Source organism: Stenotrophomonas sp. (genome assembly GCF_050737575.1).
Lineage (GTDB): Bacteria > Pseudomonadota > Gammaproteobacteria > Xanthomonadales > Xanthomonadaceae > Stenotrophomonas.
In genome coordinates this window covers 230687-285947 of sequence record NZ_JBOHXW010000005.1, presented here as the reverse complement: position 1 = coordinate 285947, position 55261 = coordinate 230687, and the positions used below count along the sequence as shown (strand labels likewise).

Below are 55261 nucleotides of genomic sequence, written 5' to 3'. Positions count from 1 at the left end.
TTACCGAGTAACGATCCATGGCACTGCCAAGTGAGACCGAAACCCTGATGTTCCGCGAGGCCGCCGAAAGCGCCTCCGTCATCGCCGCCCAGTTCGTCCGCAATCGCGAGGTGGTGCAGGCGCTGGCCGCCGATCTGCGACAGAACCCACCACCGTTCGTGGTGACCTGCGCACGCGGCAGTTCCGATCATGCGGCAACCTATGGCAAGTACCTGTTCGAGACGCAGCTGGGGCTGGTGACCGCCTCGGCATCGCCGTCGGTGGGGTCGGTTTACGAAGCACCGCTGCAGGTGCGCGGCGCGCTGTATATCGTGATTTCGCAGTCGGGCAAGAGTCCCGACCTGCTGCGCAACGCCGAAGCCGCCAAGGCCGGCGGCGCGCGCGTGGTGGCGCTGGTCAATGTTGAAGACTCGCCGCTGGCGCAGCTGGCCGACACCGTGATTCCGCTGGGTGCAGGCGTTGAGCGCAGCGTCGCAGCGACCAAGAGCTATCTCGCTTCGCTGGCGGCGCTGCTGCAGCTGGGTGCGTATTGGAAGAACGAGCCGCAGCTGATCGCCGCACTCGATGCGCTGCCGGCTGCGATGTCCAAGGCATGGGAAAGCGACTGGACCGCATTGACCGATGGACTGGTCGATGCGCACAACCTGTTCGTGCTGGGCCGTGGCCCGGGCCTGGCTGCCGCACAGGAAGCCGCGCTCAAGTTCAAGGAAACCTGTGGTCTGCACGCCGAAGGCTATAGCTCGGCCGAAGTGAAGCACGGCCCGATGGCGCTGGTCGGCAAGGATTTCCCGGTGCTGGCATTCGCCCAGCCCGATGAAACCGGCGCCGGCACCCGCGCCGTGGCCGAAGAGTTCGCCGCACGTGGCGCGCAGGTGTGGCTGGTGGGCGAGGGCGGCAGCTTGCCGACCGTGGCTGCACCGCACGCACTGTGTGCTCCGCTGCTGACCATCCAGAGCTATTACCGCGCGATCAATGCGCTGGCGCTGCGCCGTGGTTACAACCCGGATCTGCCGCCGCATCTGAACAAGGTCACGGAAACCGTCTGATGAAAACGGTATTGCGCAACGGCCGCATTCTTGCCGGCGATGATTTCCGTGACGATGTTGCGGTGCTGATCGAAGACGGTCGCGTGCTTGCGGTCGTTGCAGCCGACGATGCGGCGGTTGCCAATGCCGACACGCAGGTGGACCTGGGCGGCGGCTGGCTGCTGCCGGGTTTCATCGACGCCCAGGTCAACGGCGGTGGCGGTGCGTTGTTCAACAACCAGACCGACGTGGACGCGCTGCGCACCATGATGGCCGGCCATCGCCGCTTCGGCACCACCGGCATGTTGCCGACGCTGATCAGCGACGATGCCGAGGTGATGGCGCGTGCGGTGCAGGCCACGCGTGAAGCCATCGCGGCCGAGGTGCCGGGCGTGCTCGGCATCCATCTGGAAGGCCCGTACATCGCGCCGGCGCGCAAGGGCACGCACGATGCCGGCAAGTTCCGCGTGCCCGATGCCGACGAAGTGCGCATGGCCACCGCGCTCGACAACGGCGTCACTCTGATCACGCTTGCACCGGAGCGTGTGCCGGTGGAAACCATCGCGCAGATGGTCGCCAACGGTGCCATCGTCGCGGCCGGTCACACGGCAGGTACTTACGACGAAATTCGTGCTGGGTTGAATGCCGGTGTCACCGGTTTCACCCATTTGTACAACGCGATGTCGCCGCTGCAGGGGCGTGATCCCGGCGCCGTCGGTGCGGCGTTGGAAGATCCCAACAACTGGTGCGGCGTCATCGTTGATGGCGTGCATGTGCATCCGGCCAGCCTGCGTGTGGCGCTGGCGGCCAAGCCGCGCGGCAAGGTGTTCCTGGTCACTGATGCGATGCCGATGGTCGGTTCCGACAATCCCGCGTTCGAGCTGTATGGCGAAGTGATCACGGCAGTCGATGGCGTTGTCCGCAACGCCGCCGGTTCGCTGGCCGGCTCGGCACTGGACATGGCCACGGCTGTGCGTAACACCGTCAATCTGTTGGGCCTGCCGTTGGCCGAAGCCTCGCGCATGGCCTCGACCTATCCGGCGCAGTTCCTGCGGCTGGAAGACCGTTACGGGCATATCGCTCCGGGTTATCAGGCCGATTTTGTACTGCTCGATCAGAACCTGCAGGTGCAGGCCACCTGGATTGCCGGCGAGCGCGACTGAGCGTCCTACGCATGAACAAGCCTGTCCGTTTTGCTTCGGTCGATGCCCTGCGTGGCATCACCGTCGCGGCGATGCTGCTGGTCAACAACCCCGGCAGCTGGAGCCACGTCTACGCGCCGTTGCTGCATTCGGAATGGCACGGCTGCACGCCGACGGACCTGGTGTTTCCGTTTTTTCTGGTGATCGTCGGCGTGTCCATTGCGCTGGGCGTGGTGCCGCGCGTGGAGCAGGGCGGTGATCGCGGCGCATTGACCCGCACCGTCGTGACGCGCGCGCTGCGTATTCTCGGATTGGGCTTGTTGCTGCATTTTCTGGCGTGGTGGTGGTTGGACTTGGCGCATTACCGGCCGTGGGGCGTGCTGCAGCGTATCGGCCTCTGTTTTGCGGTCGTCGGTGTGATCGCCATCTGGTTGCGCTCGCGTTGGCAATGGGTGTGCGCGCTGCTGTTGTTGGGAGGCTACGCCGCATTGCTGGCAGCAGGTGGCAGCGTGGCGCAATGGATCAACTTGCCCAGTCGTGTGGACACGGCGCTGTTCGGCGCGTTGCTGTACCAACACGACGCGGCCACCGGGTTGGGCCATGATCCTGAAGGCTTGGTATCCACGCTGGGTGCACTGGCTTCCACGATGATCGGGCTGCATGCCGGTGCCTTGCTGCGCAGCGGACGCAGTTCCCGTTTGTTGTTGGACGCGGCCGTGTTGCTGGTGCTCGGTGCGTTGTGGTCGCACTGGCTGCCGTTCAACAAAAATCTATGGACGCCGTCTTACGTGCTGTGGACCGCGGGTTTGGCATTCGCCGCACTGTGGCTTGCGCACACGTTGATTGATCGCCGCCAATGGCCCGCGTTGGGCCGACGCTTTGGCGTCAATGCCATCACGGCCTACGCCGGTTCGTCGGCGATGGTGCTGGCGATGATGGCCACCGGCAGCTGGGGCTGGCTGTACACGAACGTGTTCGACCGGCTGTTCACGCCGCTGGCCGGCGCGCAGTTCGCCTCGCTGGCGATGGCGCTGAGCTTCGTCGCGCTGTGGTGGCTGCCGATGGCCTGGATGGACCGGCGCAGGATCTACCTGAAGATCTAGCACCCAGGTTGTGGAGCGGAGCCATGCTCCGCTGGGGCTTTCCCGGTGATGCCCCTGCCGAGCGTGGCTCGGCACTACATGGGATTGTTCCTGGTCAACGTGCCGCTCTGATCGCAGCAATCCGCGCCTTCTTCAATGCTTCACCGATGGCTGGGCCTTTGAGGCCGTCGGTGCTGATGTCGCGCGCGTTGATTGCCAGCGCGGCGGCGTGCAGGCGTTGCAGGGTGGCGCGCTGCGGGTAGTCGCTGTCCTCGAAGCCGAGGCGGCCGCGTTTGTCGCATTCGCAGACCAACGCCATTTGTGCGATGCGTTCCGGGCGGCGGAAGCCGTCGCAGTGTTGGATCAGTTCCAGAACAGTTGCGTCGCGGAGTTCATCGATGCGATGCACATTGAGATGTTCGCGGCATACCGCTTCGGCCAGCTGGCGGTGATCGAGTGGCACCTTCAGCCGCTCGCATAGCTTGGCCAGCGGCTTGAGCCCGCGTTGCTCGTGCATGATGTGGCGCGGCAGTTCATCGACTGGCGTCAGCGCCTTGCCCAGGTCGTGGGTGAGTGCGGCAAAGCCAATCAGGTCGTTACCCGGTGCGAGTTCCGCGGCCATGTCGCTGACCATTTCCTGATGCACGCCGGTGTCCACTTCCGGGTGGAACTCAGCGCGCTGCGGCACGCCGTACAGCGCATCCACTTCCGGCAGGATCGCTTTCAGTGCGTCGGTGTCGTGCAGGCAACGGAGGAACGCCGAGGGCTTGGGCAGTGTCAGCGCACGGCGCAGCTCCTGCCAGATGCGCTCAGGCACCAGCGCATCCAACTCACCGCTGGCGGCGATCTCCCGCATCAGCGCGGCGGTTTCCGGCGCCAGGGTGAAACCCAGCGGCGCAAAGCGTGCCATGAAGCGTGCCGCACGCAACACCCGCAACGGGTCTTCAATGAAGGCCGGGCCGACGTGGCGCAGCACGCGCTGTTCGATGTCGCGCACGCCGCCCCACGGATCAACCAACTCGCCGGTGGCTTCGTCGCGGGCGATGGCGTTGATGGTGAAATCGCGGCGCTGCAGGTCTTCTTCCAGCGACACTGACGGATCGGCATCGACCACAAAACCGCGATAGCCGCGGCCGGATTTGCGCTCGGTGCGGGCCAGCGCGTATTCCTCGCCGCTGTCCGGATGCAGGAACACGGGAAAGTCCTTGCCCACGGCCTTGAAGCCGAGCGTTTCCATTTCTGCTTGCGTGGCGCCCACCACCACCCAATCGCGGTCGCCGGGCTGCTGGCCGAGCAACGCATCGCGAACGGCGCCGCCTACGAGATAGATTTTCATGCGCGCATTAAAGCAGGAGTGGGTGGAAATGGTGTGCCGAGCCATGCTCGGCAGGCGCGTGTTGGCAAAGTCCCGGCGCAGCATGGCTGCGCTCTACGGAGTTACGGCGTGGCGCAGGTGAAGTTCTTCCTTGCCCCATCAATCTTGCCGACCATGCGGTCGCTCAGGGTCAGGGCGTTGCCGTTGAGGCGCCAGTCGTAGATCACGCTGAAGGCCAGCACGCGGGCGACGTACTCGCGGGTTTCCTTGTAGCTGATGGTCTCGATCCAGAAATCCGGATCGTAGTTCGGGCGCTGTGACTGCCAGCGTGCGGTCGGCGTCGGGCCGGCGTTGTAGGCGGCGATGGTGACGTAGGGCTGGCCGTTGTACTTGTCCATCAGCTGGCGCAGGTAGGCGGTGCCGATGGCGATGTTGGTGTCCGAGTCGTACAGGCTGGCCGCGCCGCCGTAGCCGCTCAGGCCGATGCGCTTGGCCACGGCGGCGCCGGTGGCGGGCAGCACCTGCATCAGGCCCATCGCGTTGGCGGGCGAGCGCGCTTTCGGGTTGAAGATGCTTTCGGCGCGGATTTCAGCGGCGATCCATGCCGGGTCCAATGCGTTGCGGCTGGCTTCGCGGCGGATGCTGTCGTCGTGGTGCAGCGGGAAACGCAGCGTGTACAGGCGTTGTTCCTGCGGCCCCTTGAGCGCGAACACCGCGCGGTCGAACCAGCCATCGTTGCTGGCCACTTCCACTGCGAGGCGGCGCTGGGTGTCGTCGAAGCGGGTCAGTGCGTCGGCCCATTCGCGGGCGGCCCAGGTCGGGCGCTCGATCTTGTTCAATTCCAGTGCGCGGACCAGCGCCGGGTCGCGGGCGACGGCGGCCTTGGCCTGGGCGCTGTCGTTCGGATTCCACGGGCACAGTGCGTAGGGCTGCTTGAGTTTGTCGGCCGCCAGGAAGCCGTGAAACGTGGGGTCGGCTGCTGCCGCGCGGTACAGCGCGGTAGCGTCGGCTGGTTTGCCGGTCTTCTCCAGCAGGCGACCTTCAAACCAGCGCCAGCGCGAATCATTGCGTTGGCTGGCGGGCATTTTGCGGATGGCGGCCAGCGCTGCCGGCCAGTCGCCGCGCGCCATCGCTTCGCGCGTGCGCCATTCGTGCAGGCGCTCGTCGTACGCCGACTCGGGCACGGCCGCCAGCCGACGCGCGGAGTCGGGTAGATACGACGCCACCGTCCATAGCGCGATTTCGTAGCGCACCTGGCCTTGTTGGTCGGCGGTCAGCGCCAAGGTTTGTGCGTACTGCGGCAACTGCTGTTCGGCGGCATCCGGGTTGGCTTTGGCCAGCTTCTGCAGTCCATCGGTGGCGATGCGGCGGCTGCGTTCGTTCTTCGGCCAGTTCAAGGCGCGCGTGTCTGGCGTGTCGACGAAGGCGGCGTAGTCGTTGGCCTGTGCCAACTCCGCGGCGGGCAGGCCGCGCGCAGCCGAGCGCATCACCGCTGGCTGTTGTGCATCGGCGGCGGCATCGATGCGCTCCCAGCGCAGCGCAGGCGTCAGCCCGCCGCGGCTGCTCAGCACCGCGAAGACTGCATCGCAGGCATCGGGCAGCGACTTGCCGCTGCTGCGCCACAGCGCCTGCGCATCGTTGGTCCACTGCGCGTCGGCCTTGCCGGTGGCCTGGCGCGCGTTGAGTTCGGCGCAACGCATACCGGCGTCGTTGCTGGGCTTCCAGTTGGCCAGCAGCGTCGGCCAATCCTGGCGACGGGCCAAGGCAGGCAGCCAGGCGGCGCGGAAGGTTTCGGCCACCGCTTGGCCCTGATAGCGCTTGAGGAAATCCTGCGCCTGGGCAGTGCTCAAGGTATCGAGGTTGCGACGCAGCGTGCTGTATTCCAACCAGCCGTACAGCGGATGGTTGCGCAGTGCGCTGGCGGCGTTCGCGTCGAACTGGCCGCGTTCGGCGTTGTCGATGGCCGTACGCATGGCCGCGCGCTGCGCTTCCAGGTTCTGGGCGGAAGCGGCGCTGCAGGCCAGCATGGCGAGCGCGGCCAAAGGCATCAGAGAAAGTCGTTTCATGGCCGAAGCATAACGGCCGTTGCGTCAACGGCCGAGCAAGAGTCCGACTACGGGATGAACGGGGCGGCGGGGGCTTCAGATTGGGATAGTGCAGAGGCGCCAGTGCGTGCATTTGGGAGTGACGGCGGAACTCGTCAGCTGCCTATGCGATGGACGGTGAGCGCTGGCCTTCTATGGGCTGAACGAAAGGCGTCAAGGCAGATGGCAGCGGCAAGGCGAGGGCGTAGCGTCGGCGATGAGGCAGCCGGCCTCGCTCTGGGGGAACTGGACATGGCATTCAGTGCAGCAGGCAATTCCGGACGTCCGTTGGCCGACATCAACGTCACCCCGTTGGTGGACGTGATGTTGGTGCTCTTGATCATCTTCATTGTCACCACACCGATGGTGGCCATGCCCATTGCGGTGGATCTGCCACAACACACCAACAAGATCATCGACCGCCCCGAGCCGCCACCGCCGATCGAAGTGCGCGTGGATGCAGGCAACCAGCTGTACTGGAACGGCCAGCCATTGGCCCGAGCGGATGTGCAGTCGCGTTTGGCGGAGCAAGCCCAGATACACGCCGGCAACGTGCCGGAACTGCGGAGCGCCGCCTCGCCAGATGCACAGTACGAAGTGATGGCGCAGGTGCTGGCCGCTGCCAACAACGCACATATGGAACGCATCGCGTTCGTGCAGTAGCGGTTGAACAGTGCACCCGGGAATCCACTCGCGGTTCCCGGGCGCAGTGGCTTACAGCGGCACCGCGAAGCTGCGTTTGAGGGTGTTCATGGCCACTGAGGTGCGGAAGCGTTCGATGTTGTTGTCGTTGCCGAACAGACGCTCGCTGATGGCTTCGTATTCCTCCATCGAAGCCAACGAAAGCACCAGCAGAAAGTCGCCGTCACCGGTGATGGCATAGCACTGCTGCACCGATGGCTCTTCCTGCATGCGGCGTTTGAGCGGTGCCACCTTGCTCTTCTGTTCGCTGACTACCCGCACTTCGACGATCAGCGTCAGCGGGCGGCCCAGCAATTTCGCGTCCAGCACCGCTGTGTTCGCGGCGATCACCCCGATGTCCTGCAGCCGACGGATGCGCCGTTGCACCGCCGGTGCGGACAGATGCACGGCCTCGGCGATTTCGCGTTGCGGGGTGCTGCTGTCCTGCTGCAGCAACGCCAGGATGGCGCGGTCGAAATCGTCGAGAACGGGGAGCTTGGCCATGGCGAGCGGAAATTGCGTGGAGGGGGTGTCAATTGAGCCAAGCGCTCGCGACGAGCGCAATACAATACGCGCCATGCAGACTTCTCGATTCGCGCCGCTTGTACCGGTGCTGGCGGTGCTTGGTGCGGTGACTTCGCTGGCCATTGGCACGTCCTACGCAAAACAGTTGTTTCCCTTGATCGGCGCGCAAGGCACCAGCGCCTTGCGCGTGGGTTTCTCGGCGCTGTTTCTGTTGCTGTTGTGGCGGCCCTGGCGCTGGCACACCAGTCGCATGGATGCCGCCGCGATTCTGCGCTACGGGCTGACGCTGGGCGTGATGAACCTGCTGTTCTACATGGCCATCCGCACCATTCCATTTGGCATCGCAGTGGCGATTGAATTCACCGGCCCGTTGGCGGTGGCGATGTGGTCGTCGCGGCGGGTGATCGATTTTGTCTGGGTGGGCTGCACCGTGATCGGGCTGGCGCTGCTGTTGCCGCTGGGCGGGGCGCAGTCGCTGGATCCGACCGGTGTGGTGTACGCATTGGGCGCCGCCGCGTGCTGGGGCCTGTATATCGTGTTCGGCAAACGTGCCAGCCATCTGCACGCCGGTCACACCGTGTCGCTGGGCCTGGCGGCGGCTGCGTTGGTGGTGGTGCCGATTGGCGTTGCACATGCGGGCAGCCTGTTGCTGGACCCCAAAATCCTGCTGGCCGGCGCGTTGGTGGCGGTGGTGTCCAGCGCGATTCCGATGTCACTGGAAATGATGGCGCTCAAGCGTCTGCCGAAGGAGACGTTCGGCATTCTCATCAGCATGGAGCCGGCGGTGGCGGCGCTGTGGGCGATGCTGCTGTTGCACGAGCAACTCACCGGCCTGCAGTGGCTGGCAATCGGTTGCACGGTGCTGGCGTCGGTGGGCAGTACGGTGACGGCGCGTCGGCCGCGCGCTGTGGATATTCCAACAAGTTCGTAAGCGGTCAGTTCCGCAGGCTGTTGCCCGGAACTTCGACTTCCATTTCCACCGCCAGATGGTCCGAATGCGCAGCTGGCACGGCGCGGGTATCGACGACCTTGAGCGTATCGCTGGTCAGGATATGGTCGATGGCGCGGTCCGGGCCCCAGCTGGGGAAGGTGTGCACCAGGCAGCCGGGCGGCTGCAGCCGGGTCTTGCGGTAAAGCACCTGCATTTCCGGGCGTTCGGCAGTGCAGTTGAAATCGCCCATCAGCACCGCGTTGGGGTGGTCGCTGAGCAGGTCGGAGATGAAATCCAGCTGCGACAGGCGCGAGCTGACGCCGAGCGACAAGTGCGCCACGGCCACCGTCAGGCCTTCGTTGCCATCGCCGAACCGGGCCAGCAGCACGCCGCGTCCGCCGAGGCGGCCGGGCAGGGCATGGTCCTGCACTTCCACCGGCTCCAGCCGGCTGAGCAGGCCATTGGCGCTGGAGGCCACGCCGCCCATGCGGCGGTTGGGCTGGTGGCTCCAATAGTTGAAGCCGGCCCGTTGCGCCAGATAGTGGGTTTGATTTGTGAAGCCCGAGCGCAGGCTGCCGGGGTCGGCCTCCTGCAGGCCCACGATGTCGCGACCGCTGGCCAGCTGGGCAATGGCGTCCAGGCTGGAGCGTTTTTGGCCCGCAGGCAGGGCATGCGACCAGCTGCGGGTCACATAATCACTGTAGCGGCGGGTGCTGGAACCGGCCTGGATGTTGGCCGTCAGCAACCGCAATGTCTGAGTGGGGGATTTCACGGCTTGCAAATCAGGGGCCTCGAAACCGAGGCCCCAGGAATACCTTACTTGGCGTTGGCAGCGCGTTCGCGCGCGATCAGGTGGTCGGCGATGCGGAGCATGTCGTCAAAGCTCTTGCCCTTCACCAGGTACTTGCCGTTGACGATGATCGACGGGGTGCCGGCAATCTTGCTGCGCTGGGCGAACTGCTTGGCGCGGTTGACCTTGGCCGCGACCGAGAAGCCGCTCATGGTGTCCAGGAAGGTCTTGGCGTCCACGCCGTGCTGGCCGTAGAACTTGGCGATGTCTTCCGGCGAATCCACACCCATTTCACCCTTCAGGGTCTTCTCGACGTGGATGGCGGCGTACAGCGGGTCGTGGGTCTTTTCCTGCACGCCCAGGGCTTCGGCGGCGTAGAAGGCGCGCGCGTAGTTGTCCCAGATACCGCCAAAACCGGCTGGCACATAGACAAAGTTCACGTCAGCGGGCAGGCCGGCCTTCCACGAGCCGACCAGCGGCTGGAAGCGGGCGCAGGCCGGGCAGACATAGCCGAAGATCTCGGTGACTTCGATCTTGCCGGTCGCCGGCTGGAACGGCTGACCGCCTTCGATGACAACGTAGTCGGTACCTGCGACCGGCTCCGGGCCCACCGGACGGGCCGGGGCCGGCACCGGGGTGTTGGCAGCGGCTTCGGCGGTGGCGCCTTCGGCAGCAGCGGGGGCTGCAGCGTCGGTGGCAGCCGGTGCGGCCGGTGCGGCCGGCGCAGCAGCCGGAGCGGCTTCAGTGGCGGCAGGCGTGGTGGCCGGGGCAGCGGTTTCGGCAGTGCCGTCCTGGGCCTTGCAGGCCACCATCAGCGGAAGCAGGGCCGTCAGGGCCAGGGCGAAGCGGATATTCATCAGGTTGGATCTCCAGCGAGGTTTCGTTGATGCATCAGGCCGCTGCACCGCGGCGGGCGCCGGCATGATGCCATTATTGATGGCGGCGGCTGAACCGGCGGCGCGCTGTTCGCGCCGCCTTGCCAGCTTCAGCGGCCCTTGCCAGCCGCGCGTTCGCGGGCAATCAACGCATCGGCGACACGCAGCGTGTCTTCAAAGCTACGGGCGCGGACCAGGTACTTGCCGTTGACGATCATCGCCGGGGTGCCGGGCACTTGGGTACGCAGGGCGAAGTCGCGCGCTTTCTTGATCTTTTCGTCCACCTGCGCGCTGCCCAGGGCTTCGACGTAGCGCTGCGGTTCCACGCCGTAATTGGCATAGAACGTGGCCAGTTCCTGCGGCGAGACGCTCTGCATCGGCAGGCTGCGCTGCTCATGCAGGGCCTTGAACACGTCGGCATGGCTGCGCTTGAGCACGCCCACCTGTTCGGCGGCGTAGAAGGCACGGGCATAGGCATCCCAATAACCGCCAAATGCGGCCGGCACCGGGGTGAAGCGGACATCAGCGGGCAGCTTGGCTGTCCAGGCTTCCAGCTGCGGCTCGAAGTGCGCGCAATGCGGGCAGGTGTAACCGAACACTTCCACCACTTCGATCTTGCCAGCCAGCGGCTCAAACGGGCCGGGCGCGGCGATCAATTCATAGTCTTCACCCTGCACCGGGGCGGTGGGCGAGGCGCAGGCGGTCAGCGGCAGCGCCGTGGCAAACAGCAGGAACAGGCGGGGCAACAACTTCATCGGGGGGAATCTCCAGTGAAAAAAGCAGACGCCGACCTTGCGGCCGGCGTATCTGCGAACAGCAGCGTTTTGCCGGCCGCCGGGGCGGCTGGCGGGGTCAGGGTTGGGCGGCGGAGGCAATCACCTTGGCGTCGTGAGCGCGGTCATGCAGGCCTTGGACATAGCTGGCCAGCGCCTGGATTTCCTGCTCGGTCAAGGTCTTGCTGATCTGCTCCATGATCTTGAATTGCGCGGTATCGGTTTCCTGGGTCTGCCCGGCCTGGTAACGCTGCAGGCGTTGGCTGACATAGCCAGCGTACTGCCCGCCGATATGCGGATAAGCCGGCCCCGGATTACCGGCACCGGCCGGCCCGTGGCAGGCCATGCAGGCTGGAATGTTGCGGCTGGCATCGCCGCCCCGGTAGAGCTTCTGGCCGATTTCATAGAACTTCAGGCCGGCATACGGGCCATCGGCCACCACCGCGTCATCGGCAACACCGGCACCGGCCTTCTGCGTGGCGAAATAGGCGCCGAGGTCCCGCATGTCCTGCGGAGTGAGGTCCTGCACGAACGGCATCATCGCCACCACGGCGCCTTCATTGCGCTGGCCGTTGGCGATAAGCGCCAGCTCCTTGGCAATGTAACGCTCGCTCTGTCCGGCAATGCGCGGGTAGATATCCACCGGCGAATTGCCATCGGCACCGTGGCAGGCCGTGCAGGTGGCCGACTTGGCCTCACCAGCCTTGGCGTCACCGGGTTTGGTTTTGCTGAAATCCACTTCCAACGGCGCGGTATGCACCGGTGCGTTGTCCGGAACCGGGATGACCGAACTCTGGGCGAACGCAACGGCGGCAATGACGGGTACAACAAGTGCGGTAACGGCAAGAACACGAGCATGGCGCATGCGGAAGCTCCGTGTGGACCGGGCCAGGCGGGGCTTCCGCCGGCATCGCCCGGATTATCAACGCCGTTTCGCGGCAGGGTCAACGAAGCAGTGCAGCAAAAACCGGAGCCGACGGCACACAACCGGCGCTGCTGGCGGTTGCCGGAGATGCCGGGGCTGTGCCCGGCAAGGGCCAATACAGCCAACGCGCGGCGCCGCAACATGCGATCCTATGCGCATGTCACAGCTTCTTGAAAATGCCCGTTACCTGCTTTCCGCCCACACCAGCCGGCAGTTGCCGCCTGATGAAGGGGCCGAAGTTGCATTCGCCGGCCGCTCCAACGCAGGCAAGTCCAGCGCACTCAATGCGCTGACCCGCCGCAATGCGCTGGCCCGCGTCTCCAAGACCCCGGGCCGCACCCAGCAATTGGTGTTCTTCCAGGTCACGCCCGAGGCGAGCCTGGTGGACCTGCCGGGCTACGGTTATGCCAAGGTCCCGCAGGACCTGCAGGCGCACTGGCAGGCCTTCATTGACCAGTATTTCCGCACCCGTCAGGCGCTCAAAGGCCTGGTGGTGGTGATGGACATCCGCCACCCGCTGAAGGAATACGACCGGCAGATGCTCGGTTACGCGGTCCAGCGTGGCCTGCCGGCGCACGCCTTGCTCACCAAGGCCGACAAGCTCGGCCGTGGCCAGCAGATGCAGGCGCTGAAGCAGGTGCGCAAGGAACTGTCCTCCGCGTTCGGCGACACCGTCGGCGTGCAGCTGTTTTCCGGCGAATCGAAGCAGGGTGTGGATGAAGCCCGTCTGGTCATCGGTGGCTGGCTGGGCTTGAACCCGCCGGTCGTGGCTGAGGTTCCGCAGGGCTGATAGCGCGGGGGCCGGCTATCGAGCCCCCGAGCCATCCGAAGTATCCCTTCTCCCGTAACGGGGTGAAGGCATGCGGCTTACGAGCCACTGGCTCGTGCATGACTGAACGCCACGCACGCTGTGCGTGGCCGGGGCGCGGAGCGAGGTGCCCCGAAGGGGCGGATGAGGGGAGCTTTGGGTGCATTGATTGGCATCTAGCCTTGGCTCGGATGGACGTCTGCGTCTGGTCGCGAGTCGGCTCCGGCTTTGCCCTCACCCCAACCCCTCTCCCGTGAACGGGAGAGGGGCTTCAAATTCTCCGCTTATCTATTACTTCACCGGCAACGGCGCGAACTCGCCCGGTACCCAGGCGAAGGCGTCGCCTTCGCTCCGGACGTGGCCCAGGCCGGGGAAGGGCAGGTGCGCGCCTGCCACCCACCAACCCTTCGCTGCCGCCTCGCTCATCATCGTGCGGCGGCTGGCTATCGCTGCGTTGCGGTTGCTGTCGGCTTCGTAGGAGGCATCCGGGCGGGCGAACTGCACCGCGTGGAAATGCACGATGTCGCCCCAGACCAGCAATTGCTGGCTTGCACCTGCGTCCAGCCGGTACGACACATGCCCCGGCGTGTGGCCGTGGCTGTCCAGTGCGGTGACGCCGGCCGGCAACGTGTCGCTTGATGTGAAGCGACGCAGGCTGCCGGCGGCGGCATACGGCGCCACGGCGTTGCGGGCCAGGGCGAAGGCAAAGCGCAGCGGCTGTGGTGCGGTGGCTTCGCTGGCCGGGTCCAGCCAATAGTCGGCATCGGCCTTGGACAGCCACACCGTGGCCTTGGGGAAGGCGGGCTTGCCTTGCGCGTCGAGCAGGCCGCACAGGTGGTCCGGATGGGCGTGGGTCAGCAGCACATCGTCGACCTCTGAAGGCGCATAGCCGGCAGCTTGCAGGTTGCTCAGCACCTGACCAAGACCGGGGCCGAAGCATTGCGCGGTGCCGGTGTCGACCAAGGCCAGGTGAGTGCCACGCTGCACCAGATACGCGTTGACCGCGGTCTGCAGGCCTTTGCCGTCTTCCGGTACATAACGGTGATCGAGCAGGCGGGTGACGGCGCCGGCGTCGATGCCGATCAGCTCCTGTCGGCCCAGCGCGACCGTGCCGTCGAACAGCGCGGTGACCTGCAGCTGCCCGATCTGTTGGTGATACACACCGGGCACTTGCTGCTGCGGTACGTGGGTGGTGGAGGCAAACGTGGTGCTGGCACAGGCGCTCAGCAACAACGCAGCGGCAAGGCGATGGACGACGGGAAAACGCATGGCAGGTTCCGTGGAGGGCGGCGTTGCCGCGAGGCCCTCATGCTGCCGGTGATGACGCGTGCGATTCGCTCACAATGTTGTGCGAATCGCTCGCACATGGCTCAACTGTTGCCGATGGCCGCCGGCTCCAGGCCGTAACGCGTGGCGAAACGTTTGTTGAAACTGCTCAGTGAGCGATAACCCACCCGCGCGGCCACGCTCTTCAATGGCAGCTGCGTGGTGTAAAGCAGTTGCATGGCGTGCGCCAGCCGCGCGTCGCTGATCAACTCACGCAGGCCCAGTTGTTCGCCGGCAAGTCGCCGCCGCAAGGTTGCCCCGCTCATGCCGAGCTGTTGCTCGAAATCACGCGACTGCCAATCGCGTTGCGGCTGCGCGGCGACCAGGTCGCGGATGCGTTCGCCCAAGCCGGGCTCCGGTGGGATCAACAGGCTGCCGTGGCCATGTCGGCAGAACGCCACCGCAAGGGTGGCCAGCGCCAATCGCGCTTCGGTGTAGTGGCCCGCTTCCAGCGCCTGCCGCCATTGCAGCAGCGTGGCGCCGTACTCGGCCAGCGCCAGTTGGGCGAGGGCATCGCCAGCGTCGGGTAGGGGCTCGTTCCACAAGGTGCGCGCAGCGCTCAGGGCTTCGGCGCAGAACGGCACGATCGCGCTGAGATACAGACCGCTGTGTGGATCGGGAATGTTGACCACATCAATCCGGCAGCGGCGGCTGACCAGAAAAATATCGCCCGGTGCCAGTTCCAAGGATTGCTGCGCGGTGCGGACCTGTTTGCGTCCCTGCAGCAGGATGGCGAACTGCGGCTGCGGAATTTCCACCGACGATGCGCCGTGTTCGCGGCGCGCAGTGATGCAGGCGTAGCCGTCCGCGCGCTGGCAGTCGGCCAGCGTGGCCAGCTGTGTGAGCAGCGCGGCATTGGTGGGCGGTTGGCGTGTCATCGGGTCACAACGCGGTGTTGAACAACTGTCCGATGGCTGCAGCTGCGCTCATCGCCAGCGCGCCCCAGAACATCACCCGCAACGCGCCGCGCACCGGTGCGGCGCCGCCGACATGTGCGGCCAACGCGCCGGTGATGCACAGGCCGACCAGCGTGGACGCGGTGGTGATCTGCGCCACATGCGCATGCGGTGCAAGCAATGCAGTCAGCACTGGCAACGCCGCGCCAGCGATGAATGCTGCTGCGGACGCGGCGGCTGCCTGGATCGGGCGGGCGCGCAGTTCCTCGGTAATGCCCAGTTCGTCGCGTGCATGTGCGGCCAGTGCGTCGTGGGCGGTGAGCTGCACGGCGACTTCGCGTGCCAGTTCCGGTGACAGCCCGCGGTGCCGATAAATGGCGGTGAGTTCGTCCAGTTCGCTGTGCGGGTCTTCGTGCAGCTCGCGGCGCTCCACCGCCAGATCGGCGTGCTCGGCATCGGCCTGGGATTGCACGGACACATATTCGCCAGCGGCCATCGACATGGCGCCAGCGACGGTGCCGGCAACGCCAGTCGCCAGAATGGTGGACGCCGATGCGCCGCTGGCGGCGATGCCGACCACCAGCCCGGCCACCGAGACGATGCCGTCATTGGCGCCCAGCACGGCGGCACGCAGCCAGCCGACGCGGTCGGAGCGGTGGACTTCCGGATGTCTTGATCGGCTCATGCGTGCAGTTTAGGACGGTGCGTCAGCCCACGGCGGAACGACTCGCAAGCGCAGTTGCGGGGTGCAGCCCAGTCAAGCCGGTGTCGATAGGATGCTGAAACCCGCCACGGTGACATGATGGCAAGGGGTGCCGCGATATAGTGCGCCCTTGCGATGCAGGGCCCCGGCCCCCACATCCCGCCCAGACCAGATTCCTGCGAGCCTCCCCTTGTCGAGCCCCAGCCACGTCGCCGATACCCCCATCACCGACCGCGACCAACTGGTCGAGAACATTGCCTCGGGCGAAAAGCCCAAGTCGCAGTGGCGGATCGGCACCGAGCACGAGAAGTTCGGATTCCGCCTGGATGACCTGCGTCCGCCCACCTTTGACGGCGAGCGCGGCATTGAAGCGCTGCTCACCGGGCTGACCCGTTTCGGCTGGGAGCCGGTGCGGGAGAACGGCAACACCATCGCCCTGCTGCGCGACAACGCCTCGGTGTCGCTGGAGCCGGCCGGGCAGTTGGAGTTGTCCGGCGCAGCGCTGGAAGACATCCACCAGACCTGCGTGGAAACCGGCACCCATCTCAATGAAGTGGCGCAGGTGGCGGGCGAATTGCAGCTGGGCTTCCTGGGCATGGGCTTCCAGCCCAAGTGGACGCGCGCGGACATGCCGTGGATGCCCAAGGGCCGCTACCAGATCATGAAGAACTACATGCCCAAGGTCGGTTCGCTCGGCCTGGACATGATGACCCGCACCTGCACGGTGCAGGTCAACCTGGATTTCGCCTCCGAAGCGGACATGGTGAAGAAGTTCCGCGTGTCGTTGGCGCTGCAGCCGATTGCCACCGCGCTGTTCGCCGATTCGCCGTTCACCGAAGGCAAGCCCAACGGCTTTTTGAGCTACCGCTCGCACATCTGGACCGACACCGACGCCGGTCGCACCGGCATGCTCGACTTTGTGTTCGAGGATGGCTTTGGTTACGAGCGTTACGTGGACTACCTGCTCGACGTACCGATGTATTTCTCCTACCGCGACGGCATCTACCACGACGCCAGCGGGCAGAGCTTCCGCGATTTCATGCAGGGCAAGCTGCCGGTGCTGCCGGGCGCGATGCCGACGCTGCGCGACTGGTCCGATCACATGACCACGGCTTTCCCGGAAGTGCGCCTGAAGAAGTACCTGGAAATGCGCGGTGCCGACAGCGGCCCGTGGAGCCGCATCTGTGCGCTGCCGGCCTTCTGGGTGGGCTTGTTGTACGACCAGACCGCGCTGGATGCGGCGTGGGATCTGGTCAAGGATTTCAGCCTGGTCGAACGCAACGTGCTGCGCGACGGCGTGCCGAAGCATGCAATGAACCTGCCGTTCCGCAACGGCACCGTGCGTGACCTGGCTGCGCGCGCGCTGGAGATCGCGCGTGATGGTCTGCGTCGCCGCGCCGCGCTCAACAGCGACGGCCAGGACGAGACGCATTACCTGGATGTGCTGCAGGAGATTGTCGATTCCGGCAAGACCGCTGCCGAGCGCAAGCTGGCGCTGTTCCACGGCCGTTGGAACGGAAACATCGATCCGGTGTTCACAGAGTTCGCTTACTGATTCCGCCGGCTGGGCGACGCGCTTGAGGCGCGTCGCTCGGCCGTGTTAGCGTCGCCGCCAGACTACGGTGTGCAAGGACGCGCAATGAATCGAATGGTCGGATTGCTGGTGCTGCTGGGCGTGCTCGGTGGCGGCGTGCATGTCTACAAACGCTACGACGCGGTGAAGCAACAGGAGCAGGCCGCAGCCGCTGCGCGGGTGCTGCCGGACCGCAGCGTGATTGATGTTTATGGTCGCCCCGGCTGTGCCTATACCAGCCGCATGCTGACCGAACTGGAGCAGGCCGGCGTGCCGATACGCTTCCACAATATCGACTATCCGCACACCCAGGCCGCCTTCCAGGAGCGCTTTTCCGGCAGCGGTTTGGCGACCTCGCGCGGCTACGCCTTGCCGGTGATTGCGGTGGCCGGGCAGGAGCTGGCGCGGCCGCAGCCCTCCAGCGTGGTGTACGCCTACCGGCACCGCTGACGGACGCTGCATGGAGTGGCTAGACTGCGCGCTCAACTCGGAGTCACGCGCATGACCAGCAAGGCCGAAGAGATTGTTTTCTACACCCACCCGCAGTCACGCGGCCGCATCGTGCGCTGGATGCTGGAGGAGATCGGGCAGCCGTATCGCACGCAAGTGCTGAGCTTCGGCGAGGACATGAAGTCACCGGAGTATCTGGCCATCAATCCGATGGGCAAGGTGCCGGCCATCGTCCATCGCGGCACGGTGGTGACCGAAGGTGCGGCGATCTGCAGCTACCTGGCCGATGCATTTCCTGCGGCGCGGCTGGCGCCGGCATTGGATGACCCGCGACGCGGCGAGTATTTCCGCTGGCTGTTCTTCGCCGCCGGCCCGGTGGAGGCGGCGGTCAGCGCCAAAGCGTTGGGTTTGCTGGCACCGCCGGAACGGTCGGGAACGGTGGGTTACGGCAGCTTCGAGCAGATGGTCGATACGCTGGAAGGCGCGGTCGCTGAAGCGTATCCGTGTGCTGGGCGAACACTTCAGCGCGGCCGACGTGTACGTGGGCAGCCAGGTGCTGTGGGGCACGATGTTCAAGACACTGCCCGAGCGTGACGCCTTCACCATCTACGGTGAGCGACTGCGTGCGCGCGAAGCGTGGCAGCGTGCGGCGGCGCTGGATGATGCGTTGATTGCACCGCGCAGCTGAGTGCGGCTTTCTTCTGATTTATGGCGGTGCGCTGTTGAAGCGATCTGTCGGCTTGGATGTGCCGTGAATCGCAACATGGCGTGATCACTTTCGCGATCACGCCATGCGATGCAGCCGACCGAAGTGCGAAGGCTTACTTCGCTGCCGCTTGCTGATTCCATGCAGTCACTTTCGCTTTGGCGCCTTCCAGCAGCGCATCCAGTGCGGCGCGATCATAGACCTGGCCGCGCAGGATGACGGTGTTGATGGTGCGGGTGGCTTCAATGTCTTCCAGCGGGTTGCGATCCAGCAATACCAGATCAGCGGCCTTGCCGATGTCCACGGCGCCGTAGCGGTCGAGCTTGCCGAACCATGCCGGGCCGCTGCGGGTGGCGGCGATCAGTGCCTGCGGCGGCGTCAGGCCTTCGCGCACGTACAGCGACAGTTCGTTGTGCAGGCCGATGCCGGGATAGTTGTACGAATTGAGAAAGCCCGCATCGGTGCCGGCCATGATCTGCACACCGGCTTCCTGCAGCATCGGCAGCACGGCGGCGACCTGGGCGTAACGCGCGTGGCGCGCCTGGATCTGCTCCGGCGTGGCCTTGGCTGCGCGCTCCACGCGCCAGTCGTAGGTCTTGCGCAGGCCCGGGCCGATGTAGGCCAGGTAGGCGTCGTTGTCGTGCGGCTCAACGTCGAGGAAATCGATGATGCGGCCGCCGTCCAGCGTGGGCGTCACCGCCACGCCGAGTTCGGCGAAGCGGCGGTAGGCGGCCATCGCGGTATCACGGTCGAAACCGGCATGCAGGCGACGGTTGGCTTCAGCGCGGTCGATGCGTCCTGCGGCGAAGTCGGCGGCAATGGTGGCTTCGTCCTTCACGCCGGCCTTGTAGGCGTAATCGAGGTGCTCGATGGAACTGATGCCGGCATCCACCGCCTGGCTCACGGTGAGCGCCATCGGAATATGCCCGGAGGTGCGCAGGCCACGCTGTTTGGCCTGGCTCAGCGCGTACAGGAACAACTCGGGCGTGAGCGTGCTGTCGGTGATCTTGACGAAGTCCACCTGGTCGCGCTGCTCGCGGTCCAGCGCCGCATCCACACCAGCTTTATCACCGGCTTCAATGGTGCCTTTCCAGACCGGCTTGAGGCCTTCGATCTTGGCGCCGGAGGTGAACAGTTGCGGCCCGAACAACTGGCCGCTGGCGATCTGCCCGCGCCATGACAACACCTGTTCGGCCAGGTCGCCGGAAGCATCACGCACGGTGGTGATGCCGTGCGCCACGTACAGCGGCAGAAGGGCCTTGTTCTCCTCGATCAGTTCCGGGCCGCCGCCGAAATGCACATGCATGTCCCACAGGCCGGGGATCAGGTAGCGGTTCTTCGCGTCGATGTTTTTGGCGGCGCGCCACTGGCGGGCGAGGGCGTTGTCGTCACCCACGGCGACGATGTCGTTGCCGCGGATCACGACCGTTTGATTGGCGCGGGTGCTGCCGTGTTCGACATCGACCACGGTGGCATGGCGGATCAGTACATCGGCGGTCGTTTCGGCTGCGATGGCCGGTGCAGCAGAGACCAGCAGCGCCGACAGTGCGAGGGAGAGCGGAGTTTTCATGCAAGGACTACCTGATAAGTGCGGCGCGAGCGCAGCAGGAAAGGGGCTGCGCTCAACGTGCGTTGGCGGCAAGCAGCAGACGGATGTTGTCGGACTGACGGCGTTGGCGGGCGTGCTGCAGCGGCGTCACGCCATCCGCGTCGGCCAGGTTCACATCGGCGCCGGCAGTGATCAGTTGCTGCACGATGGATACATGCTGCGCACCGCCATCGCCGAGGATGATGGCCTCCAACAAGGCGGTCCAGCCAAGCCTGTTGACGTGGTCCACCGCCACGCCCGCGTCGATCAAGGTGCGCACGACTTCAACATGGCCGCGTTCCGCAGCAGGAATCAGCGCAGTGCCGCCGTAGCGGTTGGTGCTGCGCAGGTCGGCGCCGTGCTGCAGGGTGGCGCGCAGGATTTCCAGCTGACCGCTCGCGCCGGCCAGCAGGTAAGCGCTGTCGTTGAGGGTGTCCTTGGCGTTGACGTCGGCACCGGCGTCGATCAAGGCCAGCGCGGCGGCGGTCTGGCGTTCGCGCACGGCGGTGAGCAGCGGCGTTCGGCCGTCAGCATCGCGCGCTTCAAGCTCGGCACCGGCGGCCAGCAGCCGGCGGACATCGTCTGCCTTGCCGGCGCTGGCGGCGTGGTGCAGTTGCCGGTTCTGCGGCCCTGCGTCGGCACCGGCCGCGCAGGAGGCCAGCATCGCTGCCAGTGCATGTGTGGTGACCCAGTGCCGGGCTGCCATGGTGTTCTCCAGTTGCGTGACGGCCTGCGGGGCGCGCCGGAGGTGACTGCGCCAGCGTTTACGCCGGCCCTGCGCCGATGCTACAAGTCGCTCATTCCATCCAGAAATTAAATGTATTGATGGGCGACATTTCAAAATCGAATAGATCGGTGTTTGATCTCGACCTGCTGCGCGCGCTGGTGGCGGTGGCCGATTGCGGCAGCTTCACCGTCGCCGCCACGCGCCTGCATTCCACCCAGTCCACCATCAGCCAGAAACTGCGGCGTCTGGAAGACCTGGCCGGGCACCGGCTGTTGGACCGTGGCGCGCGCGACGTGCGCCCGACCGACATCGGCGAAACCGTGCTGGGCTACGCGCGGCGGATGCTGGCCTTGAACGAAGAACTGGCTGAAGCGCTGTCCAGCGGCGGTGCGCCGATCACGCTGCGCTTCGGCGTGCCGGAAGATTTCGCTGCCGGCCGCACCACGCGCCTGCTGGCCGAGTTCAGCCGCGATCACCCACGCGTGAAGCTGGAAGTCAGCAGTGGCTTGAGCCGTGCGCTGGGCGAAGGCTACGACCGTGGCGAGTTGGATCTGGTGTTGGTCAAGCAGCGACGCGGCAGCCGCGAAGGCGTGGCGTGTTGGCCCGAGCCAATGTGCTGGATCGACGGCGCCGCCAGCCCGGCATTCGGCAACGACCCGGTGCCGCTGGTGGCGTTCCCGCCGCGTGGCCTGTACCGCGAAGACATGATTGACGCCGTCGAGGCCTTGGGCCGCCCGTGGCGCATCAGCTTCACCAGCTCCAGCCTTGGTGGCATCCAGGCGGCGGTGGGTGACGGGCTCGGCATCAGCCTGTTGCCCGCGCGCGCGGTGACTGCGGCGCACTTCGTGCTGGGGCCGGAAAGCGGCCTGCCGGTGATCGACAGCATCGAGCTGGTGTTGCTGCACCGCGCATCGGCCGATCCGGAGATCAAAGTGCTGGCGGCGATGTTGCAGCGGATGTTGGGTGAAGCGACAGGTTGAAGCGGTTGATACGCACTCATCTGTAGCGCTGCTGATGTCTGCAATGCCAATTCAATAACTGTGCAGTCCGCGCTTTTGGCATGCAGACCGGCCGGGTTACCCTCGGTCAATTCTGATTGCAGAGGCGGGGCGCACATGCGGTTTGTTCTTCTACTGACACTTCTTGCGCTGGGCGCGATCAGTGCGCACGCGGCAGACGCGCCACGCGCATTCACCCGCGCCGACGCCACATCCGCCATCGCTGACATGCGCAAGATCGTCGTGCCCGGTGGCATCGAACGACTGGAAAAAGTGCGCATCGGCGGCATCGATCAGTGGATCAGCATCCGTGGCAACAATCCGCGCAACCCGGTGCTGTTGATGCTGCACGGCGGGCCGGGCTGGGTGGCGATGCCGACCAGCTGGTACTTCCAGCGCGGCTGGGAAGAATATTTCACCGTGGTGCAGTGGGATCAGCGCGGTGCCGGCAAGACCTACGCGTCAAATGACCCGGCGCTGGTCACGCCGACCTTGAATGTCGCGCAGATGGTTGCCGACACCGAAGAGATGGCCGCGTGGGTGCGCCGCGAGTTGGGCAAGGAAAAAATATTCGTCCTCGGCCATTCCTGGGGCAGCTATCTCGGCTTGGAGTTGGCGCGCAGAAAGCCGCAGTGGCTGCACGCCTACATCGGTATGGGCCAGGTCGCCAATGCACCGGAAAGCGAACGTCGCGGCTGGGCGTGGGCGCTGGAAATGGCACGCAAGGACCGCAACGCCGAAGCCATTGCCGAGCTTCAGTCCGTTGCGCCGTACGCGCAGGGCGCCGAGAGGGTTCCGGTGGCGGATCTGATGAAGCAGCGCAAATGGCTCAACTATTACGGCGGCATGGTTTATGGCCGTGATGGCGGCAGCGCGGAAGCGGCCGCCGTCAAGCTCGCTCCGGAATACACCGACGACGATCTGGCGAAGGTGTGGCAGGGCATCGACACCTCGGTGGACGCGTTGTTGTCGAACGTGCTGACCACCGATTTCAGCAACGTCAAAGCGCTGGATTGCCCGGTGATTCTGTTTCTCGGTCGGCACGATAGAAATGTGTCATCGACTGTTGCCGCGGAGTGGTTCGAGCAGTTGCAAGCGCCATCAAAACGCGTGGTGTGGTTCGAGAACTCCGCCCACGAAATGATGAACGAAGAGCCGGGCAAGACGCTGCTGTCGCTGGTGCAATATGCGCGACCATTTGCGGCGGATGAGCTGGTGGCTGAGGCGCGGTGAGTTTCAGGCGTTCGATCGTGCGTGCCGTCGAACGTCATGGAGGGTGATGTGCCGTCCAAGGTTGTTATTTCGTAAGCGTTTGCGCGCTGCTCAGTAACGCGCTGCCGTCAGCGGCGCATCGGCCCATTGCCAGGCTTTGGCCTGCTGGCGCGATGTCTCGCTGGCGGTGTTGGCCTGACCCAACGCCTGTTGTGCCTGCGCCAGACCAAACAACGACCAGCCATTGAGTGGATAGGTCTTCAGATCCTGTGCGAATGCTCCCGCCGCACCTTCCGCATCACCGGCATCAAGCAGCGCGGCGCCCAGATAGGGGCGCACGGGCAATGGCCAGTCGGCCGGTTCGTTGTAGGCAAGTGCATCCTCGGCCGCAGCGGCCTCGCGCAAGGCCGTGATGGCTTCGGTGTGTTTGCCTTGTGCGCGCAACACTTCGCCCCGCAGCAGTGCATCGGCCACTCTCAGCACGCCGTCGGCATGGTTGATGTCGAAAAAACTGACCTGCGCCATGGCGGGATCCATGGCAATCACATGTAGTGCATCGGCTTCGCGCATGGCCTCGGCCAGCGCACCCTTGCGCGCATGTGCCATGCCGCGCGCGAAGTGCCGGATGGCGGCCGGGTAGGGCAGTTCCGGTGGCGCACTGGTATCGGCGAGGATGGCGTCCCATTCGCCGAAGCGGACCTGGGTGAGCGCAGGTGCAACCACGAACTGCTGCATGAACTGCAGGGGCGCCTCGCCCATCGCTGCACGATCGGCGCGGTCCGCCGTTTGTCTTGCCGCCTGCGTTGCCAACGTGCGCGAGCCGGTGAGGCCGGTGGTCATCGTGGCGAAGTGCCAGTTATGCGGCACGTAACCCAGCGGATACACGCCATTGCTGCCACGGCATACCGCGAGAAAATCCTTGTCGGCAGTGGTCGCCGCCAGGTTGGTCAACGTCGCATCGTGATAGCGGCCAACGCGGATGTAGATGTGTGCCGGCATATGCACCAGGTGGCCGGAGCCCGGTGCCAATGCGGCAAGCGCGTCGGCCTGCGGTTCGGCACGTTGCGGTTCGGGCGAGGCCTCGATGGCGTGGATGTAGTAATGCATCGCGCCGATGTGACGCGGATTGCGGGCCAGTACGCGTTCCAGTTCCGCAACCAGTTTCGGCGTGAATTCAGCCGGCGCACCATCGGCCTGCCAGTACGCCCACGGCGACAGATCCATCAAGGCTTCGGCGTACAGCGTCGCCGCATCATCGTCATCCGGGAACTGCGTGACCACGCCTGCCATCGCCTCGGCATACCGCTGGTCCAGCGGCTTGCGATCCTCCGGCGCCGGATCGGCATAGCGCACCTGCAGCGCCTGGATCAACGCACGATCAACCGGCTTCGCATGACTGGCGAGGCTGGCCGCACGCGCCGCCAAAGCCGTGGCGTCGTTGGCCAACGTTGGGCCCATCGGCAGATTGATGTTCGGCCCCATTACCAGCGCCTGACCCCAGACGCATATCGCACATTGCGGATCCAGGCGCGCGGCTTCGGCAAAGGCGCGCCCGGCGGCTTCGTGGTTGAAACCGTAGGTCAAGCGCAAGCCCTGATCGAAATAACGCTGTGCCTCCGGCACACGCGACCCTATATCGCGGTGCAGATCACCGAAGTTTTCAAGCAACGGCAAACTACTTTTGGAAGCCGTTGACGCGCCGTTTTCAATACCGGATTTCTTTGAAGAATCACAACCGGCAAGCAGCGCGAAGACCAAGACTGAGGACAGCAGCGGGGACAGGAATCGACGGTCCATTGCGGCGTTTCCGGGACGGATAGGCGCGACGATACTGCGATGCAAACCGGGAGGTGATATGGCGTTGTGAAGGCAGCTTCCGGGGCCTGTTCAGATGGCCGCGAGGCACGTTGCTTGTCCTGTTCCCGAGGCTCTTTTATCGCCCTTTTTGATGGTTCCCGGCAGGTGGCTTTCGACCCGAAGCTGAGGTCCGTAAACCTGTTGGGCGGGATTGGCAACGGCTTCTGCCGAGTTCGCGGGGATCGCCTATACGTCGCTTGTTAGCCGGATCCAGCCGCCCCAAGATCGAGCTGAATCAAGGGGGCGGCGCTGTACGATGCGCTCCAGGTGGGCCCAATTGAGGCGGTGGACATGTTGATGAGACATCAAGGTGCGCGTGCCAAGGCGGACTTGGCGCTTTTGGATGCCAAGACCATTCGCGCGGTAGTTCGACCGTTGTTTCGCCGCCGTAACGATTACAGCCAAGCCACTCTCGACGAACTGCCCTCCGAACTCGGTAGATTTGGGATTTTGACGATCAAGGACCTGCGGCTTCTCATGAAGAAGCACAGGCGCGCTCTTCTGGAAGATGAAAACATCAGAATGAGCCGTACTGAAACGCTATGGCTGAATCAGGAAGCCAATTTTGCAGGTCTCGACGCGTTCGCTGGGAAATCCTGGCTCGCCCTTCCTGGGCTCGTACGGCAAGCGATGGAGTTGGAGTTTGGCGAGGATGCCGCTGTCTATGTTGCGGAGCGATAGTCTGGCAACTCCACAAGGACAGACTCCACAAAGACCGGCGCATGATGTCCTTCGGGGCCACCGAAAACATGCTTGGCTTTTGAAGTATCGGGAGCGGCAATGCGACTTCGCCATATCGTCCTCATGGCACTGCTCTGCAGCCCGCTGCCTGGATGGTCGCAGACGGCTCGCGAACTACGTGAGTGGGCGATCATGGGGCCCAGAGGAGTCGAGCGCCTGCCTGATGCTGTGCGTTCGTATGCGAACTCGATCGGCTGCAACGTCCCGTTCAATCCAAACAACCTTGCGCGCTGGGAGGGAGATGCCGGAGTACGTTACATCGCTTTGGTCACGCTCGACGAAGGCTGCTCCGGGGACACGGGAAGCTGGAGATCGATACTCCTGGCGGTGCGGCAAGGGGCAAATGCCACGCTGCTCATCCATCCAGACGACTCCTTGCCAAAGCTAAGCTCGGAAGCGTTCCCGCAGATGATTGACTCGATTTCGGCCACAGTGCATGGCGTCCGGTTTGCAGGGCGTGTTCCGCAAGTACATGACGATCACAACAACCCGTCAAAGCCTGTCGCTGGAACCATCGTGTGGACGGGGAGGGAGTGGGCCGTTCTGGACTGATCAACGCTGGCCGCAGAACATCATGCGACCCGAAGCGAACCGTGCGTGCAGTGCAGTAATGAAGGTGATCGGGGCTGGATGCCTTGGGGGAATTCGCGTCGCTTTCCTTGCTGATGAATAGGGAGGTCAAGGCGATCGTTGAAGCGCAGCCGGTGCAGAACGACGCGCGTATTCACGAGCTACGGTTCAGCCTGGTTGGGCTCGGTGATCGCGGAGAAGTGTGATGGTTGGGAGAAGAGTGTGTGACGCTCGATCAAGTGCGCGCGTTCTCGCAGTGACTGATGCAATTCATGCCGCAGCGCTGCGGGTTGCCGCATCTTCACAGTGCATCCACTTAGTCCAACGTCAGCTGACAGCCGGTCATGACTGCGGCAAAAAGGCCGCTATATTCCAGATACCCCAGACGAAGGAGGGTGTGGAATGTTTCTGACCAAGCAACATCTAGTGATGGCACGTACGCTCGCTGTGGCGATTGTCGCCACTGCGGGCCTTGCTTCCTGCGCAACCTACAAAGAAGAGTTTGCAGGGATCAACTCACGTCTCGATCAACTCGACACGAAGGTGCAGGGCGCGGCACAGAGCGCCGAATCCGCAAATCAATCCGCGCAGCAGGCCAACCAGCGGTTGGATCAAATTGAAGGCCGCGTTCAGCAGTTGGAAAGGGCACCCCGGCGCACGCCGCGCGGTTGATCGCTTTTACGCAATTCGTTACGAGCGTCTGAACACTGGATCCGGTGGCCGTTGCTGGCCACTGGTTTCCTTCTCGTCAGGCAGTCGTCATTCCAAGGAATCGTCCCATCCGTACATACACATACCCTGCACTCCCAACCCTTTGTAGTGCGTTGGCAATGGCGCTGGCGTTCGCAAGTATTGGCGTGGCCAGTGCCGAGGATGCCGCCACGCAGCCCGTGGCCGCCGTCGATGAGCTTCCATCAGGCCAAGACGTATCCGACACGGTCATTGAGCTCGCCGGCTGGGTTGTCGCAAGCAAGGACAACCAAGGCTATCCGTTCGCGATCATGGACAAGGCTGCGGCACAGATTCTGGTGTTCAGCGGCGACGGTCGGCTTCGTGGCGCGACACCGGGGCTGTTTGGCTCGGCGATCGGCGATCACACCGCCCCCGGTGTCGCCGGGCTCGCGCTTCGCGAGATTCCAGGCCGGGATCGCACGACGCCTTCAGGCCGTTTCATCGGCGGTTTCGGCCCATCACTCGATGCGGGGCGCGTGCTGTGGGTCGACTATGATTCGGCGGTTTCCATCCACCCGACCGCTACCGGTGTGCCGGCCGAGAGACGCACCGAACGCCTTGCGTCACCGTCGCCGGACGACAACCGTGTCACGCATGGCTGCATCAATATTTCGCCTGGATTTTACGAGCAGGTCGTCGCGCCGACGTTCGAGCGCGGTGGCGTGTTCTACATCCTGCCGGACAAGGACTCGCTGGCGAAGACCTTCCCGGAGTTCGCGCAGAGCCGCGCGACCGCGGAACACAACGATGAGAAGCGCACAGCGCCTGATGCGCGATGAAGGGCGCATCTGCGTGTTGCGCTGTGTGTGTGAGGTGACGCGGTAGCTGACGCCGCTCGTGGTCAAGCCTCTTTTCCCGGTGCACAGCGCAATGTCATGCCTTTCGCGCAATTGAGGATACGAACAGGCTTTACGTCTGATCCTGGCAACGGATGCGCGTCATGGGGCCGTGGAGCCTGTGTCTTCCACTCGGACATCTGACGCATCGGCGTTGCTTCGTTCAGTTTGTTCGGTGAACCGGTCTGACAATTCATTCAAGCCGATGCGGCTTCGCGGCTCGGCTCACTATTGGCATTCGTCCATGTCCGCTTCTGGCCTGAAGCGGTCGATGCTGCCGGTGTGCGTCGGGGCGCCAGGGACGTCGTTAGCCATGGTTTGTACGTGAGGCACAGACTATGCCTATCCGTACATTCAGCTTAATCAATCGCATTTCTCCGCGCCGCCAAATATACTGTCCCCCAGTACAGGATATGAGGCCGGCCGATGCCGCATTCACCGGAAGAGAAAAAGAAGGTTCTTGCCCGGGTCAAGCGCATCCGCGGCCAGTGCGATGCGTTGGAGCGTGCGCTGGAGGCCGGTGTCGATTGCAACCCGGTGCTGCAGCAGATTGCCGCCATCCGCGGTGCGGTCAACGGGCTGATGTCCGAGGTGATGGAAGCGCACCTGCGTGAGGAGTTTGGCCAGCCAGCGCGCTCGGAAGCGCAGCGCGCCGCGCGGGTGACCGAGATGTCCGCCCTTATCCGCTCCTATCTCAAGTAATCGCGTGGCGCATTGCGTCGCGTTCCCATATTTCGCAGGAGAAGATTCATGAAATCACGTGCCGCCGTTGCCTTTGGTCCGGGCCAGCCCTTGCAGATCGTCGAGATTGATGTCGCACCGCCGAAGGCCGGCGAAGTGCTGGTCAAGATCACCCACACCGGCGTCTGCCATACCGATGCGTTCACGCTGTCCGGCGATGATCCGGAAGGCCTGTTCCCGTGCGTGCTGGGCCATGAAGGCGCCGGCATCGTGGTGGAAGTGGGCGAGGGCGTGACCTCGGTGAAGGCCGGTGACCATGTCATTCCGCTGTACACCGCCGAGTGCGGCGAGTGCCTGTTCTGCAAGAGTGGCAAGACCAACCTGTGTACGTCTGTGCGTGCGACGCAGGGCAAGGGCGTGATGCCCGACGGCACCAGCCGCTTCTCGTACAACGGCGAGCCGATCTATCACTATATGGGCTGCTCGACGTTCTCCGAGTACACGGTGGTGGCCGAAGTGTCGCTGGCCAAGGTCAACCCGGACGCGAACCCGGAGCACGTCTGCCTGCTGGGCTGCGGCGTTACCACTGGCATCGGCGCGGTGCACAACACGGCAAAGGTCGCGGAGGGCGACAGCGTTGCGGTGTTCGGCCTCGGTGGCATCGGTCTTGCGGTGATTCAGGGCGCGCGCCAGGCCAAGGCGGGCCGCGTGATCGCCGTCGACACCAATCCGTCGAAGTTCGAGTTGGCCAAACAGTTTGGTGCCACCGATTGCGTCAACCCGAAGGATCACGACAAGCCGATCCAGCAGGTGATCGTGGAGATGACCGGCTGGGGCGTGGACCACAGCTTCGAGTGCATCGGCAACACCAACGTGATGCGTGCGGCGCTGGAATGCGCGCACCGTGGCTGGGGCCAGAGCGTGATCATCGGCGTGGCCGGCGCGGGCCAGGAAATTTCCACCCGTCCGTTCCAGCTGGTGACCGGCCGCAAGTGGATGGGCACCGCCTTCGGTGGCGTGAAGGGCCGCAGCCAGCTGCCGGGCATGGTTGAAGACGCGATGAAGGGCGACATTGAACTGGCGCCTTTCGTCACCCACACAATGGAACTGGACAAGATCAACGAGGCCTTCGACCTGATGCACGAAGGCAAGTCGATCCGTTCGGTCATTCACTACTGAGATGAGTACGATGTTGAATAAAGACGCATTGGCCGCAGCGCTGGCTGACATGGGTGACGATCAGGAAGGCCGTGAGGCGATCGAGCGACTGCAGGCGCAGGACCTGGAGAAGATCGATCAGTCGATTCTGTCGTCGTTGGACCAGACCTGGAAGAAGGCCGGCTTCGTCACCACGGGTGTGTTGCTCGCAGCGCCTGACGAGTACGAGGACATCCCGGAGTCGTTTTATGCGTTGCGTATCGGCGTCCTGGCCAGCGAATCGCGCATTGAGGTAAAGGGCAGTCTTGAGGTGTTGAAGACCTGCGAGATCCGCTTGCCGGCGGCATCGTGAGGTGACTGAGATGACGGCAGAACGTATCGAACACCGTGCCTGTTTTGGCGGCTGGCAGGACGTATATCGGCATACGTCCACCGTGCTGGGCTGTGAGATGAATGTGGCGGTGTACCTGCCGCCGCAGGCCGAACACGGCCCGTGCCCGGTGCTGTACTGGCTTAGTGGCTTGACCTGCACCGAGCAGAACTTCATCACCAAAGCCGGCGCACAGCGCTACGCGGCCGAGCACGGCATCATTCTGGTGGCGCCGGATACCAGCCCGCGCGGTGACGCTGTTGCCGACACCGACAGCTACGATCTGGGCAAGGGTGCGGGCTTCTATCTCAACGCAACGCGCGAGCCGTGGTCGAAGCATTACCGCATGTACGACTACATCGTCGACGAGTTGCCGGCGTGGGTGCAGGCCAATCTTCCGGCCAATGACGTGCGTGCGATCAGCGGTCATTCGATGGGCGGGCATGGTGCGTTGACCATCGCGTTGAAGAACCCCGGCCGCTACCGCAGCGTGTCGGCGTTCTCGCCGATCGTTGCGCCGTCGCAGGTGGCGTGGGGGCAGAAGGCATTCACTGCGTATCTCGGTGAAGACGAAGCCGCATGGTTGCAGTACGACGCGGTCGCGCTGGTCGGCGATGCGAAGGAACGTTTGCCGCTGCTGATCGACCAAGGCGGTGGCGATGAATTCCTCGACACGCAATTGCGCCCGCAGCTGCTGCAGGCCGCGTGCGAAGCCGTTGGTCATCCGTTGGAAGTGCGCATCCAGCCCGGCTACGACCACAGCTATTACTTCATCAGCAGTTTCATCGGCGAGCACATCGCGCACCACGCCAACGCGATGCGTTGAGTGGGTGGGTGGAGCGGAGGCATGCTCCGCTGAGGTTTTTTCAGTGGAGCTATTGCCGAGCATGGCTGGGCACTACCAAAACGGTTGCATGGATGCACGGCTGCGGAAAAGAAATGCTGGGATTTCATCCCAGCCTACGCAGGTTCCTGCAACACAAAATCCGTGTACGCATAGCGTGAATCACGCAACACGGTTTCTCCTTGCGTCACCGCAAGCGCATTGGTGAACATCGGCCCGGCGCTCACGCAGGTGTGGAATTCGCCGTTCTCGCCGCAGGCATCAATGCCGGGCGGCAGCGCTTCAAGCAGTGAATGATCGAACCCGCGGCCGGCGAAAGCGGCGTCGAGGTGTTGGGTGTCCACGCAGCACAGATGGGCGCGCAAGCCGCCATCGATCATCTCCCGCGCCAATGCGCGGGTATCGCGACCAAACAATGGGAACACGGTCTTCCAGCCGAGCGTGGCGTATTGCTGTTCACGCCAGCTGCGGATGTCCTGCAGCAACAGATCGCCGAATGCCAGTGTTTTCAGGTCGGGCCAGCGTTGCTGTGCTTGGTGCAGCGTGTCGGTCATGCGTTGCAGGTACAGCGCGTTGTCGCAGGCCTGAGGAATCCATGACGACAGCAGCGGCAAGCCGGCGGCGCGCGCCTGCGCGTGCAGCACCGTTGCACGCACGCCTTGCATCGACGAGCGTTCATGGCCTTCGGTGAGGGTGGTGAGCAGTGCAGCGACGTGCATATCGTCGCGCTGCTGCAGATGGTGCAAGGCCCAAGCGGCGTCTTTGCCGCCGCTCCATGACAACAGGACAGGAATGCTCAAGGTTCAGCGCACGTCGCGCAGTTCCCAGTGGTTGCCGGCCAACAGGCGCAGGCGCTGTTTGAACACGTCGCCGGGCAGGCTGGTGGTGGCTTGCAGGTTGATGCGCAGGTCGGCCTGTTGGCCGGTGACGGTCGCGTTCGGGTCGGTGGCGGCCATGGACGGATCCACATCGTCCGGCTCGTCCTGCACCGACTTCCAGCGCTCGAACAACTCGGTGGTGCGCAGTGCGGCCTGCAGCTGCTCGGCAAAGGCGTCGGCACCGCTGGCGGTGAAGGACAGGCGTGGGTCGCTGCCACGGGCCTTGGACGGGTCCGGGAGGGAAATCGAATAGAGCACGGACATGCAGGTTCTCCTTGAAGAGGGGCAAGCCTAACGTGGCGCGCGTTGCGGTGCCGTGGACGTGGCCGCGTCCTCAGGTGTCGAAGCCGTGCGGGCCGTCGGCAAAGCCAATGGTCACCGCGCCCTTGCCGACGTTGACCATGCCGGTCAGGCTCATCAGCGCTTCCATCAGCGTTACCCCATTGGCCTCACAGATGCTGCGCAGCTGCGCGTAGCCGGGCAGGGCGCGCAGTTCGTCGAGCGGGCCGCCGTAGCTGACGCACACCACCGGGGTCAGCAGACCGTGGACGACGCGCTTGGCAACGACGGCGAACAATGTCTGCACCGCATGGTCGAAGCCCTTGATCTTGGCCACCGGCGCGGTTTGGCCGCGGTAGCCGTGCAGTACCGGCTTGATGTCCAGCGCACTGCCGAGCGCGGCACTGAAAAGGCCCACGCTGCGGTCGCCCTTGTGACGGGCGCGGGCGCGCATGTAATACAGGTCGCGGGTAACCATGTAGCCGTGGGTGTTGATGGCCACCTGTTCCAGCCGCTCGCGCATCTGCTGCACGGTGGCGCCGGCATCGCGCATGCGCACCGCTTCGACCGCGCTCACCGCCTGGGCGGCAAACAGGTTCTGGGTGTCGATCACGCGCAGGCTGAAAGGCGAGTTGTAACCGGCCGCCTGACGGATCGGCTTGTACTCGTTGAGGATGCTGTAGCCGGCCTGCACTGCGTTGTCGTACAGCGGGCTGCGGGTACGGGTGATGGTCAGGCAGAACACCTGGTCGAAATCGGTGACCAGCTGTTTCAGGAACAGGTCGCGGATCTGCTCGGTGGTGTACGGGATGGTCTCGGCCTCGGCGCCCTGGTCGCTGAGCGGGCCCTGTAGAAAAGCCAGCGTGTCGGCTTCGTCCCGCTGGTCGGGCAGCAGGGTCTGGCCGATGCGTACGGCGATGGGCAGCAGCACGATGTTGTTCTGGTGCAGATAGTCCATCGGCAGGTCGCACGCCGAGTCCACCACGATTCCAATCCGCATACGGAGCCCTCTCCTGATCCGATGTTTGTCTTGGGCGGAACCCTATCGTAAAAACCGCTTCCGGGGCGGAGTTCGTGGGCCGGGTCGCACTTGAGATGTGTCCCATTTCACGTCCGGCTCATATCCACGCGCTTGGCGGCCCATTAAGCTAGCGCCCAAGCAGCCCGGCCCCCGTGCCGTTGCCGCGACGGAATTGGCAGGATGGCGCTGCCTGAAGGCAGGCAGTGAGGCGGGGAAGCAGCAATGGAAACGGTAGAGCAGGTGGTGGATTTCTGGCGTAGCGCGGGGCCAAAACGTTGGTTCACGCGAGATGACGCCTTCGATAATGCGTTTCGCCAGCGCTTCGAGGAGCTGCATTGGCTGGCAGCCCGTCGCGGTTGCGAGGAGTGGCTGCAGACCGCCGACGGCGCGTTGGCGCTGCAGGTGCTGCTGGATCAGTTCCCGCGCAACTGCTTCCGTGGCACCGCGCACTCTTATGCAACCGACGGGCTGGCGCGGCATTACGCCATGCGCACCATCGAGGAAGGCCTGGATCGGGAGTTGACCCCGCAGCTGCGCGCTTTCATCTACCTGCCGTTCGAGCATTCCGAAGATCCGCAGGACCAGGACCGTTCGGTGGCCATGTTTGAAGTGCTGGGCGACCTGGAATATCTAAAGTTCGCCGAACTGCACCGCGACATCATCCGCCGCTTTGGTCGCTTCCCGCACCGCAACGCGGTACTGGGCCGGATTCCGACACCGGATGAACTGCACTTTCTGGCGGAAGGTGGGTTTGCGGGGTGAGCTTTCAGTGGCAAGTGACGTGGTGAATGAAAAGCGCCGGCATTGCTGGCGTTTTTTTGTTGCGACGACATGCTGACTGATGGATTCCGTGGGCCAGGCTGATTTTGATGCCAGCCTGCGGCTGTCCCCCTCTCCCCAACCCCTCTCCCGCCAGGGGAGAGGGGCTCGGATTGCTGCAAGTTGAAGCAATCTGAGCAGCTGCAGCTTTGAAGCCCCTCTCCCCTGGCGGGGCGAAGCGGGCTGCTTGCGAACCATTGGTTCGCAGCCCGGTGAGCGCCCTTGCGCCAGCGCACGGGCCGGGGCGCGGAGCGGGGGTTGGGGAGAGGGGGCCTTCGGAAAAAGAAAAACGCCGGCAATGCCGGCGTTTTCCATTACAGCGATACCGCGAGCCGATCAGTACTTCGGGACGCTGTTGTCCACGTTTTCCGACCAGGCGTCGATGCCGCCGGTGACGTTGAACACGTTGGTGAAGCCCAGTGCCAGGAACTGCTCGGCGGCCTGTGCGCTGCGGCCGCCACGGTGGCACAGGAAGGCCAGCGCGGTGTCCTTGGGCAGGGCTTCGAGCTTGGCGCGGTTGTCGCCGTCGAAGGTTTCAAACGGCGCGTTGATCGCGGCGATGGCACGTTCGTCGGCCGGGCGCACGTCCACCACGGTGATGCTGCCGGCACGCAGCTGGTCATCGGCGCTGCGCACGTCCAGCTCCTGCACCGGCTTGGGCGCGTTGGGGTTGTTGATCGCCAGGCCCTGGCCACGGATGTCGTCCACCCAGTCGATGGTGATGCCTTCGGCACGGCGGGCGCTGGCCGAATCGAACTGGACGCGTAGGCCGTTGGATTCAGCGGCGATGGCGTTGGCGTCGTGCGGGGCCAGCTGGAAGTTCGGCTGGAAGCGGGCGTCGATGCTCAGTTGCAGCGCGGCGCCGGGGGAATCGGCCAGTGCGCCCTTGAGCATTTCCACGGCCGCCGGGGTGACGGTGATGGTCGGCGGGGTGCGGTCCGGCGCGGCAAGGCCGAGCAGGCTGCTCAGTTCACCACTGCTGGCCATCTGCAGAATGATGTCGCTGCCGCCGATCAACTCGCCGTCCACATACAGCTGCGGAATGGTCGGCCAGTCGCCGTAGGCCTTGATGCCTTCACGGATTTCCTGGTCGGCCAGCACGTTGACGTGACCGAATTCCACGCCCAGATCCTGCAGCGCGCCAACAGCCTTGGCCGAGAAACCGCATTGCGGCATGGTCGGCTGGCCCTTCATGAACAGGACGACGCGGTCGGCGCCGAGGAGGGTTTCAATGCGCGCGCGCAGGGCGGGATCCAGGGACATCATGTACTCGTGGAAGTGGTTTGGGACAAAGGCCGATTCTACGCTGCGTGGCATCATGGGGCATGACTGGCACGCAAACTCTGCATCGCATTCCTGCCCATCCGTGGCGTTGGGTGCCTTGGGTGATCGCTTCACAACTGTTGGTGCTGCTGGTGTGGTGGCAGTTCGGCTGGGCTTGGGGGCTGCCCGCGCTGCTGCTCAGCCACGCGCTGTTTGTGGTGCCGGTATTCCTGCCAAACAGCCGCTTTTATGCGCCGGTACTCAGCCGCGTGCCTGGCCCGGCGGTGTGGCTGACGATCGATGACGGCCCGTCCGATGAGACGCCGGCCCTTCTGGATTTGCTGGATCAGTACGGTGCCCAGGCCACCTTTTTCATGGTCGGTGAACGCGCTGCCGCGCGGCCGGAGCTGGTGCGCGAGGTGCTGCGGCGCGGCCACGGCATTGCCAATCACAGCCAATCACACCCGCAGGCGCGCTTCTGGTCGTTGGGCCCGGGCGAAATGGCGCGTGAAATCAGCACCTGCCAGCAGGTGCTGGGGGATATCGCCGGGTCGCCGCCGCGCTGGTATCGCTCGGTGGTAGGCATGACCAACCCGTTCGTCGCCGCCGCGCTCAAGCGGCACGGGCTGACCCGGGTGGGCTGGAGCGCACGCGGTTTCGATGGCGTTGGCTGCGACCCTGAGGTGGTGGTGCGGCGGATTGGCCGCGATCTGGGCCCGGGGGCGATCGTGCTGTTGCACGAAGGCGCCGCCCACGGCCACAACCTACGCATCATCGAAGCCGTCCTGCAGCAGTTGCAGGCCAAGGGCTTGCAGGCACGCCTGCCACAGGGAACGGCGTAGACTCGCGTCCCGTTCCCGCTGTCCCCGGATCACCGCCCCATGCCTTTTTCCCGACTCGGTCTGTCCCCCTACGTGCTGCCTGCGCTGCAGGAGGCGCTGCAGCAGGCCGGGTATGCACAGCCGACGCCGATCCAGCAACAGGCGGTTCCGCTGATCGTGCAGGGCCGCGATCTGGTGGCGCTGGCGCCGACCGGCTCCGGCAAGACCGCCGCTTACGTGCTGCCGGCGTTGCAACGCTTCGTGCTGACGCCGCCGCGCAAGCCGCGTGTACTGGCGCAGCTGGTGCTGGTGCCGACCCGCGAGCTGGCACAGCAGGTGGCTGATGTCTTCATCACTCTGGGCCGTCATCTGGAGCGCCAGCCGCGCGTGGTGTGTGCGGTGGGCGGGGTGTCGATCAATCCACAGATGATGTCGCTGCGTGGCGGCGCCGATGTGATCGTGGCGACGCCCGGGCGGTTGCTGGATCTACTGGCGCACAACGCCTTGTCGCTGAAGCAGGTGCAGCTGTTGGTGTTGGATGAAGCCGACCGTCTGCTGGACATGGGCTTTGGCGATGAAGTGCGGCAAGTGCTGGCGGAGTTGCCGGTGCGCCGGCAGACGTTGCTGTTCTCGGCCACGTTCCCGCCGGATATCGAAGCACTGGCCGGCGCCGGCTTGCAGGCGCCGCAGCGCGTGCAGGTCAGCGAACAGGCGCAGCCGGAAATCGAGCAGCGTGCGATTCGCATTGACAGTGATCGTCGCACCGAACTGCTGTTGTCGTTGTTGGACGATCCGGGTTGGCCGCAGGTGTTGGTGTTCGTCGGCAGCCGCCGCGACAGCGACCGCTTGGCCAGCCATCTGCACAAGGCCGGGGTGAGCGCGCAGGCGCTGCATGGCGACCTGTCGCAGGGGCGCCGCATGCGCATGCTGCAAGCGTTCAAGGATGGCGAACTGCAGGTGCTGGTGGCCACCGACCTGGCCGCACGCGGCATCGACATCGCGCGGCTGCCGGCTGTGGTCAATTACGAGTTGCCGCGTTCACCGGACGACTATTTGCACCGTATCGGGCGTACCGGACGTGCTGGTGAAAAAGGCCATGCGGTGAGCTTTGTCGATGCGGCATCGCTGGCGCATTGGCGGTTGATCTGCAAACGCAATGCGCTGGACGTGGTGGTCGAAGAACTGGCCGGTTTCGAGCCCAAACATGCCGCACCGATCGCGCGGCGCGTAGCCGATGACAACGGCGGCATCAAAGGCCGCAGGCCGAGCAAGAAGGATCGCCTGCGGGCGGCGGCAGCGGCGAATCCGGCGGAGTGAGGGCGCAACGATCTGTCCCGTGGCTGGGCAGGTTGCGGTGATGTTTCGGCTGTCGATTTCTGCTTTTCAGCTGTCATTCCCGCCTGCGCGGGAATGACGGCTGGGAAACGAAGCCAAAGCCAAAGCTCAAGGTCAGAAGCCAGAAGCTCAAAGCCAAAACCAATGCATTGCCCGATGTGATCGGGCAATGCCCTTGAATCAATCTTCGAAGTCGCTTTCCGAAGCAGTTGCTGCGTCCGGCGCGGCAGTCGGGCGCGGGGTGCGCTTGCCGGCCTTGCTCAGCACTTCGACGTAGAACTGGGTGTTGCCGGCGGCGACCAGCGCGTCAATTGCGCGGAACAGCGCGTCATACGCGACCGGCTTGGCCGAGGCTTCGTCCACGCCGAGCTTGCTGTCGAAACCCCAGGCATCCGCACCGGCCGGCAGCGCCTTGCCGCGCTCGCGCTTGGTGTATTTGCGGATGTCGTGCTTGCTGGCTTCCAGCAGACGGTCGGGGTTTTTGCCTTCGAGGTCGAGGCGGTAGGTTTTTCTCACGGGTATCTCGTCGGTGTGCCGGCCAGGACGGCCGGCGGAAAAGGAATGGCGCAATTATCAGCGCAAACGGCTGAGTCGGGGCTCAATCGCGTTGCGCGACCAGCAACCAGTTGTTGAATGGGGTGTTGCCGTACAGCGGGGTGGCGGTGACGGTGAGCCCACATTGCTGCAGATGCGGCGAAATGGCGTCCAGCCCGAGATAGTGCCGGGGCCGGAAGCGCATCCAGCCGACCACGTTGGCGGCACGGTCGCCGATACGGGAAACCACACTGCGCCGGCTGCCGTCGGCCACCGTCATGCGGATCACCAGCCGGTCACCATCCCCCAGCATGGCGGCGGTGTTCTGCAGCAAGGCGAGTTGGGCTTCCGCTTGCAGGTACTGCAGCACGTCCAGAATGGCGACGCTGCCCTGATGCCGGGGCAGGGTGGTGGCCAGATCCACCTGCTCGAAGCACATGTCGGCCAATCCGGCGCGACCGGCGGCGTGACGGCCGCTGCGGATCTTCGCGGCATCGTTGTCCACGCCGTAGTAGGCCATTGCCTGGCCGTCCTGGCGCAATGCATGGGCCAGCAGCCCCAGCCCACAGCCCAGATCAAGCACTGGGCTGGTACTGCCCCGCAGTGCGGCCAGCACGCCGGGATATAGCGGATCGCTGCGCAGCTTCAGTAGCGCGTAGCAGTAGTCATTCCAGTTCTTCCAGGGACGCGTCGGAGCAAATGCGCCGGCGATGGCACGGGCTTCATCGGCGGTCATGGCCGGATGCACGCGCTGCACCGTCACGCCGGCGGTTGCGGCTTCAGCAAGGCCGCTGCCACCGGCAGCGCCTGTTCCATCCAGCGCTGGTACATCAGTGCCGAAGGGTGCAGGCCGTCTTCGACCAGCATCGCCGGGTTGGCGCCATCGTCGCGGCTGGTGGGGGTGATATCGACAAAGGCCACGCCGTAATCGCCGCAGCAGGCACGGGCGGCGGCGTTGAAGTCGTCGATCTCGCGGGCCACCTGCGCGGCATCGCGGTCGTTGGCCTGGGCATAGGGCGTGAAGCCCCAGTCCGGTGTGGACAGCACCAGCACGTGGCCCGGGTGCTCGCCGGCCAGGGCAATCGCACGCTGCAGCAGTTGCTCGAACTGCTGCCGGTACTCGGCCAGCGGGCGGCCACGGTATTGGTTGTTGACGCCAATCAGCAGGCTGACCAAGGCGAACGGGCCCTGCGGCGCGGCCTCGTCGATGGCGCTGGCCAGCTCGTCGGTGGTCCAGCCGGTGGTGGCGATGACCTGCGGATCGTCCAGATCAATGCCCTGTGCGCGCAACGCGGCGGCCAGCTGGTACGGCCAAGTGCCGGCAGCGGGCACGCCTTCACCGATGGTGTAGGAGTCGCCCAGTGCCAGATAGCGCGAGGACGTGGTGTCGGCGGTGGGTTCCATTGCGGACTCAGGCACGACGCGACTTCAGCGGCACCACTTTGGTCACCGCCTCGGCGCGGCGGGCCAGCAGCTTGTCGATACGGCTGAACACGTCGCGCATCACGCTGGCTTCCGGCAGCAGGGTCACGCGGAAGTGGTTGCGGTAAGGCACGTTGAAGCTGGAGCCCGGCACTACCAGTACGCCTTCTTCTTCCATCAACTGCAGCGCGAAATTGTGGTCGTCAAATCCCTGCGCGGCCGGCCCGACCACGGCCGGGAAGGCATACAGCGCACCGGACGGCACCACCAGCGACAGGTGCTCGCTGGCTTCGCAGGCCTCGATGACCGCGCGGCGGGTTTCGTACAGGCGACCGCCCGGCGAGCACAACGCGCTGATGGTGTCCGGGCCGTTGACGGCTGCTTCGATGGCGTATTGGCCCGGCACGTTGGCGCACAGGCGCAGCGCGCTGAGCAGATCCAGCGCTGCGCGGAAATCGCCCAGATGCTCACTGGCGCCGGACAGCAGCATCCAGCCCACGCGCCAGCCGCAGGCGCGGTGCACCTTGCTCAGGCCGCTGAAGGTCAGGCACGGATGATCGCCGGCCAATGGCGCGACCGGCTGGAACTGCGCGCCGTCGTAAAGAATCTGGTCGTAGATCTCGTCCACCAGCAGCAACAGGTTGTGCTTGCGGGCGACGGCGACAATTTTTTCCAGCAGTTCGCGCGGGTAACTGGCGCCGGCCGGATTGTTGGGGTTGATCAGCACGATGGCGCGGGTGCGCGAAGACACCAGCGTTTCCATCTCCACCGGGTCAGGCAGGAAGCCGTTTTCCGGGCGGCAACGGTAATACACCGGGCGGCCGTCGTTGAGGATGGTGGCCGCCGACCACAGCGGGTAATCGGGCGAGGGCACCAGCACTTCGTCGCCGGGGTTGAGTAGCGCCCGCAGCGAGAGGTCGATCAGTTCGGACACGCCATTGCCCAGGAACACGCGGTCGGCCACGGCATCGGGCGCACCACGGCGGGCATAGGCGTCGGCGATGGCTTCACGCGCGCCCGGCAGGCCTTGCTGATGGGTGTAGGGATCGGTGCGGCCCATGTCATCGGCGATGGCGCGCTGCAGGTGTTCCGGTGCGCGGAAACCAAAGGCGCCGGGATTGCCGATGTTGAGTTTGATCAGCTTGCGGCCCTGGGCCTCCAACTCGCGCGCTCGTCGGGCAAGTTCACCACGGATTTCGTAGCGGACTTCGGACAGGCGTTCACGGGTAACCAGCGGTTTGGAGGGGCTTGACATTTCGACAGGGCCGTCATGGGCATGGAAGCCGCATGGTAGCTGAATTGTTGCGCTGCGGGGCGACGGTTCCAATGCCAACCAATGCGGTTGGGAGTGGTTTGCGGGGGCGTTTGAGAGCCCCCCTCGCCAACCCCAATTCCGCCACCCCGGTAGAATTGCCGGATGACTGATCCCATCGATTTCAACGCGCTCCGCTTCATTGGCTGGCCTTGGCCCGGCGCCCCCGAGGAACCGACTTGGCAGGAGGCGTTTGCCGCTCATCCGCAGGCGCGGCCGGCGCGGGTGATCGAACAGCACCGCACAGGGTATGTGGTCGCCGACGCGCCCGAGGCCAGCATGAAGACCGAGTCGCCGGCGGAATGGCAGCGGCCGCGTTTCCCCAGCCATGAGCGGGCGGCGGTGGGTGATTGGGTGCTGCTGGACGGGATTCGCATCGTTGCGTTGTTGCCTCGGCGCACCTCGATCAAACGCGGTGCGGCGGGCGAGCATTACCACCAGCAGGTGATCGCGGCGAACATCGATACGGTGTTCATCGTCTGCGGGCTGGATGCGGACTTCAATCCGCGCCGCATCGAGCGCTATTTGCTGCTGGTGGGCGGCGGCGGTGCCGCGCCGGTAGTGGTGCTGACCAAGGCCGACCAGACCGAATACAGCGAAGATGCGTTGGCGGTGTTGGAAGACCTTGCCGTGCAGCAGATTCCGTTGCTGGCGATCAACGGCAAGGATCCGGCCAGCGTCGCCGCCTTGATGCCGTGGTTGCAGCCGGGCCATACCATCGTGCTGGTGGGTTCGTCCGGTGCTGGCAAGTCCACGCTCACCAACACGTTGTTGGGCGAGGAGCGGATGAAGACCAATACGGTGCGCGAGAACGATTCGCGCGGCCGCCACACCACCACCTATCGCGCGCTGATGTCGCTGCCGACCGGCGCTTGTCTGATCGACACGCCCGGCATGCGCGAGCTGAAGCCGACCGGCGAGGAAACCCTGGCCGAAGGTGGTTTCGCGGATATCGAAGCGCTGACGTTGGAGTGCCGGTTCCGCAACTGTGCGCACGAGCAGGAGCCGGGCTGCGCGGTGCAGGAAGCCATCGAGCGCGGCGATATCGATGAAAGCCGGTGGCAGAACTACCTCAAGTTGCGCGAGGAAGTGGCAAACGCCGCCGCCAAACTCGCCCAGCGTCAGGCCGAGCAGGCGACCGAGCGCAAGAGCACCGGGCGCGGTGCGCAATGGCGGCCGATAGGGAAGGGCAAGCGGCGTTGAGACGTTTCACCGGTCGCTGCAGATCGTGATGACTCCCTTCTCCCGTCTACGGGAGAAGGTGCCCCGAAGGGGCGGATGAGGGCAGCTCTCCGCTTTCGTCATTGATGGTTGTTTGTTTCAGACCAAGTTGATCCAGCGCCCGCATTCCAGCGCAGGCTCAACCCTCACAAGCCCTCCGCCAAGAACACGCGAGGGCTCACGCGGAGATGGCATGGACCACCACGACCCCGACATTTCCCATCACGCCGCACTCGATGCGCGCCTGGTGGCCGCGGTGCGCGGCATCCGCCTGCTCACGCTGACCAGTTGGCCGGCATCGCATCAGGCGCCGTTTCTGCAGAGCGTGGCGCGCGGCAATCCGCTGTTGCCGCAGGTCAGTTACCCGAAGCAGGATTTCAGCGAGGCGCGGCGCGAACTGGCCGCCATCGAAAAAAGCGTCGATGAAGCCCATCCGCTGGGTGTGTACCTGCGTGATTCGGTACGCAGCTGGGATCTGGCCGCGAGCCTGTTGGAAGTGCTGGGCACGCCGGCGGTGGATCACTATTCCAGCCAGTTGTTTGGTGTGCCCGAGCAGCCGATGCCGGGCAACGGCCCGACGACGCGCGAAGCGGCGCGGCACTTCATCCAGATTGCGCAGGAGCTGGACCACGAACTGCTGGCGCCGGAAGAAACCGTGCCGGTGTCGGCTACCGCGTTGCAACTGCAGCTGCAGTCCGATCTCGATGATTTTTTCGATGCGCGCATCATCACCGTCGAGCTGGATGCGGACCTGATCGCCAAAGCCGCCGCCGGCGCCACCCGCATCCGCCTGCGTACCAGTGCATGTTTCAGTGCCTACGACCGCGCGCAGCTGTTCCATCACGAAGCGCTGGTGCATTCGCTGACCGCACTCAACGGGCGCGATCAGGTGGTATTGCCGAGTCTGGGTTTGTCGTCGCCGCGCATCACCGCCACCCAGGAAGGCCTGGCGACATTTGCCGAACAGATCACCGGCAGCATCGACATCCAGCGGCTCAAGCGCATCAGCCTGCGGATCGAGGCGATTGCGATGGCGCGCGAGGGGGCGGACTTCATCCAGGTGTTCAATTATTTCCGCGACGCGGGACAGACGGCGGAGGAAAGTTTTTCCTCGGCGCAGCGGGTGTTCCGTGGCGTGCCGACCAGCGGCGGCGCGGCGTTTACCAAGGACACCGTGTACCTGCGCGGCATGGTGTCGGTGCACACGTTTTTCCGACAGATGTTGCGCGAAGACAAGCTGCGCACCTGTCGCTGGTTGTTCGCCGGCAAGATGACCTTGGGCGATGCGCAGGCTTTGGCGCCGCTGTTTGAAGCCGGCGTCCTGGCAGCGCCGCGCTGGTTGCCGCAGTGGCTCAACCGCGCCAACGGGCTGGCTGGCGCGTTGGCGTTTTCGTTGTTCGCCAACCGTATCCGCATGGACCAGATCGGCGATAACTGAGCTTGCTCAGGGCGTGCCGAGCAACTGGGTGATGGCGCGTTCGCCGCTGCCCATTGCCAGCGTCCAGCCGAGCATGCCGTGGCCGATGTTGCAGCCCAGCCCGTCGCCAAGGTCGCGGATGATCGGTGACGACCACGGCGTCACCGGACGCAAACCGGCCCAGCTGCTTTCGATGTGGTCGTAGTCAGCAGCCTCGGGCAGGGACGCACGCGCCATCGCCACCAGCTGTGCCAGTCGCGCCGGTTCGGGCGCGGGATTCCAGTCGTTGAGGTCGGCCAGGCCGGCCACGCGGATGCGGTCGCCGAGTCGGCAGAACACCAGCTTGCGCTTGGTGTCGGTGATGCTGACCTGCGGCGCGTTGGCGCCGAGCGGAGCGGTGAACGAGTAGCCCTTGATCGCCATCAGCGGCACCCGCACGCGCAACGGGCGCAACAACGCCGCGCTGTCGATGCCGGCGCAGACCAGCACCTGCGGTGCCTGTGCCTGACGACCATCGCGCGCCTGCAGCTGCCATTGGCCCTGCTTGCGCTGCAGCGATTGCGTATCGAAATCGAAATCGGCCTGCACGTTGTACTGACGTTGCAGTACGTCCAGCAGCCCCTGACTGAAGCGGTAGGGATCGCCGGCTTCTTCTTCGGGCGAGTACACCGCGCCGGCCAGCCACGGCGCGCCGGACAAGGCCGGTTCGATGGCAACTGCTTCGGCGGCATCGACCAGACGTTGCTGCACGCCGTAAGTACGCTTGAGCGCGATCATTGCCGCAGCGCCCTGTGTACCCTCAAGCGTTGGGTACAGATGCAGTTTGCCGGACACGACATGCTCGAAGTCGATGGGATGGCGCTGCAGCAAGGCCTGCATCGCCGAGCGCGATTCCAGCGCCAGTTCCAGCGTGGCCAGCGTGTTTTTGTGCAGCCCGCCGCCGTTGGCCTGGCGCAGGAACGCCAAACCCCAGCGCATGAAACCCGGGTCGGCCGACCAGCGGGTGCGGAACGGTCCATTACGGCCGAACGCCATTTCCGGCAGCTGGCCCCAGGTTGCCGGGCCGGCCATTGCATCGGTGTAGGCGTAGCTGAGCTGCGCGCCGTTGGCGAAGCTGGTGCCCAGCGCTGGCCCGGCATTGCGGTCCACCAGCAGCACCGAGCGACCCCGTCGCGCGGCGGCATAGGCGCTGGCCAGACCCACCACACCGGCGCCGATGATGATCAGGTCGTGGCCGGCGGTGGCGGGGTTGTCAGCGGATGCATTCATGGGGCAGACGACACAGAGCGAGCGATGTCATGCATTGTCGCGCTGCAGCACGCGTTTGGCGCGGCTGCAGCGCACGGATCGGGCCTTCAGTGCGGCCAGAAGTTGAGGAAGCCGGTGATGATCAGCGCATTGATGAAGTCGATGAAGAACGCGCCCACCAGCGGCGCCACCAGGAAGGCGCGCGGCGCCGGCCCGTAACGCTGGGCCAGGCGACGCATCACTGCCATGGCGTTGGCGGTGGTGCCCAGCATGAAGCCGATGAAGCCGCCGCCCATCACCGCCGCGTCGTAGTCGCGGCCCATCAGCCAGTAGATCGGCGCGGCGAACAGCGCCACCACCGACACCTGGATGATCAGGTTGACCAGCAGCGGCAGGCCCATGCCGGCCAGCTCCCACAGCTTGAGATCCATCAGCGCGATGGCCAGGAACAGGGCAAGGCAGATGTTGCCAACCAGGTCGGTGGTCGGCACCGACAGCTTGATCCAGCCGGTGTAGTCATCGATGTTGCGGATCACCGCGCCCACCAGCATCGCGCCGATGTAGACCGGCAGAGTCAGGCCGATGCCTTCAAAGCCCTTGCCAACCCACACGCCCAGCCACATCGCCATCAGCAGCACGACAATGCTCTTGAGTGCGTCGAACTCACGTGCCGATTCGCTGGGATAGCGCACCACCACCGACTCCTCGGCCAACTGCTCGGCTTCGGTGACCTTCCGGTTCGGGTGTTGCACCTTGAAACGCTGCATCAGCACGGTGATCACCGGGCCGCCGACCAGGCCGCCGCAGATGATGCCGGCCATCGCCGCGGTCACCGCCAGACTTTCGGCGCCGACCAGCCCGGCCTTTTCAAACAGCGGTGCGAACGCCAAGCCGGTGGCCGGGCCGCCGGTCAGCGTTGCCGAACCGGCCAGCACGCCGAACATCGGGTTCAGGCCGAACAGCTTGGCCACGCTGATGCCGATCAGGTTCTGCAGCACCGCAAAGATGCTGGCGATCAGCAGGAACAGCATGACCTGCTTGCCGCTGACCTTGAGCAGACGCACGCTGGCATTGATGCCCAGGGTGGTGAAGAAGGCCACCATCAGCGGCGTTTTGAGCGTGGTGTCCAGCTCGAACAGTGTGGTCTGCTGGTCATGTGCCCACCACACGGCCAAGGCCACCAGCAAGCCGCCAACCACCGGTTCAGGCAGGTTGTAGCGGCGGAACAGGGGAATGGCACGGCACAGCGCGTAGCCAGCGAACAGGGTCAAGCCGGCAAAGGCGACCGTCTGCACGGCATCGAGTTGGATCATGGAGCGGGTACCTCAACCAGCGGGACAGGGACTTTGTCCGCCTCGGCAGACAATATCAATAGCGGTTGGAGGTGGTTGCAGGGGGTTTTCCACCATCCTGTCGTTGGTGACTTACGAACGGCCAAAGATGAATAGGTGTTTGTTGCTATGCACCAGTCCGTCTGAATGCGGCAGGTGCGGGTCGCGATGGCATCTTCGTCGCCGCCCTGCGCTCTGCACGGCGGCTTGGTCGTGGGGCGACGCGGCAGCTTTCATCCTGCCGCGTGGACTCAGTCGCGGGCAGGGCGCTTGTAGGCGATGCAATCCACCTCGACCTTGCAGTCGACCACCATGCGGCTTTCGACGCAGGCGCGGGCCGGCGGGTTGTCGCCGAAGTAATGCTTGAACACGCTGTTGAAGGCGTAGAAATCGCGCGCGTCATCCAGCCACACGCCGCAGCGGACCACGTGCTCCGGGCCGTAACCGGCTTCTTCCAGAATCGCCAGCACGCTGCCGATGACCACATGCGACTGCTCGGTGACGGTGCCGGCGACCAGCTCGCCATCGCGCATCGGCACCTGGCCGGACACATACAGCCAGCCATCGGCTTCGACCGCGCGTGAAAACGGCATGTGCTGCTTGCCCTGGCCGACGCCGCCTTCGGCGCCATAGCGTTTGATGTCGCTCATGGAATTCCTCGTTCTGTGTTGCAGTAATGGATTCAGTGCGACGGTGCCGCTTCCGGGGTGATGAACTGGCCCGAGTGTGCGGCAACGGCGTGACCGTCATAGGCCAGTTGGCCGTTCACCCATACCGCGTTGATGCCTTCGGCGGCGCGGATGGGATCGTGGAAACTGGCGGTATCGCGCACGCGCGCCGGGTCGAACAACACCAGGTCGGCACACCAGCCGGCGCGAATGAAACCGCGCGCGCCCAGGGTGAAGCGTGAGGCGGGCAGGCCGGTCATCTTGTGCACGGCGGTGTGCAGCGGGAACAGCTGTTCGTCGCGTGCGTAATGGCCGAGCACGCGCGGGAACGTGCCCCACAAGCGTGGATGCGGGCGCGGATCGCGCGGCAGGCCGTCGGAGCCGATCATGGTCAGCGGATGGCTGAGGATGCGGCGCACGTCGGCTTCGTCCATGCAGTGGTACACGGCGCCGGCCGGTTGCAGGCGGATGGCGGCATCCATCAACGGCAGCTTCCAGTCGGCCGCGATGTCGGCCAGCAACCGGCCGCCTTGAGTGGGCTCGGACTCGGACCAGGTAATCAGGATGTCGTAGGCGTCGGTGACCTGTTTCAGATCCAGCGTCGAGGCGCTGGCGGCATAGGGATAGCAATCGCAGGCCACGTCCTGCTGTGCGGAGGTGGATTGCAGATAGTCGAGCACTTCGCGGCTGCGACCCCAGTTGTCGATGCCGGCGCATTTGAGGTGCGACACGCGCACGCTGGCTTGTGGCGCACGCGCGGCATCGAAGGCTTCTTCCATCGCATCGAGGATGCCGGCGAATTCATCGCGCAAGTGCGTGGCGTAGAGGCCGCCGCGCGGCAGTTCCAATGCGAGGTCGGTCACTTCGCACGCGGCTGCGTTGAACGCCGATGCATACGCCAAGCCGCTGCTCAGCCCGAGTGCGCCCTGCGCAAGGCTGTCGCGCAGCTGCACGCGCATGGCGGCGATTTCTTCATCCGTCGCGGTGCGATCCAGTCGATCCATATGGTTCTGCCGCAGCGCGGTGTGGCCGACCAGTGCGGCCACGTTCACTGCTGGCTGCGCGCGCTGCACCGCATCGCGGTAGCTGGCGAAATCGGGATAGCAGAAGTCAGCAACATCACCGAGCAGGTTCATCGGGTCCGGCACGTCATTGCGGATGCGCACCGGGCTGGCACTGATGCCGCAGTTGCCGACCACCACCGTGGTCACGCCCTGCGACAACTTGTTGACCATGTCCGGGTTGCGGATCACTTCCAGATCGTCATGCGTATGCACGTCGATGAAGCCCGGCGCCAGCGCCAGCCCGCGCGCGTCGATGACCTGCGCGGCGTCACCCTCGCAGTGGCCGACGGCCACGATGCGACCGTCGCGGATGGCGACATCGCCGTGGACACCGGGTTGGTCGCTGCCGTCGAGAATCAGGGCATCGCGAATCAGAACGTCATACATGAATCAATCACCCAGCGGCAGGCGCGAGTCGCCGCCACGGTGGCGGTCCAGTGCCAGCTTGATGCGGCGCAGGTGCTCGTGGTTGGCGGTGGCGCCGTTGAGCGCGGTGGTGGTGGAAAGCACGTCGATGGCCAGCATCATTGCGTAGCGCGACGCCGAGGGCTTGAACACGAAATCGGTTTCCTCGATCTGGATCGGCAACAGCCAGTCGCTGCGTTCGGCCAGGTCGGTATTGGCCTGGGTGATGGCACCCACGCGCGCGCCATAAGTGCGGGCGATGTCCACCGCCGAGACGATCTCCGGGGTGATGCCGCTGACCGACAACGCCAGCACCAGATCATCCGGGCCAAGCGTGGCGGCGATGATCTTCATCATCAGCGCATCGCTGCATGCCGATACCGGGCGACCAAAGCGCACCAGGCGGCTCTGCATTTCCTGCGCGAACACGGTGGAGCAACCGCCTAGGCCGAAGATGTGAATCATCCGCGCATTGCACAGCGCATCGGCCAGGCCCTGCACCACGTCTTCTTTCAGATTGGCGATGTTGTGGCGCAGGCTTTCCTGGATGTCGTCGCAGATCTGCGCATACAGCGCCGAGATCGGCGGTGCGTTCTGCTGCTCAAGGAAGCGCTTGCCGACCGCGCTGGCCGACGCCAGGCGTGCGCGTAACTCGCGCACATGCTCGCAGCCCAATGCCTTGGCGAAGCGCGAAATGGCCGCGGCGCTGACTTCGGCGCGTTCGGCCAGTTCACTCACGCCGTACTGTGCGGCAGCGTCCACGTCGGCAAGGATGGCCGCGGCAATGCGCGCCTCCACCGGGCTGAATTCGTGCTGGCGCTGCCGCAGTTCGTAGACGATATCGAACGTGTTCTGGGACATGGTTCAAATCACCGTCGAAAGGGCCATCACCAACGACAGGGCGATGACGGAAATGAGAGTTTCAAGCACGGTCCAGGTTTTGAAGGTCTGGGCCACGCTCATGTTGAAGTATTCCTTCACCAGCCAGAAACCACCGTCGTTGACGTGCGACAGCACCACCGAACCGGCACCGGTGGCCAGCACCAGCAGTTCGGGATGGGCATAGCCCATGGCGGCGGCAATCGGCGCGACGATGCCCGACGCGGTGGTCATGGCGACGGTGGCCGAGCCGGTGGCGACGCGCATCAGCGCGGCCATCGTCCACCCCATCAGCAGCGGCGACAGTTCAAAACGTTGCGACAGGCCAATGATCTCGCTGGCCACGCCGGTGTGCACCAGGATGCCGTTGAGCCCGCCGCCGGCACCGACCAACAAGGTGATCGCGGCGGTAGGTGCCAGGCATTCCTGCGAGAACTTGAGAATGTGCTCACGGGTGAAGCCACGCATCAGCCCAAGCGTGATGAAGCTCATCAGCGTGGCCAGCAGCAGCGCCACCACCGAGTGGCCGATGAAGCGCAGGCCGTGATTCAAGGGTGAACCCGGTGCGGCGATCTGGTCGGCCCAGCCGCCGAGCAGCATCAGGAACACCGGCAGCAACAGCGTCGCCAAGGTGATGCGGAAGCTGGGCAACTGGTCGTCGGGAATGCGGCTGTGGCCTTCGTCGAGCAACGCCGCTTCCATCGGGTTGTGAGCCGGCAGCTTCACGCGCGGCGCCACGAACTTGGCGAACACCGGGCCGGCCAACGCTGCGGTGGGCAGGCCAACGATCAGTGCATAAAACACGGTGCGGCCGACATCGGCGCCATACGCACTTACCGCCAACATCGCGGCCGGGTGCGGTGGCACCAAGCCGTGCACCACGGAAAGGCCGGCAACCATCGGTAAGCCCACCAACAACAACGGTACGCCGGTGCGGCGGGCGACGTTGAGTGCGATGGGAATCAGCAGCACGAAGCCGACTTCAAAGAAGATCGGCAGGCCGATGCAGAAGGCGATCAGCATCATCGCCCAATGCACGTTCTTCGGCCCGAAGCGGGCAATCATGGTGCGCGCGATGCGTTCGGCACCGCCGGACTCGGCCATCATCTTGCCGAGCATGGTGCCCAGCGCGACGATCAACGCGATATGCCCGAGTGTCTTGCCGACGCCTTGTTCGTAGGCCGGCAGAATTTCCGGCGCGGGCATGCCGGCCAGCAGTGCAAGGCCCACCGATACCAGCGTGACGCTGATGAACGGATTGAGGCGGAAGCGGGCAATCAACACGATCAACGCCAGGATCGACAACGCGGCGTAGATCAACAACAGGTTTCCGTCGGTCATGCGTACAGGCCCCGGATGTCGGCGGTCAGAACTGCGTGGAAACGGCACCGATGACGCGGTGAGCGTCATCGACCACCAACAGGTGGCGCCACTTGTCGAAGGTCAGGCAAGGGTGGGAAATGTCAAAGCACAGCAGGTCGCCCACGCGCAGGTCGTCGCCATCGCGGACGTCGAGGAAGGCGTGTTGGTCCATCATCGCGCTGATCTGCCAATGCGCCGGAGCATCCATGGGCGCGGCATTGCCGGGGCGGTGATGCAGCGCTGGCACCGGGAAGCCGGCATCGAAGGCGGCATCGCGTTTCCCCAATGCAATGATCGCCTTGCCCGATTCCGGCAGTGACTGTACATACGCCCACAGGCGCAGCGCCGGGCGCAGGCTGCTGCCCATTTCGCGCGCTACCGGATTGCTGGCGTGGATGCGTCGCGCTGCCTGCCGATAGATGCCGACATCGTGGGTGAGGTAGCAGCCCGGACGCAGCACGACCTGCGCCTCTGCGTTGCCGACCAGTGCGGAGAATTCTTCAGCGACCACATCGAACCAAGCCGAACCGGCGCCGGTAAGGATGGCCGGCAGCTGAGCAAACCCACCGGCGGCGTGAATGGTTTGCCATGCCGCCAGGCTGCGCTGCAGCACCGCGCGCACACCGGCTTCGTCCTTGGCCACGCCTTCGTAGACTTCCACGCCGACCAGCGCAACCGCATCCGGCCAACGGGCGATTTCTTCCAGCACCGCGCGGGCCTGCGCGTCATCGCGCACGCCGGTACGGCCGCCGGCCGCGCCGATTTCCAGCAACACCTTGATCTGCTGGCCGCGCGCCTGGAAGTACTGGCCCAGCGCGGCGACGTTGTCGGCGCTGTCCACCACACAGGCGAACCAGAAGTCGGCATCGCGCGCCTGCAGATCGGCAATCAGCGCGAAGTTGCCCTTGCCGACCAGCTGATTGGCCAGCAACACGCGGCGCACGCCGTGTTCGTAAGCGGCCACGGTCTGCGGTGCGGTGGCCAGGGTGATGCCCCAGGCGCCGGCATCAAGCTGCATCTGGAACAGCGCCGGGCTCATGGTGGTCTTGCCGTGCGGCGCCAACTGGCAGCCATAGGCGTCGGTGAAGCGACGCATCCACGCCAGGTTGTGGCGCAGCGCGGATTCGCTCAGTACCGCAGCCGGCAGGCTGACCTGCTCATCCAGAAGCGAGGCGCCTTTCTTGGCAAGCGCTGCGGGCGTCCACGCCGTGCCGGCGGGCAGACCTTTGCCGGCAAGAAGTGTTTCGGATTGAAAGTAATTTTCCTGCACGAATCACTTCCTGCTGTTGGGCCATCAGAAGCTGCGAAGGCCTATTGTGTAACACAGGAAGGGTTGTGTGAAAATTATTTTCTTGTCGCATTCGTCCAACCCCGCCGGAGCAGGGCGGGGATAACGGTCAGAAGTCGAACTGAACCCGGCCGGCAAGCACGCCGGTGTGGTCCAAGGTGCGCCCACCGGGCGTGGCGCGGCGGCGGCTGTCGGTCCAATCCAGCATCAGCCGGACGTGCCGCGGAGCGTACCAGTTGACGCCGACCGTCCACGCATCGGCCGCGCCTTCGTGCCGATCCAGTGGCCATTGGCGGCCCCGGATCTGGTCGTACTGGGCTTCCAGTTCCCATGCGCCGCTGCGGCGGGTGGGCTTGATCGGGCCAAAGCGGCCGGCCTTGACGTCGTAGCTTGGCGACTCGCCAGTGATGACCCAACTGCCCAGCACATAGCCGGACTGCACCTCGCCGCGCTGCTGGCCATCGTTGTAGCGCACCTTGCCGTACTCGGCCTGCCACGAGAACGCACCGTGCACGCCGGCCGATTCCAGCGCCAGCTTGGTCGCTTCCACATCGCGCCCGCTGCGGTAGTCGATCAATGCCAGCCGGCTGTTGTCGGCGAAGTAACCGGCGGTGCGCAATTGCACGCGCAGCGGCGCCGCACCACGGGTGCCGGGATGGTCGTAGTTTTCGCGCGCCGCACTCATGCCCAGGTGCAGCACCTGCCCGGGCGAATGCCACGGCGCGTAGCCAATCCGCGTGCCGACGGCGCTGCCCTTGTGCTTCCAGGCGTCGATGCTCTCCAGGCTGTACAGGCTGGCGCCCCAGAACATGCCGTCGTGGTGGCCGGTGGCACCCACGCCTAGGCGATAGGACGGTGGCAAGGTCTGCATCAACCAACTGCGCTCGACCGTGGGCGCGTGGTTGGTGCTGATCCGGTCATCCAGTGGCGAAATCGGCTTGAACTGGCCCAGTAACAACGTGGTGCTGCCGATGGAACGGGCGATGTACGCATCACGCGCCACCGGCCGATGCCCGGCAAAGTCGGCCTCGAACTTGTAGTCGATCACATGGAATTTGCCGGCGATCGCCAACCAGGCCGAGCGCAGGTCATCGCCGTCGCGCTCTGGCGTACCGCGCCGGTCATTGTCGAAATAGGCAAATTCGTAGTGCAGGCGACCGCTCGCCTTGAGCGTGACGTCGTCATCGGCCTGCGCACTGGGCGCGGCCACGAGTGCGAGCAACAACGAGGCGCGGTAACGCGTTTTGGTGATGGGCATGCGATGTCCTTTCGTTCCCTGTTGAACGGGGCGCGAAGGTAAGGAGTCGCATCGCCGCCGACCCATTGCCCTTTGGTACTAAGCCAAATCCGGTCTTTGCAGCAAAGGGCGGGAGCGTGGTCGCGCACCTTGCAGGTGCGAGGTTTCGGTACTTTCTGCGGGTCATCGCGATGCCGTGGGCACGCGCGTGTTGGTCAGAATGCGTGGCACAACGCAGGTGCCAAAAGCCATCCAGATCACCATTTGCGCCGCGTGTGCAGGAGTCGCGTTCGCGGCGGACCCATGAACCCGAATGACTTCCTGGTGCTTGTGATCAGGCCATGTGCAATCGCGCGATCCCGCGATCCCGCGATCCCGCGTGCGCGCCGTGATCGCCAGCCTCGCGGCGAATGCCGCTCCTACGAATGCAGATGCCGCCGGCAGTTCATCACTGGCGGCGGCATCTGTCGGACGTATCGTTGATTGCATCGCCTTCGGAGGAGCCGCGTTCGCGGCGGACCCCCAAACCCGAACGACGTCGATCAATGCGTGACCCAACTACCCTCAGAAATCCAACTGCACGCGCCCCGCAAGCACACCAGTACGGTCCAGCGTCCGGTTCGTGACTTCGTCACGGCGCTCGGTGTCAGTCCAATCCAGCATTACCCGCGCGTACTTGCGGGCATACCAGTTCACACCCACCGTCCATGCATCGGCCGACATTTCGCGTGGCCACTGCTTGCCTTCGATGTGATCGATGCGCGCGACCACTTCCCAGGCACCGCTGTCATGCAGCGGCTTGAGCTGGGTGAAGCGGCCGGCCTTGGCGTCGTACGGGCGGGTTTCGCCGGTGAGCAACCAGGTGGCCTGCAGGTAGCCGGAGCTGACCCGCGCGCGTTGCTGACCATCGTCATACAACGCACCACCGTACTCACCCTGCAGCGACAGCGCGCCCAGCACGGTGGCCGCTTCCAGTCCGTACTTGTCCACCGACACGTCGCGACCGCTGTGGAAATCCACCAGCGTCAGGCGGCTGTTGTCGCCGAAGTAGCCGGCCACGCGCGGTTGCACACGCAGCGCCGAGGCACCGTTGGCACCGGGGTTGTCGTAGCGCTCATGGGCCAGCGCTGCGCCGAAGTGCAGCACATGCCCCGGCTCACGCCACGGTGCGTAGCCGGCACGCGCGCCCGCCGCGCGGCCCTTGGTTTTCCAGGCATCGATGCTTTCCAGGCTGTAGACGCTGCCACTCCAGAACATGCCCTGCTGGTAGCCATTCGCGCCCACGCCGAGGCGATAGGTGGGGGCCAGCGTCTGTGCCAGCCAGCTGCGTTCCACCGCCGGAATGTGGTTGGAGCTGCCGCGGTCATCCAGCGTGAAGAACTGTTTGAACTGGCCGGCGGTGATCGTGGTGTTGCCGAAACTGCGGGCGAGGTAGACATCGCGCGCCACCGGGCGGTGAACGGCCACGTCGGTTTCCAGCTTGTAATCAAAGCCATGGAACTTGCCCGACACCGCCAGCCACGCCGCGCGCAGGTCGTCGTTGCCGCGTTCGTCGATGCCACGGTCGTCATTGTCGAAGCGGGCAACGTCGTAATGCAGGCGTCCGCTGAACTTGGCGGTCACGCTGTCGTCGGCGTGCGCCACCGGCACCGTGGCCAGCACCAACAGGGCGGCCAGCGTCGTGCGTTGGTTGAAAGTGGGCATCCGTTCTCTCTCCGGTACCGGGCTATAGAAGTGGCCGGACGATATCAGCCTGCCGCCAGCGACCAATAGCGATTTGGTACTAGGGTGCCGGCCCCCGGCGCGTGCCACACTGGCGCCATGAGCCTGGCCAAGCTCCTTGTCGCTGACGACCACCCGCTGTTCCGTGCAGCGGTGCTGCATGCGCTGCGTGAAGGTATCTGCCTGGGACAAACCCTGGAAGTGGACAGCGTCTCGTCGCTGACCCAGGCATTGGACGAGCACCCGGACGTGGATCTGGTGTTGCTGGATCTGGCCATGCCCGGTGCGCGCGGCTTCTCCTCGCTGGTCTGGTTGCGTGGCGAGCGGCCGGATATTCCGGTGGTGGTGATTTCCTCCAACGATCATCCGCGCGTCATCCGCCGTGCGCAGCAGTTTGGCGCGGCCGGGTTCATTCCCAAGTCGGCACCGGTGGAAACCATCCGCACGGCGGTCAGCGCCGTGATGGCAGGCGATACCTGCTTCCCGCCACAGGCCGCCGCACGCTCGGAGCGCGACGCAGTGTTGGCGGCAAAGTTGGCCCGACTGACGCCGCAGCAATTCCGCGTGTTGATGAGCGTTGCCGACGGGCTGCTCAACAAGCAGATCGCCTATGAGTTGGGATTGGCTGAAAACACCGTCAAGGTGCACGTCACCGCCATCTTGAAGAAGCTGGAGTGCAACAGCCGCACCCAGGCCGCGTTGCTGGTGAAAGCGCTGGAGCCGGAAGGGGACGGTGGTTTGCCTGAGTAGCATGGGGTGGTTTTTGTCTGTTGCCCTAACTTCAAAAGCTGCCCTCACCCCAACCCCTCTC

At 64.8% G+C, this 55261-nt stretch carries 55 protein-coding genes and 1 pseudogene (1 of these 56 only partly in view); 26 read left to right on the top strand and 30 right to left on the bottom strand.

Features of this window, described 5'->3' with window-relative positions; translation table 11 throughout:
• The 4 genes in view from ACREP4_RS11855 to ACREP4_RS11840 are tightly spaced (at most 11 nt apart) and all read left to right on the top strand, a layout consistent with a single transcriptional unit that may run on beyond the window.
• Positions 1 to 11, top strand: partial view of a LacI family DNA-binding transcriptional regulator gene (locus ACREP4_RS11855; RefSeq protein WP_431596383.1) — the final stretch only. It extends 1066 nt beyond the left edge of the window; the window shows 11 of its 1077 coding nt (coding positions 1067-1077); the start codon falls outside the window, past its left edge; its stop codon occupies positions 9 to 11.
• Between the two features lie 6 nt (positions 12 to 17).
• The gene (locus tag ACREP4_RS11850; protein ID WP_431596382.1) at positions 18 to 1046 is read left to right on the top strand and encodes an SIS domain-containing protein; all 1029 of its coding nucleotides are present in this window, start codon (positions 18 to 20) and stop codon (positions 1044 to 1046) included.
• The gene (nagA, locus tag ACREP4_RS11845) at positions 1046 to 2188 is read left to right on the top strand and encodes an N-acetylglucosamine-6-phosphate deacetylase (protein WP_431596381.1); all 1143 of its coding nucleotides are present in this window, start codon (positions 1046 to 1048) and stop codon (positions 2186 to 2188) included. Before ACREP4_RS11850 ends, nagA begins: the two co-directional genes overlap by 1 nt.
• 11 nt (positions 2189 to 2199) lie before the next feature.
• A complete protein-coding gene (locus ACREP4_RS11840; RefSeq protein WP_431596380.1) occupies positions 2200 to 3270 on the top strand; it encodes an acyltransferase family protein in 1071 nt (356 codons plus the stop codon).
• A gap of 94 nt (positions 3271 to 3364) precedes the next feature.
• On the opposite strand, the gene ACREP4_RS11835 is transcribed toward ACREP4_RS11840, so the two are convergent.
• Together ACREP4_RS11835 and ACREP4_RS11830 are read right to left on the bottom strand one after the other, a co-directional pair.
• Positions 3365 to 4585 (bottom strand): multifunctional CCA addition/repair protein, encoded by a 1221-nt coding sequence (locus ACREP4_RS11835; RefSeq protein ID WP_431596379.1) that lies wholly within the window; start codon positions 4583 to 4585, stop codon positions 3365 to 3367.
• 101 nt (positions 4586 to 4686) lie between these two features.
• Complete coding sequence (locus ACREP4_RS11830; protein WP_431596378.1) at positions 4687 to 6630, bottom strand: transglycosylase SLT domain-containing protein; 1944 nt, start codon at positions 6628 to 6630, stop codon at positions 4687 to 4689.
• A gap of 270 nt (positions 6631 to 6900) precedes the next feature.
• Here ACREP4_RS11830 and ACREP4_RS11825 point away from each other — a divergent pair, with 270 nt between their 5' ends.
• Positions 6901 to 7311, top strand: a complete 411-nt coding sequence (locus ACREP4_RS11825; protein ID WP_431596377.1) for an ExbD/TolR family protein — start codon at positions 6901 to 6903, stop codon at positions 7309 to 7311.
• A 51-nt stretch (positions 7312 to 7362) separates the two neighbouring features.
• Here ACREP4_RS11825 and ACREP4_RS11820 read toward each other — a convergent pair whose 3' ends face one another.
• Positions 7363 to 7833, bottom strand: coding sequence for an Lrp/AsnC family transcriptional regulator (locus ACREP4_RS11820; protein WP_431596376.1), 471 nt, complete (start codon positions 7831 to 7833; stop codon positions 7363 to 7365).
• Between the two features lie 73 nt (positions 7834 to 7906).
• Between ACREP4_RS11820 and ACREP4_RS11815 the strand changes: the two genes are divergently transcribed.
• Positions 7907 to 8785, top strand: a complete 879-nt coding sequence (locus ACREP4_RS11815) for an EamA family transporter (protein ID WP_431596375.1) — start codon at positions 7907 to 7909, stop codon at positions 8783 to 8785.
• A 4-nt stretch (positions 8786 to 8789) separates the two neighbouring features.
• On the opposite strand, the gene ACREP4_RS11810 is transcribed toward ACREP4_RS11815, so the two are convergent.
• From ACREP4_RS11810 to ACREP4_RS11795, 4 genes are all read right to left on the bottom strand, one after another.
• Positions 8790 to 9530 carry an endonuclease/exonuclease/phosphatase family protein gene (locus ACREP4_RS11810; protein WP_431596474.1) on the bottom strand — a complete coding sequence of 247 codons (741 nt, stop codon included), beginning with the start codon at positions 9528 to 9530 and terminating at the stop codon, positions 8790 to 8792.
• Between the two features lie 71 nt (positions 9531 to 9601).
• Positions 9602 to 10432, bottom strand: a complete 831-nt coding sequence (locus ACREP4_RS11805) for a thiol:disulfide interchange protein DsbA/DsbL (protein ID WP_431596374.1) — start codon at positions 10430 to 10432, stop codon at positions 9602 to 9604.
• A gap of 128 nt (positions 10433 to 10560) precedes the next feature.
• On the bottom strand, positions 10561 to 11205 hold the full coding sequence (locus tag ACREP4_RS11800) for a thiol:disulfide interchange protein DsbA/DsbL (protein ID WP_431596373.1): 645 nt from the start codon (positions 11203 to 11205) through the stop codon (positions 10561 to 10563).
• 97 nt (positions 11206 to 11302) lie between these two features.
• Entirely contained in the window at positions 11303 to 12088 is a 786-nt protein-coding gene (locus ACREP4_RS11795) for a c-type cytochrome (protein WP_431596372.1), read from the bottom strand.
• Between the two features lie 217 nt (positions 12089 to 12305).
• Here ACREP4_RS11795 and yihA point away from each other — a divergent pair, with 217 nt between their 5' ends.
• A complete protein-coding gene (gene yihA / locus ACREP4_RS11790; protein ID WP_431596371.1) occupies positions 12306 to 12938 on the top strand; it encodes a ribosome biogenesis GTP-binding protein YihA/YsxC in 633 nt (210 codons plus the stop codon).
• Between the two features lie 309 nt (positions 12939 to 13247).
• Here yihA and ACREP4_RS11785 read toward each other — a convergent pair whose 3' ends face one another.
• From ACREP4_RS11785 to ACREP4_RS11775, 3 genes are all read right to left on the bottom strand, one after another.
• Positions 13248 to 14225, bottom strand: a complete 978-nt coding sequence (locus tag ACREP4_RS11785; RefSeq protein ID WP_431596370.1) for an MBL fold metallo-hydrolase — start codon at positions 14223 to 14225, stop codon at positions 13248 to 13250.
• A 101-nt stretch (positions 14226 to 14326) separates the two neighbouring features.
• Positions 14327 to 15160, bottom strand: coding sequence for a helix-turn-helix domain-containing protein (locus tag ACREP4_RS11780; RefSeq protein WP_431596369.1), 834 nt, complete (start codon positions 15158 to 15160; stop codon positions 14327 to 14329).
• A 4-nt stretch (positions 15161 to 15164) separates the two neighbouring features.
• Positions 15165 to 15863 (bottom strand): VIT1/CCC1 transporter family protein, encoded by a 699-nt coding sequence (locus ACREP4_RS11775; protein WP_431596368.1) that lies wholly within the window; start codon positions 15861 to 15863, stop codon positions 15165 to 15167.
• Between the two features lie 208 nt (positions 15864 to 16071).
• On the opposite strand from ACREP4_RS11775, the gene ACREP4_RS11770 reads away from it, so the two are divergent.
• From ACREP4_RS11770 to ACREP4_RS11760, 3 genes and pseudogenes are all read left to right on the top strand, one after another.
• A complete protein-coding gene (locus tag ACREP4_RS11770) occupies positions 16072 to 17436 on the top strand; it encodes a glutamate--cysteine ligase (protein WP_431596367.1) in 1365 nt (454 codons plus the stop codon).
• 84 nt (positions 17437 to 17520) lie between these two features.
• Complete coding sequence (locus ACREP4_RS11765; protein ID WP_431596366.1) at positions 17521 to 17904, top strand: hypothetical protein; 384 nt, start codon at positions 17521 to 17523, stop codon at positions 17902 to 17904.
• A 51-nt stretch (positions 17905 to 17955) separates the two neighbouring features.
• Positions 17956 to 18592 (top strand): annotated as a pseudogene (locus ACREP4_RS11760) (glutathione S-transferase family protein).
• Positions 18593 to 18725: 133 nt separating this feature from the next.
• Here the strand turns inward: ACREP4_RS11760 and ACREP4_RS11755 are convergent.
• Both ACREP4_RS11755 and ACREP4_RS11750 read right to left on the bottom strand, forming a co-directional pair.
• Complete coding sequence (locus tag ACREP4_RS11755; protein ID WP_431596365.1) at positions 18726 to 20180, bottom strand: amidohydrolase family protein; 1455 nt, start codon at positions 20178 to 20180, stop codon at positions 18726 to 18728.
• Positions 20181 to 20232: 52 nt separating this feature from the next.
• Complete coding sequence (locus ACREP4_RS11750) at positions 20233 to 20862, bottom strand: ankyrin repeat domain-containing protein (protein WP_431596473.1); 630 nt, start codon at positions 20860 to 20862, stop codon at positions 20233 to 20235.
• Between the two features lie 161 nt (positions 20863 to 21023).
• Between ACREP4_RS11750 and ACREP4_RS11745 the strand changes: the two genes are divergently transcribed.
• Positions 21024 to 21905, top strand: coding sequence for a LysR substrate-binding domain-containing protein (locus ACREP4_RS11745; protein ID WP_431596364.1), 882 nt, complete (start codon positions 21024 to 21026; stop codon positions 21903 to 21905).
• A gap of 135 nt (positions 21906 to 22040) precedes the next feature.
• Positions 22041 to 23156, top strand: a complete 1116-nt coding sequence (locus tag ACREP4_RS11740) for an alpha/beta fold hydrolase (protein WP_431596363.1) — start codon at positions 22041 to 22043, stop codon at positions 23154 to 23156.
• A gap of 90 nt (positions 23157 to 23246) precedes the next feature.
• On the opposite strand, the gene ACREP4_RS11735 is transcribed toward ACREP4_RS11740, so the two are convergent.
• On the bottom strand, positions 23247 to 24932 hold the full coding sequence (locus ACREP4_RS11735; RefSeq protein ID WP_431596362.1) for a hypothetical protein: 1686 nt from the start codon (positions 24930 to 24932) through the stop codon (positions 23247 to 23249).
• A 351-nt stretch (positions 24933 to 25283) separates the two neighbouring features.
• Here ACREP4_RS11735 and ACREP4_RS11730 point away from each other — a divergent pair, with 351 nt between their 5' ends.
• The 8 genes from ACREP4_RS11730 to fghA all read left to right on the top strand — a co-directional run bounded on the left by ACREP4_RS11730 (position 25284) and on the right by fghA (position 30906).
• Complete coding sequence (locus ACREP4_RS11730; RefSeq protein WP_431596361.1) at positions 25284 to 25673, top strand: hypothetical protein; 390 nt, start codon at positions 25284 to 25286, stop codon at positions 25671 to 25673.
• A 99-nt stretch (positions 25674 to 25772) separates the two neighbouring features.
• Complete coding sequence (locus ACREP4_RS11725) at positions 25773 to 26285, top strand: hypothetical protein (RefSeq protein WP_431596360.1); 513 nt, start codon at positions 25773 to 25775, stop codon at positions 26283 to 26285.
• 420 nt (positions 26286 to 26705) lie between these two features.
• Positions 26706 to 26975, top strand: a complete 270-nt coding sequence (locus tag ACREP4_RS11720; protein WP_431596359.1) for a hypothetical protein — start codon at positions 26706 to 26708, stop codon at positions 26973 to 26975.
• 158 nt (positions 26976 to 27133) lie between these two features.
• Complete coding sequence (locus ACREP4_RS11715; RefSeq protein WP_431596358.1) at positions 27134 to 27814, top strand: hypothetical protein; 681 nt, start codon at positions 27134 to 27136, stop codon at positions 27812 to 27814.
• 483 nt (positions 27815 to 28297) lie between these two features.
• Positions 28298 to 28573, top strand: a complete 276-nt coding sequence (locus ACREP4_RS11710; protein ID WP_431596357.1) for a metal/formaldehyde-sensitive transcriptional repressor — start codon at positions 28298 to 28300, stop codon at positions 28571 to 28573.
• A 48-nt stretch (positions 28574 to 28621) separates the two neighbouring features.
• Positions 28622 to 29731, top strand: coding sequence for an S-(hydroxymethyl)glutathione dehydrogenase/class III alcohol dehydrogenase (locus ACREP4_RS11705; RefSeq protein ID WP_431596356.1), 1110 nt, complete (start codon positions 28622 to 28624; stop codon positions 29729 to 29731).
• A gap of 10 nt (positions 29732 to 29741) precedes the next feature.
• Complete coding sequence (locus ACREP4_RS11700; protein ID WP_431596355.1) at positions 29742 to 30062, top strand: hypothetical protein; 321 nt, start codon at positions 29742 to 29744, stop codon at positions 30060 to 30062.
• Positions 30063 to 30072: 10 nt separating this feature from the next.
• Positions 30073 to 30906: an S-formylglutathione hydrolase gene (fghA, locus tag ACREP4_RS11695; RefSeq protein ID WP_431596354.1), complete on the top strand. Its 834-nt coding sequence runs from the start codon at positions 30073 to 30075 to the stop codon at positions 30904 to 30906.
• A 134-nt stretch (positions 30907 to 31040) separates the two neighbouring features.
• On the opposite strand, the gene ACREP4_RS11690 is transcribed toward fghA, so the two are convergent.
• From ACREP4_RS11690 to ACREP4_RS11680, 3 genes are all read right to left on the bottom strand, one after another.
• Complete coding sequence (locus ACREP4_RS11690) at positions 31041 to 31724, bottom strand: ATP-binding protein (protein ID WP_431596353.1); 684 nt, start codon at positions 31722 to 31724, stop codon at positions 31041 to 31043.
• A 3-nt stretch (positions 31725 to 31727) separates the two neighbouring features.
• Positions 31728 to 32066, bottom strand: coding sequence for a hypothetical protein (locus ACREP4_RS11685; RefSeq protein WP_431596352.1), 339 nt, complete (start codon positions 32064 to 32066; stop codon positions 31728 to 31730).
• A gap of 70 nt (positions 32067 to 32136) precedes the next feature.
• Complete coding sequence (locus ACREP4_RS11680; protein WP_431596351.1) at positions 32137 to 33081, bottom strand: DegV family protein; 945 nt, start codon at positions 33079 to 33081, stop codon at positions 32137 to 32139.
• A 243-nt stretch (positions 33082 to 33324) separates the two neighbouring features.
• Here ACREP4_RS11680 and ACREP4_RS11675 point away from each other — a divergent pair, with 243 nt between their 5' ends.
• Complete coding sequence (locus ACREP4_RS11675) at positions 33325 to 33864, top strand: DUF924 family protein (protein ID WP_431596350.1); 540 nt, start codon at positions 33325 to 33327, stop codon at positions 33862 to 33864.
• A 393-nt stretch (positions 33865 to 34257) separates the two neighbouring features.
• Here the strand turns inward: ACREP4_RS11675 and grxD are convergent, their stop codons facing one another.
• Positions 34258 to 35184: a Grx4 family monothiol glutaredoxin gene (gene grxD / locus ACREP4_RS11670; protein WP_431596349.1), complete on the bottom strand. Its 927-nt coding sequence runs from the start codon at positions 35182 to 35184 to the stop codon at positions 34258 to 34260.
• A 62-nt stretch (positions 35185 to 35246) separates the two neighbouring features.
• Here grxD and ACREP4_RS11665 point away from each other — a divergent pair, with 62 nt between their 5' ends.
• Both ACREP4_RS11665 and ACREP4_RS11660 read left to right on the top strand, forming a co-directional pair.
• Positions 35247 to 36026: a polysaccharide deacetylase family protein gene (locus ACREP4_RS11665; protein WP_431596348.1), complete on the top strand. Its 780-nt coding sequence runs from the start codon at positions 35247 to 35249 to the stop codon at positions 36024 to 36026.
• Between the two features lie 39 nt (positions 36027 to 36065).
• Positions 36066 to 37322 carry a DEAD/DEAH box helicase gene (locus ACREP4_RS11660; protein ID WP_431596347.1) on the top strand — a complete coding sequence of 419 codons (1257 nt, stop codon included), beginning with the start codon at positions 36066 to 36068 and terminating at the stop codon, positions 37320 to 37322.
• Between the two features lie 198 nt (positions 37323 to 37520).
• Here the strand turns inward: ACREP4_RS11660 and ACREP4_RS11655 are convergent, their stop codons facing one another.
• From ACREP4_RS11655 to ACREP4_RS11640, 4 genes are all read right to left on the bottom strand, one after another.
• Positions 37521 to 37856, bottom strand: a complete 336-nt coding sequence (locus ACREP4_RS11655; protein WP_431596346.1) for a DUF6172 family protein — start codon at positions 37854 to 37856, stop codon at positions 37521 to 37523.
• A gap of 82 nt (positions 37857 to 37938) precedes the next feature.
• Positions 37939 to 38610: a methyltransferase domain-containing protein gene (locus ACREP4_RS11650; protein ID WP_431596472.1), complete on the bottom strand. Its 672-nt coding sequence runs from the start codon at positions 38608 to 38610 to the stop codon at positions 37939 to 37941.
• Between the two features lie 23 nt (positions 38611 to 38633).
• The gene (locus ACREP4_RS11645) at positions 38634 to 39278 is read right to left on the bottom strand and encodes an SGNH/GDSL hydrolase family protein (RefSeq protein WP_431596345.1); all 645 of its coding nucleotides are present in this window, start codon (positions 39276 to 39278) and stop codon (positions 38634 to 38636) included.
• Between the two features lie 7 nt (positions 39279 to 39285).
• Complete coding sequence (locus ACREP4_RS11640) at positions 39286 to 40551, bottom strand: pyridoxal phosphate-dependent aminotransferase (protein ID WP_431596344.1); 1266 nt, start codon at positions 40549 to 40551, stop codon at positions 39286 to 39288.
• 162 nt (positions 40552 to 40713) lie between these two features.
• Here ACREP4_RS11640 and rsgA point away from each other — a divergent pair, with 162 nt between their 5' ends.
• Together rsgA and ACREP4_RS11630 are read left to right on the top strand one after the other, a co-directional pair.
• Positions 40714 to 41811, top strand: coding sequence for a ribosome small subunit-dependent GTPase A (gene rsgA, locus ACREP4_RS11635; protein ID WP_431596343.1), 1098 nt, complete (start codon positions 40714 to 40716; stop codon positions 41809 to 41811).
• Positions 41812 to 42022: 211 nt separating this feature from the next.
• Positions 42023 to 43267 (top strand): flavohemoglobin expression-modulating QEGLA motif protein, encoded by a 1245-nt coding sequence (locus tag ACREP4_RS11630; protein WP_431596342.1) that lies wholly within the window; start codon positions 42023 to 42025, stop codon positions 43265 to 43267.
• Positions 43268 to 43273: 6 nt separating this feature from the next.
• On the opposite strand, the gene ACREP4_RS11625 is transcribed toward ACREP4_RS11630, so the two are convergent.
• The 9 genes from ACREP4_RS11625 to ACREP4_RS11585 all read right to left on the bottom strand — a co-directional run bounded on the left by ACREP4_RS11625 (position 43274) and on the right by ACREP4_RS11585 (position 54432).
• Entirely contained in the window at positions 43274 to 44515 is a 1242-nt protein-coding gene (locus ACREP4_RS11625; protein WP_431596341.1) for an FAD-dependent oxidoreductase, read from the bottom strand.
• 86 nt (positions 44516 to 44601) lie between these two features.
• The gene (gltS, locus tag ACREP4_RS11620; RefSeq protein ID WP_431596340.1) at positions 44602 to 45807 is read right to left on the bottom strand and encodes a sodium/glutamate symporter; all 1206 of its coding nucleotides are present in this window, start codon (positions 45805 to 45807) and stop codon (positions 44602 to 44604) included.
• A gap of 269 nt (positions 45808 to 46076) precedes the next feature.
• Positions 46077 to 46475, bottom strand: a complete 399-nt coding sequence (locus ACREP4_RS11615; protein ID WP_431596339.1) for a RidA family protein — start codon at positions 46473 to 46475, stop codon at positions 46077 to 46079.
• Between the two features lie 32 nt (positions 46476 to 46507).
• Entirely contained in the window at positions 46508 to 47944 is a 1437-nt protein-coding gene (locus ACREP4_RS11610) for an N-acyl-D-amino-acid deacylase family protein (protein WP_431596338.1), read from the bottom strand.
• Positions 47945 to 47947: 3 nt separating this feature from the next.
• Entirely contained in the window at positions 47948 to 48823 is an 876-nt protein-coding gene (locus ACREP4_RS11605) for a MurR/RpiR family transcriptional regulator (protein WP_431596337.1), read from the bottom strand.
• A gap of 3 nt (positions 48824 to 48826) precedes the next feature.
• The gene (locus ACREP4_RS11600; protein WP_431596336.1) at positions 48827 to 50182 is read right to left on the bottom strand and encodes a gluconate:H+ symporter; all 1356 of its coding nucleotides are present in this window, start codon (positions 50180 to 50182) and stop codon (positions 48827 to 48829) included.
• Positions 50183 to 50207: 25 nt separating this feature from the next.
• Positions 50208 to 51473, bottom strand: coding sequence for an amino acid deaminase (locus tag ACREP4_RS11595; RefSeq protein WP_431596335.1), 1266 nt, complete (start codon positions 51471 to 51473; stop codon positions 50208 to 50210).
• A 127-nt stretch (positions 51474 to 51600) separates the two neighbouring features.
• Positions 51601 to 52749: an OprO/OprP family phosphate-selective porin gene (locus ACREP4_RS11590; protein ID WP_431596334.1), complete on the bottom strand. Its 1149-nt coding sequence runs from the start codon at positions 52747 to 52749 to the stop codon at positions 51601 to 51603.
• A 543-nt stretch (positions 52750 to 53292) separates the two neighbouring features.
• Positions 53293 to 54432 carry an OprO/OprP family phosphate-selective porin gene (locus tag ACREP4_RS11585; protein WP_431596333.1) on the bottom strand — a complete coding sequence of 380 codons (1140 nt, stop codon included), beginning with the start codon at positions 54430 to 54432 and terminating at the stop codon, positions 53293 to 53295.
• A 117-nt stretch (positions 54433 to 54549) separates the two neighbouring features.
• Here ACREP4_RS11585 and ACREP4_RS11580 point away from each other — a divergent pair, with 117 nt between their 5' ends.
• Positions 54550 to 55200, top strand: coding sequence for a response regulator (locus tag ACREP4_RS11580; protein ID WP_431596332.1), 651 nt, complete (start codon positions 54550 to 54552; stop codon positions 55198 to 55200).
• Positions 55201 to 55261 lie beyond the last annotated feature (61 nt).

Excerpts from the sequence above, each read along its gene's own strand:
- ACREP4_RS11850 (WP_431596382.1), top strand. The coding sequence starts at position 18 with ATGGCACTGCCAAGTGAGACCGAAACCCTGATGTTCCGCGAGGCCGCC.
- nagA (WP_431596381.1), top strand. The coding sequence starts at position 1,046 with ATGAAAACGGTATTGCGCAACGGCCGCATTCTTGCCGGCGATGATTTC.
- ACREP4_RS11840 (WP_431596380.1), top strand. The coding sequence starts at position 2,200 with ATGAACAAGCCTGTCCGTTTTGCTTCGGTCGATGCCCTGCGTGGCATC.
- ACREP4_RS11835 (WP_431596379.1), bottom strand. The coding sequence starts at position 4,585 with ATGAAAATCTATCTCGTAGGCGGCGCCGTTCGCGATGCGTTGCTCGGC.
- ACREP4_RS11830 (WP_431596378.1), bottom strand. The coding sequence starts at position 6,630 with ATGAAACGACTTTCTCTGATGCCTTTGGCCGCGCTCGCCATGCTGGCC.
- ACREP4_RS11825 (WP_431596377.1), top strand. The coding sequence starts at position 6,901 with ATGGCATTCAGTGCAGCAGGCAATTCCGGACGTCCGTTGGCCGACATC.
- ACREP4_RS11820 (WP_431596376.1), bottom strand. The coding sequence starts at position 7,833 with ATGGCCAAGCTCCCCGTTCTCGACGATTTCGACCGCGCCATCCTGGCG.
- ACREP4_RS11815 (WP_431596375.1), top strand. The coding sequence starts at position 7,907 with ATGCAGACTTCTCGATTCGCGCCGCTTGTACCGGTGCTGGCGGTGCTT.
- ACREP4_RS11805 (WP_431596374.1), bottom strand. The coding sequence starts at position 10,432 with ATGAATATCCGCTTCGCCCTGGCCCTGACGGCCCTGCTTCCGCTGATG.
- ACREP4_RS11800 (WP_431596373.1), bottom strand. The coding sequence starts at position 11,205 with ATGAAGTTGTTGCCCCGCCTGTTCCTGCTGTTTGCCACGGCGCTGCCG.
- ACREP4_RS11795 (WP_431596372.1), bottom strand. The coding sequence starts at position 12,088 with ATGCGCCATGCTCGTGTTCTTGCCGTTACCGCACTTGTTGTACCCGTC.
- yihA (WP_431596371.1), top strand. The coding sequence starts at position 12,306 with ATGTCACAGCTTCTTGAAAATGCCCGTTACCTGCTTTCCGCCCACACC.
- ACREP4_RS11785 (WP_431596370.1), bottom strand. The coding sequence starts at position 14,225 with ATGCGTTTTCCCGTCGTCCATCGCCTTGCCGCTGCGTTGTTGCTGAGC.
- ACREP4_RS11780 (WP_431596369.1), bottom strand. The coding sequence starts at position 15,160 with ATGACACGCCAACCGCCCACCAATGCCGCGCTGCTCACACAGCTGGCC.
- ACREP4_RS11775 (WP_431596368.1), bottom strand. The coding sequence starts at position 15,863 with ATGAGCCGATCAAGACATCCGGAAGTCCACCGCTCCGACCGCGTCGGC.
- ACREP4_RS11765 (WP_431596366.1), top strand. The coding sequence starts at position 17,521 with ATGAATCGAATGGTCGGATTGCTGGTGCTGCTGGGCGTGCTCGGTGGC.
- ACREP4_RS11755 (WP_431596365.1), bottom strand. The coding sequence starts at position 20,180 with ATGAAAACTCCGCTCTCCCTCGCACTGTCGGCGCTGCTGGTCTCTGCT.
- ACREP4_RS11750 (WP_431596473.1), bottom strand. The coding sequence starts at position 20,862 with ATGCTGGCCTCCTGCGCGGCCGGTGCCGACGCAGGGCCGCAGAACCGG.
- ACREP4_RS11745 (WP_431596364.1), top strand. The coding sequence starts at position 21,024 with ATGGGCGACATTTCAAAATCGAATAGATCGGTGTTTGATCTCGACCTG.
- ACREP4_RS11740 (WP_431596363.1), top strand. The coding sequence starts at position 22,041 with ATGCGGTTTGTTCTTCTACTGACACTTCTTGCGCTGGGCGCGATCAGT.
- ACREP4_RS11735 (WP_431596362.1), bottom strand. The coding sequence starts at position 24,932 with ATGGACCGTCGATTCCTGTCCCCGCTGCTGTCCTCAGTCTTGGTCTTC.
- ACREP4_RS11730 (WP_431596361.1), top strand. The coding sequence starts at position 25,284 with ATGTTGATGAGACATCAAGGTGCGCGTGCCAAGGCGGACTTGGCGCTT.
- ACREP4_RS11725 (WP_431596360.1), top strand. The coding sequence starts at position 25,773 with ATGCGACTTCGCCATATCGTCCTCATGGCACTGCTCTGCAGCCCGCTG.
- ACREP4_RS11720 (WP_431596359.1), top strand. The coding sequence starts at position 26,706 with ATGTTTCTGACCAAGCAACATCTAGTGATGGCACGTACGCTCGCTGTG.
- ACREP4_RS11715 (WP_431596358.1), top strand. The coding sequence starts at position 27,134 with ATGGCGCTGGCGTTCGCAAGTATTGGCGTGGCCAGTGCCGAGGATGCC.
- ACREP4_RS11710 (WP_431596357.1), top strand. The coding sequence starts at position 28,298 with ATGCCGCATTCACCGGAAGAGAAAAAGAAGGTTCTTGCCCGGGTCAAG.
- ACREP4_RS11705 (WP_431596356.1), top strand. The coding sequence starts at position 28,622 with ATGAAATCACGTGCCGCCGTTGCCTTTGGTCCGGGCCAGCCCTTGCAG.
- ACREP4_RS11700 (WP_431596355.1), top strand. The coding sequence starts at position 29,742 with ATGTTGAATAAAGACGCATTGGCCGCAGCGCTGGCTGACATGGGTGAC.
- fghA (WP_431596354.1), top strand. The coding sequence starts at position 30,073 with ATGACGGCAGAACGTATCGAACACCGTGCCTGTTTTGGCGGCTGGCAG.
- ACREP4_RS11685 (WP_431596352.1), bottom strand. The coding sequence starts at position 32,066 with ATGTCCGTGCTCTATTCGATTTCCCTCCCGGACCCGTCCAAGGCCCGT.
- ACREP4_RS11680 (WP_431596351.1), bottom strand. The coding sequence starts at position 33,081 with ATGCGGATTGGAATCGTGGTGGACTCGGCGTGCGACCTGCCGATGGAC.
- ACREP4_RS11675 (WP_431596350.1), top strand. The coding sequence starts at position 33,325 with ATGGAAACGGTAGAGCAGGTGGTGGATTTCTGGCGTAGCGCGGGGCCA.
- grxD (WP_431596349.1), bottom strand. The coding sequence starts at position 35,184 with ATGTCCCTGGATCCCGCCCTGCGCGCGCGCATTGAAACCCTCCTCGGC.
- ACREP4_RS11665 (WP_431596348.1), top strand. The coding sequence starts at position 35,247 with ATGACTGGCACGCAAACTCTGCATCGCATTCCTGCCCATCCGTGGCGT.
- ACREP4_RS11660 (WP_431596347.1), top strand. The coding sequence starts at position 36,066 with ATGCCTTTTTCCCGACTCGGTCTGTCCCCCTACGTGCTGCCTGCGCTG.
- ACREP4_RS11650 (WP_431596472.1), bottom strand. The coding sequence starts at position 38,610 with ATGACCGCCGATGAAGCCCGTGCCATCGCCGGCGCATTTGCTCCGACG.
- ACREP4_RS11645 (WP_431596345.1), bottom strand. The coding sequence starts at position 39,278 with ATGGAACCCACCGCCGACACCACGTCCTCGCGCTATCTGGCACTGGGC.
- ACREP4_RS11640 (WP_431596344.1), bottom strand. The coding sequence starts at position 40,551 with ATGTCAAGCCCCTCCAAACCGCTGGTTACCCGTGAACGCCTGTCCGAA.
- rsgA (WP_431596343.1), top strand. The coding sequence starts at position 40,714 with ATGACTGATCCCATCGATTTCAACGCGCTCCGCTTCATTGGCTGGCCT.
- ACREP4_RS11630 (WP_431596342.1), top strand. The coding sequence starts at position 42,023 with ATGGACCACCACGACCCCGACATTTCCCATCACGCCGCACTCGATGCG.
- ACREP4_RS11625 (WP_431596341.1), bottom strand. The coding sequence starts at position 44,515 with ATGAATGCATCCGCTGACAACCCCGCCACCGCCGGCCACGACCTGATC.
- gltS (WP_431596340.1), bottom strand. The coding sequence starts at position 45,807 with ATGATCCAACTCGATGCCGTGCAGACGGTCGCCTTTGCCGGCTTGACC.
- ACREP4_RS11615 (WP_431596339.1), bottom strand. The coding sequence starts at position 46,475 with ATGAGCGACATCAAACGCTATGGCGCCGAAGGCGGCGTCGGCCAGGGC.
- ACREP4_RS11610 (WP_431596338.1), bottom strand. The coding sequence starts at position 47,944 with ATGTATGACGTTCTGATTCGCGATGCCCTGATTCTCGACGGCAGCGAC.
- ACREP4_RS11605 (WP_431596337.1), bottom strand. The coding sequence starts at position 48,823 with ATGTCCCAGAACACGTTCGATATCGTCTACGAACTGCGGCAGCGCCAG.
- ACREP4_RS11600 (WP_431596336.1), bottom strand. The coding sequence starts at position 50,182 with ATGACCGACGGAAACCTGTTGTTGATCTACGCCGCGTTGTCGATCCTG.
- ACREP4_RS11590 (WP_431596334.1), bottom strand. The coding sequence starts at position 52,749 with ATGCCCATCACCAAAACGCGTTACCGCGCCTCGTTGTTGCTCGCACTC.
- ACREP4_RS11585 (WP_431596333.1), bottom strand. The coding sequence starts at position 54,432 with ATGCCCACTTTCAACCAACGCACGACGCTGGCCGCCCTGTTGGTGCTG.
- ACREP4_RS11580 (WP_431596332.1), top strand. The coding sequence starts at position 54,550 with ATGAGCCTGGCCAAGCTCCTTGTCGCTGACGACCACCCGCTGTTCCGT.